General features: G+C 46.8%; 63 protein-coding genes and 1 pseudogene (2 of these 64 only partly in view). 24 read left to right on the top strand and 40 right to left on the bottom strand.

What is annotated here, in order from left to right; all coding sequences use genetic code 11:
• Positions 1 to 107, top strand: the 3' portion of a protein-coding gene (locus MJO57_RS32845; RefSeq protein WP_256491711.1) for a hypothetical protein. It extends 19 nt beyond the left edge of the window; only the last 107 of its 126 coding nucleotides appear in the window; the start codon falls outside the window, past its left edge; its stop codon occupies positions 105 to 107.
• On the opposite strand, the gene MJO57_RS18905 is transcribed toward MJO57_RS32845, so the two are convergent.
• Positions 104 to 682 (bottom strand): hypothetical protein, encoded by a 579-nt coding sequence (locus tag MJO57_RS18905; protein ID WP_252017901.1) that lies wholly within the window; start codon positions 680 to 682, stop codon positions 104 to 106. The genes MJO57_RS32845 and MJO57_RS18905 overlap by 4 nt on opposite strands.
• A gap of 240 nt (positions 683 to 922) precedes the next feature.
• Here MJO57_RS18905 and MJO57_RS18900 point away from each other — a divergent pair, with 240 nt between their 5' ends.
• Positions 923 to 1879, top strand: coding sequence for an IS1595 family transposase (locus MJO57_RS18900; protein WP_252017306.1), 957 nt, complete (start codon positions 923 to 925; stop codon positions 1877 to 1879).
• Positions 1880 to 2335: 456 nt separating this feature from the next.
• Here the strand turns inward: MJO57_RS18900 and MJO57_RS18895 are convergent, their stop codons facing one another.
• The 3 genes from MJO57_RS18895 to MJO57_RS18885 form a co-directional block, all read right to left on the bottom strand.
• Positions 2336 to 3073, bottom strand: coding sequence for a hypothetical protein (locus tag MJO57_RS18895; RefSeq protein WP_252017899.1), 738 nt, complete (start codon positions 3071 to 3073; stop codon positions 2336 to 2338).
• Positions 3074 to 3715: 642 nt separating this feature from the next.
• Positions 3716 to 4798 (bottom strand): hypothetical protein, encoded by a 1083-nt coding sequence (locus tag MJO57_RS18890; RefSeq protein WP_252017897.1) that lies wholly within the window; start codon positions 4796 to 4798, stop codon positions 3716 to 3718.
• 260 nt (positions 4799 to 5058) lie between these two features.
• A complete protein-coding gene (locus tag MJO57_RS18885; protein WP_252017895.1) occupies positions 5059 to 6045 on the bottom strand; it encodes a hypothetical protein in 987 nt (328 codons plus the stop codon).
• A gap of 544 nt (positions 6046 to 6589) precedes the next feature.
• Between MJO57_RS18885 and MJO57_RS18880 the strand changes: the two genes are divergently transcribed.
• Positions 6590 to 7036, top strand: coding sequence for a hypothetical protein (locus tag MJO57_RS18880; protein WP_252017893.1), 447 nt, complete (start codon positions 6590 to 6592; stop codon positions 7034 to 7036).
• Between the two features lie 599 nt (positions 7037 to 7635).
• Positions 7636 to 7875, top strand: a complete 240-nt coding sequence (locus MJO57_RS18875) for a hypothetical protein (protein ID WP_252017891.1) — start codon at positions 7636 to 7638, stop codon at positions 7873 to 7875.
• A 589-nt stretch (positions 7876 to 8464) separates the two neighbouring features.
• Here MJO57_RS18875 and MJO57_RS18870 read toward each other — a convergent pair.
• A complete protein-coding gene (locus MJO57_RS18870; protein WP_252017306.1) occupies positions 8465 to 9421 on the bottom strand; it encodes an IS1595 family transposase in 957 nt (318 codons plus the stop codon).
• A gap of 137 nt (positions 9422 to 9558) precedes the next feature.
• Here MJO57_RS18870 and MJO57_RS18865 point away from each other — a divergent pair, with 137 nt between their 5' ends.
• Positions 9559 to 10614 (top strand): hypothetical protein, encoded by a 1056-nt coding sequence (locus tag MJO57_RS18865; protein WP_252017889.1) that lies wholly within the window; start codon positions 9559 to 9561, stop codon positions 10612 to 10614.
• A 3-nt stretch (positions 10615 to 10617) separates the two neighbouring features.
• Here MJO57_RS18865 and istB read toward each other — a convergent pair whose 3' ends face one another.
• Both istB and istA read right to left on the bottom strand, forming a co-directional pair.
• A complete protein-coding gene (gene istB / locus MJO57_RS18860; RefSeq protein ID WP_252017309.1) occupies positions 10618 to 11373 on the bottom strand; it encodes an IS21-like element helper ATPase IstB in 756 nt (251 codons plus the stop codon).
• A gap of 12 nt (positions 11374 to 11385) precedes the next feature.
• Positions 11386 to 12942 carry an IS21 family transposase gene (gene istA, locus MJO57_RS18855; RefSeq protein WP_252017887.1) on the bottom strand — a complete coding sequence of 519 codons (1557 nt, stop codon included), beginning with the start codon at positions 12940 to 12942 and terminating at the stop codon, positions 11386 to 11388.
• 780 nt (positions 12943 to 13722) lie between these two features.
• On the opposite strand from istA, the gene MJO57_RS18850 reads away from it, so the two are divergent.
• A complete protein-coding gene (locus tag MJO57_RS18850; protein WP_252017885.1) occupies positions 13723 to 13935 on the top strand; it encodes a hypothetical protein in 213 nt (70 codons plus the stop codon).
• 95 nt (positions 13936 to 14030) lie between these two features.
• Here the strand turns inward: MJO57_RS18850 and MJO57_RS18845 are convergent, their stop codons facing one another.
• From MJO57_RS18845 to MJO57_RS18830, 4 genes are all read right to left on the bottom strand, one after another.
• Positions 14031 to 14456, bottom strand: a complete 426-nt coding sequence (locus tag MJO57_RS18845) for a type II toxin-antitoxin system HigA family antitoxin (RefSeq protein WP_252017883.1) — start codon at positions 14454 to 14456, stop codon at positions 14031 to 14033.
• A complete protein-coding gene (locus tag MJO57_RS18840; protein ID WP_252017881.1) occupies positions 14453 to 14767 on the bottom strand; it encodes a type II toxin-antitoxin system HigB family toxin in 315 nt (104 codons plus the stop codon). Before MJO57_RS18840 ends, MJO57_RS18845 begins: the two co-directional genes overlap by 4 nt.
• 169 nt (positions 14768 to 14936) lie before the next feature.
• Positions 14937 to 15107 (bottom strand): hypothetical protein, encoded by a 171-nt coding sequence (locus MJO57_RS18835; RefSeq protein WP_252017880.1) that lies wholly within the window; start codon positions 15105 to 15107, stop codon positions 14937 to 14939.
• A gap of 162 nt (positions 15108 to 15269) precedes the next feature.
• Positions 15270 to 16376: a hypothetical protein gene (locus MJO57_RS18830; protein ID WP_252017878.1), complete on the bottom strand. Its 1107-nt coding sequence runs from the start codon at positions 16374 to 16376 to the stop codon at positions 15270 to 15272.
• Between the two features lie 112 nt (positions 16377 to 16488).
• Here MJO57_RS18830 and MJO57_RS18825 point away from each other — a divergent pair, with 112 nt between their 5' ends.
• The 8 genes from MJO57_RS18825 (at position 16489) to MJO57_RS18795 (ending at position 23247) form a co-directional block, all read left to right on the top strand.
• Positions 16489 to 16776, top strand: a complete 288-nt coding sequence (locus MJO57_RS18825; RefSeq protein WP_252017876.1) for a hypothetical protein — start codon at positions 16489 to 16491, stop codon at positions 16774 to 16776.
• Positions 16777 to 17354: 578 nt separating this feature from the next.
• The gene (ltrA, locus tag MJO57_RS18820; protein WP_252017875.1) at positions 17355 to 18620 is read left to right on the top strand and encodes a group II intron reverse transcriptase/maturase; all 1266 of its coding nucleotides are present in this window, start codon (positions 17355 to 17357) and stop codon (positions 18618 to 18620) included.
• Between the two features lie 534 nt (positions 18621 to 19154).
• A complete protein-coding gene (locus MJO57_RS18815) occupies positions 19155 to 19535 on the top strand; it encodes a hypothetical protein (protein WP_252017874.1) in 381 nt (126 codons plus the stop codon).
• Positions 19536 to 19768: 233 nt separating this feature from the next.
• Entirely contained in the window at positions 19769 to 19978 is a 210-nt protein-coding gene (locus MJO57_RS18810; protein ID WP_252017873.1) for a cold-shock protein, read from the top strand.
• 117 nt (positions 19979 to 20095) lie between these two features.
• Entirely contained in the window at positions 20096 to 20218 is a 123-nt protein-coding gene (locus MJO57_RS32840; protein WP_256491710.1) for a hypothetical protein, read from the top strand.
• A gap of 142 nt (positions 20219 to 20360) precedes the next feature.
• Positions 20361 to 21794 (top strand): hypothetical protein, encoded by a 1434-nt coding sequence (locus MJO57_RS18805; protein WP_252017872.1) that lies wholly within the window; start codon positions 20361 to 20363, stop codon positions 21792 to 21794.
• Positions 21784 to 21945 carry a hypothetical protein gene (locus tag MJO57_RS18800; RefSeq protein WP_252017871.1) on the top strand — a complete coding sequence of 54 codons (162 nt, stop codon included), beginning with the start codon at positions 21784 to 21786 and terminating at the stop codon, positions 21943 to 21945. The genes MJO57_RS18805 and MJO57_RS18800 overlap by 11 nt, the downstream gene beginning before the upstream one ends.
• 357 nt (positions 21946 to 22302) lie before the next feature.
• Entirely contained in the window at positions 22303 to 23247 is a 945-nt protein-coding gene (locus tag MJO57_RS18795; RefSeq protein WP_256491708.1) for an IS4 family transposase, read from the top strand.
• Between the two features lie 112 nt (positions 23248 to 23359).
• Here the strand turns inward: MJO57_RS18795 and MJO57_RS18790 are convergent, their stop codons facing one another.
• A complete protein-coding gene (locus MJO57_RS18790; protein ID WP_252017304.1) occupies positions 23360 to 24697 on the bottom strand; it encodes a transposase in 1338 nt (445 codons plus the stop codon).
• 25 nt (positions 24698 to 24722) lie between these two features.
• Here MJO57_RS18790 and MJO57_RS18785 point away from each other — a divergent pair, with 25 nt between their 5' ends.
• On the top strand, positions 24723 to 25037 hold the full coding sequence (locus MJO57_RS18785) for a hypothetical protein (RefSeq protein WP_252017869.1): 315 nt from the start codon (positions 24723 to 24725) through the stop codon (positions 25035 to 25037).
• 100 nt (positions 25038 to 25137) lie between these two features.
• Here the strand turns inward: MJO57_RS18785 and MJO57_RS18780 are convergent, their stop codons facing one another.
• A complete protein-coding gene (locus MJO57_RS18780) occupies positions 25138 to 25512 on the bottom strand; it encodes a hypothetical protein (RefSeq protein WP_252017868.1) in 375 nt (124 codons plus the stop codon).
• A gap of 921 nt (positions 25513 to 26433) precedes the next feature.
• On the opposite strand from MJO57_RS18780, the gene MJO57_RS18775 reads away from it, so the two are divergent.
• Positions 26434 to 26727, top strand: a complete 294-nt coding sequence (locus MJO57_RS18775) for a hypothetical protein (protein ID WP_252017867.1) — start codon at positions 26434 to 26436, stop codon at positions 26725 to 26727.
• Between the two features lie 125 nt (positions 26728 to 26852).
• The gene (locus MJO57_RS18770; RefSeq protein WP_252017865.1) at positions 26853 to 27086 is read left to right on the top strand and encodes a hypothetical protein; all 234 of its coding nucleotides are present in this window, start codon (positions 26853 to 26855) and stop codon (positions 27084 to 27086) included.
• A 16-nt stretch (positions 27087 to 27102) separates the two neighbouring features.
• On the opposite strand, the gene MJO57_RS18765 is transcribed toward MJO57_RS18770, so the two are convergent.
• From MJO57_RS18765 to MJO57_RS18690, 19 genes and pseudogenes are all read right to left on the bottom strand, one after another.
• Positions 27103 to 27315 carry a hypothetical protein gene (locus MJO57_RS18765; protein ID WP_252017863.1) on the bottom strand — a complete coding sequence of 71 codons (213 nt, stop codon included), beginning with the start codon at positions 27313 to 27315 and terminating at the stop codon, positions 27103 to 27105.
• A gap of 78 nt (positions 27316 to 27393) precedes the next feature.
• Positions 27394 to 27495: pseudogene (locus MJO57_RS33360) on the bottom strand (OST-HTH/LOTUS domain-containing protein); the annotation flags it as partial.
• 207 nt (positions 27496 to 27702) lie between these two features.
• Entirely contained in the window at positions 27703 to 29064 is a 1362-nt protein-coding gene (locus tag MJO57_RS18760) for an ISNCY family transposase (RefSeq protein ID WP_252017318.1), read from the bottom strand.
• Positions 29065 to 29354: 290 nt separating this feature from the next.
• A complete protein-coding gene (locus MJO57_RS18755) occupies positions 29355 to 29954 on the bottom strand; it encodes an NYN domain-containing protein (protein WP_252017861.1) in 600 nt (199 codons plus the stop codon).
• Positions 29955 to 30084: 130 nt separating this feature from the next.
• Positions 30085 to 30432 carry a GIY-YIG nuclease family protein gene (locus tag MJO57_RS18750; RefSeq protein WP_252017859.1) on the bottom strand — a complete coding sequence of 116 codons (348 nt, stop codon included), beginning with the start codon at positions 30430 to 30432 and terminating at the stop codon, positions 30085 to 30087.
• Between the two features lie 15 nt (positions 30433 to 30447).
• Positions 30448 to 31014 carry an IS630 family transposase gene (locus MJO57_RS33355; protein ID WP_371924891.1) on the bottom strand — a complete coding sequence of 189 codons (567 nt, stop codon included), beginning with the start codon at positions 31012 to 31014 and terminating at the stop codon, positions 30448 to 30450.
• A gap of 29 nt (positions 31015 to 31043) precedes the next feature.
• The gene (locus tag MJO57_RS33350) at positions 31044 to 31163 is read right to left on the bottom strand and encodes a winged helix-turn-helix domain-containing protein (protein WP_371924890.1); all 120 of its coding nucleotides are present in this window, start codon (positions 31161 to 31163) and stop codon (positions 31044 to 31046) included.
• Positions 31163 to 31486, bottom strand: a complete 324-nt coding sequence (locus MJO57_RS18740) for a helix-turn-helix domain-containing protein (RefSeq protein ID WP_252017855.1) — start codon at positions 31484 to 31486, stop codon at positions 31163 to 31165. The genes MJO57_RS33350 and MJO57_RS18740 overlap by 1 nt, the downstream gene beginning before the upstream one ends.
• A gap of 253 nt (positions 31487 to 31739) precedes the next feature.
• Positions 31740 to 32009 carry a transposase gene (locus MJO57_RS18735; RefSeq protein ID WP_252017717.1) on the bottom strand — a complete coding sequence of 90 codons (270 nt, stop codon included), beginning with the start codon at positions 32007 to 32009 and terminating at the stop codon, positions 31740 to 31742.
• Positions 31966 to 32445 (bottom strand): hypothetical protein, encoded by a 480-nt coding sequence (locus MJO57_RS18730; protein ID WP_252017853.1) that lies wholly within the window; start codon positions 32443 to 32445, stop codon positions 31966 to 31968. Before MJO57_RS18730 ends, MJO57_RS18735 begins: the two co-directional genes overlap by 44 nt.
• Positions 32435 to 33949 (bottom strand): IS66 family transposase, encoded by a 1515-nt coding sequence (locus tag MJO57_RS18725; RefSeq protein ID WP_252017851.1) that lies wholly within the window; start codon positions 33947 to 33949, stop codon positions 32435 to 32437. Before MJO57_RS18725 ends, MJO57_RS18730 begins: the two co-directional genes overlap by 11 nt.
• 85 nt (positions 33950 to 34034) lie before the next feature.
• Positions 34035 to 34409, bottom strand: coding sequence for a transposase (locus MJO57_RS18720; protein ID WP_252017849.1), 375 nt, complete (start codon positions 34407 to 34409; stop codon positions 34035 to 34037).
• A 470-nt stretch (positions 34410 to 34879) separates the two neighbouring features.
• Positions 34880 to 35005, bottom strand: a complete 126-nt coding sequence (locus MJO57_RS32835; RefSeq protein ID WP_256491703.1) for a hypothetical protein — start codon at positions 35003 to 35005, stop codon at positions 34880 to 34882.
• Between the two features lie 199 nt (positions 35006 to 35204).
• On the bottom strand, positions 35205 to 37415 hold the full coding sequence (locus MJO57_RS18715; RefSeq protein WP_252017847.1) for a YgiQ family radical SAM protein: 2211 nt from the start codon (positions 37413 to 37415) through the stop codon (positions 35205 to 35207).
• Positions 37416 to 37519: 104 nt separating this feature from the next.
• Complete coding sequence (locus tag MJO57_RS18710) at positions 37520 to 37855, bottom strand: hypothetical protein (protein WP_252017845.1); 336 nt, start codon at positions 37853 to 37855, stop codon at positions 37520 to 37522.
• A gap of 166 nt (positions 37856 to 38021) precedes the next feature.
• On the bottom strand, positions 38022 to 38894 hold the full coding sequence (locus MJO57_RS18705) for a U32 family peptidase (RefSeq protein ID WP_252017843.1): 873 nt from the start codon (positions 38892 to 38894) through the stop codon (positions 38022 to 38024).
• 41 nt (positions 38895 to 38935) lie between these two features.
• Complete coding sequence (locus MJO57_RS18700; RefSeq protein WP_252017841.1) at positions 38936 to 39943, bottom strand: peptidase U32 family protein; 1008 nt, start codon at positions 39941 to 39943, stop codon at positions 38936 to 38938.
• A 296-nt stretch (positions 39944 to 40239) separates the two neighbouring features.
• Positions 40240 to 40767, bottom strand: a complete 528-nt coding sequence (locus tag MJO57_RS18695) for a hypothetical protein (protein ID WP_252017839.1) — start codon at positions 40765 to 40767, stop codon at positions 40240 to 40242.
• 24 nt (positions 40768 to 40791) lie between these two features.
• Positions 40792 to 41352: a reverse transcriptase domain-containing protein gene (locus tag MJO57_RS18690; RefSeq protein WP_252017838.1), complete on the bottom strand. Its 561-nt coding sequence runs from the start codon at positions 41350 to 41352 to the stop codon at positions 40792 to 40794.
• Between MJO57_RS18690 and MJO57_RS18685 the strand changes: the two genes are divergently transcribed.
• On the top strand, positions 41315 to 41551 hold the full coding sequence (locus tag MJO57_RS18685; RefSeq protein WP_252027158.1) for a hypothetical protein: 237 nt from the start codon (positions 41315 to 41317) through the stop codon (positions 41549 to 41551). The genes MJO57_RS18690 and MJO57_RS18685 overlap by 38 nt on opposite strands.
• A gap of 120 nt (positions 41552 to 41671) precedes the next feature.
• Positions 41672 to 43099 (top strand): IS4 family transposase, encoded by a 1428-nt coding sequence (locus MJO57_RS18680; RefSeq protein WP_252017836.1) that lies wholly within the window; start codon positions 41672 to 41674, stop codon positions 43097 to 43099.
• A gap of 47 nt (positions 43100 to 43146) precedes the next feature.
• Here MJO57_RS18680 and MJO57_RS18675 read toward each other — a convergent pair whose 3' ends face one another.
• Positions 43147 to 44661 (bottom strand): IS66 family transposase, encoded by a 1515-nt coding sequence (locus MJO57_RS18675; protein WP_252017834.1) that lies wholly within the window; start codon positions 44659 to 44661, stop codon positions 43147 to 43149.
• Here MJO57_RS18675 and MJO57_RS18670 point away from each other — a divergent pair.
• On the top strand, positions 44660 to 44872 hold the full coding sequence (locus MJO57_RS18670; protein WP_252017832.1) for a hypothetical protein: 213 nt from the start codon (positions 44660 to 44662) through the stop codon (positions 44870 to 44872). The genes MJO57_RS18675 and MJO57_RS18670 overlap by 2 nt on opposite strands.
• Before the next feature lie 144 nt (positions 44873 to 45016).
• On the opposite strand, the gene MJO57_RS18665 is transcribed toward MJO57_RS18670, so the two are convergent.
• The 3 genes from MJO57_RS18665 to MJO57_RS18655 form a co-directional block, all read right to left on the bottom strand.
• Positions 45017 to 45646: a hypothetical protein gene (locus tag MJO57_RS18665; protein WP_252017830.1), complete on the bottom strand. Its 630-nt coding sequence runs from the start codon at positions 45644 to 45646 to the stop codon at positions 45017 to 45019.
• Positions 45647 to 45716: 70 nt separating this feature from the next.
• Entirely contained in the window at positions 45717 to 46202 is a 486-nt protein-coding gene (locus MJO57_RS18660) for a hypothetical protein (protein WP_252017828.1), read from the bottom strand.
• Positions 46203 to 46383: 181 nt separating this feature from the next.
• The gene (locus tag MJO57_RS18655; RefSeq protein ID WP_252017826.1) at positions 46384 to 46581 is read right to left on the bottom strand and encodes a hypothetical protein; all 198 of its coding nucleotides are present in this window, start codon (positions 46579 to 46581) and stop codon (positions 46384 to 46386) included.
• A gap of 128 nt (positions 46582 to 46709) precedes the next feature.
• On the opposite strand from MJO57_RS18655, the gene MJO57_RS18650 reads away from it, so the two are divergent.
• The gene (locus MJO57_RS18650) at positions 46710 to 48368 is read left to right on the top strand and encodes a transposase (RefSeq protein ID WP_252017470.1); all 1659 of its coding nucleotides are present in this window, start codon (positions 46710 to 46712) and stop codon (positions 48366 to 48368) included.
• A gap of 304 nt (positions 48369 to 48672) precedes the next feature.
• Here MJO57_RS18650 and MJO57_RS18645 read toward each other — a convergent pair whose 3' ends face one another.
• From MJO57_RS18645 to MJO57_RS33345, 3 genes are read right to left on the bottom strand one after another with little or no spacing between them, the layout of a single operon-like run.
• Entirely contained in the window at positions 48673 to 49629 is a 957-nt protein-coding gene (locus MJO57_RS18645; RefSeq protein WP_252017306.1) for an IS1595 family transposase, read from the bottom strand.
• 51 nt (positions 49630 to 49680) lie between these two features.
• Complete coding sequence (locus tag MJO57_RS18640) at positions 49681 to 50208, bottom strand: hypothetical protein (protein WP_252017824.1); 528 nt, start codon at positions 50206 to 50208, stop codon at positions 49681 to 49683.
• On the bottom strand, positions 50208 to 50336 hold the full coding sequence (locus tag MJO57_RS33345; protein ID WP_371924889.1) for a transposase: 129 nt from the start codon (positions 50334 to 50336) through the stop codon (positions 50208 to 50210). Before MJO57_RS33345 ends, MJO57_RS18640 begins: the two co-directional genes overlap by 1 nt.
• Before the next feature lie 76 nt (positions 50337 to 50412).
• On the opposite strand from MJO57_RS33345, the gene MJO57_RS18635 reads away from it, so the two are divergent.
• Positions 50413 to 51786 carry a hypothetical protein gene (locus tag MJO57_RS18635; protein ID WP_252017822.1) on the top strand — a complete coding sequence of 458 codons (1374 nt, stop codon included), beginning with the start codon at positions 50413 to 50415 and terminating at the stop codon, positions 51784 to 51786.
• Between the two features lie 169 nt (positions 51787 to 51955).
• A complete protein-coding gene (locus tag MJO57_RS18630) occupies positions 51956 to 53317 on the top strand; it encodes an ISNCY family transposase (protein ID WP_252017318.1) in 1362 nt (453 codons plus the stop codon).
• A 311-nt stretch (positions 53318 to 53628) separates the two neighbouring features.
• Here the strand turns inward: MJO57_RS18630 and MJO57_RS18625 are convergent, their stop codons facing one another.
• Positions 53629 to 55146 (bottom strand): IS1182 family transposase, encoded by a 1518-nt coding sequence (locus MJO57_RS18625; protein WP_252017502.1) that lies wholly within the window; start codon positions 55144 to 55146, stop codon positions 53629 to 53631.
• Positions 55147 to 55780: 634 nt separating this feature from the next.
• Here MJO57_RS18625 and ltrA (MJO57_RS18620) point away from each other — a divergent pair.
• Positions 55781 to 55903: the start of a group II intron reverse transcriptase/maturase gene (gene ltrA / locus MJO57_RS18620; RefSeq protein ID WP_252017820.1), read on the top strand. The gene runs 1272 nt beyond the window's last position; the window shows 123 of its 1395 coding nt (coding positions 1–123); it begins with the start codon at positions 55781 to 55783; the stop codon falls past the right edge of the window.

Here is a 55903-nt window from a genome sequence, read left to right as displayed (position 1 = left end):
AAAAATGGTGCTTAAGAGGATGGTATAAAAATCAGAAAATTCCAGATTTATGTGGGGGTGCTGAACAGTTACTAGCAGATTATGCGCCGGAACTATTGTGCTCTTAAAACTCTAAAGTCGAGTTTTTTTGAAACTGTTCACTATTGAGTTGTGGAGTAATCATTGCAATCGGTGTTTCAGGCTTGGAAAATGTTTCAATGCGATCTTGATCAGGAAGAAGTACAGGTTGATGAAGGTTGTTATCAATAGCTGATGAGATTTTCGGAATTGATTGCCCCATACCTGAAAAACCATTTCCAGCAGTGTCTTTTAACATTGAATCAAGTGGCGGATGATTAGCATTAGTAGAATTTGGCTGAGCATCCGCTTTAACGGCTATACTCAAAACCCGATCAATTCTTAATCCTGATTGACTGGTATAAAGAATATTTTCGTCGCTTTGTTGTTGTGCCTCGGTTTTATCTGATAGGCTTGGCAGCTCGCTTTGTTCAGGTTCTTGATGATAAATAACCCTCACCAGCGCTTTTGGAAAACGGTAATCACTGAATGGGTTATGGAAGCTTGCACCATATGGATTTAAGGTGCTTAAATGATTGTTTGGTGCAGCTTGCTGAACTTCCAGCCCGAATACTACGCTATTGCGCTGCGGACAGTCATTCAAATCTGAACCACGGATTGACATATCAGGTTCATACGCCTTCTGAGTATCCGGATACAAGAAGTGTGGGTTAAAATATGGATTATCTATTGAACTATTGAACTATTGAACTATTGAACTAAAGCTAAGACCACACCTTCTTATATAAAGTTCCTCTTTTTCAAAATTCATTTTTCATTTATTTACCTGATTACCACCGACCCTACGTCGTGAGCCAGCTGCTATAATAAACGTCGATAGTCATGTGTTTTGGAGGTAAAACTGATGTGTAAAAACACCATTCAGTTCCAAAAAGGCCTTGGCATTATGCAATTTCTGGCTAATTACGGCAGTGAAGAGCAGTGTGAGAACGCGCTGTCCTCTTGGCGCTGGCCAGATGGCTTCCAATGCCCGAAGTGTGGCTCCCGCAGTTTCTGCAAGCTTCACCGGAAAGCTGAATTCCAGTGCAATTGCTGCCGTTGCCAAACCTCGCTTACCAGTAACACTATCTTTGACTCAACAAAGCTGCCTCTAGCTACCTGGTTTCTGGGTATCTATCTCGTCACCCAGAATAAAGCGGGGATTTCTTGCCTGACGCTTCATCGACAACTTGGCATTTCCTACAATGCCGCATTGCGCATGAAACACAAACTCATGCAGGTCATGATGGAAAGAGATAACAGCTGGCAGTTGAGTGGTTTTGTTCAGATTGATGACGCCTATTGGGGCGGAGAGCGCCACGGAGGCCGCCGGGGCAGAGGCTCAGAGAACAAAGCCCCCTTCGTGGCCGCAGTTCAGACAGATGCTGATAACCACCCTATCTACATGAAGTTCAATGCCGTTGATAACTTCCGGCGAAAAACCATTCAGGAGTGGGCAGAACATGCCCTGAAAAAGGGTGTCCGGGCCGTCAGCGATGGCTTGTCCTGTTTCCGGGGTATTGAAGATGCCGGATGCCAGCACACAGCCATCATTACCGGTGGTGGGCATGCATCCATGGAGAATGAGTTGTTCACCTGGGTAAATACCATGCTGGGAAACGTGAAAACAGCGATTACCGGTACTTACCATAAGCTCGACCCCAAGCATCTGGGCCGTTATCTATCAGAGTTCAACTATCGGTTTAACCGGCGTTTTGATATGCCTTCAATGATCTCAAGGCTAGGTCGGGCTGCAGTCAATACAGCACCGATGCCGGATCGACTTCTCAAACTGCCAGACGTCCAGTGGAAACCGGGTTAGCCATCAACCGATAATTGAAAGTCAGTTGACGTATTAATATCATTATTTCGAATGATGATGTGGGTCTTTGCTTGTTCGGAGCGGTTATGAAACCGAATTTAGTTGATAATCTGGAGAACAAGCCGTCATGATGCCTGCTCCACCGGTAATACTGGAGAGGTTCTATTATTTCTTTACCGGGTTATAGACATAAAGAATGAAAAGCTGCACGTATATTCTTAAATTATCTTTCCCTGTGTCATGACGTACGATCAGTGGTAATCAGGTTTATTTATGTCAACCACGCATAAGAACTTGCTATGGCGATTACGAACGACGGCATTAAGCTATTTTTCTGGAACAAAAAATGGCTTTTGAAGTACTTTTTGCAAGCCATGAACAGGGTGAGACTAATTCATGGCAGGCCAATCATACTCTCATCAATACCTTCTTACTCTTCGATTATGGACTTTTCAGTCAACCTGAGAGGCAAGAGGGTGGGAGAGGAGAAATGGGTATTGATTCAAGCTCGCTATTCTTTGCTCTATTCGATTCTCTTACAAAATCGACAGCTTGCTTACCAGCAATTTTTGCTTGTTCTCTATCACAGGTATTCTTGAAAATTTCATAGTAAGCCTTCTGGTAAGCATTCCGGGAAGCCTTCCCTTTCTCGGATTCACGGTAAGCCTTTTGGTAAGCCTTCTTGGAAGCCTTCCCTTTATCGGATTCACGGTAAGCCTTCCGGGAAGCTTTCCCTTTCTCGGAATTACGGTAAGCCTTTTGGTAAGCCTTTTGGTAAGCCTTTTGGTAAGCCTTCCGTTTCTCGGACTGTTCGTAAGCCTTCTGGGAAGCTTTCCATTTCTCGGACTGTTTGTAAGCCTTCCGTTTCTCGGATTGTTCGTAAGCCTTCCGGGAAGCCTTCCCTTTCTCGGACTGTTCGTAAGCCTTCCGGAAAGTCTTCCCTTTCTCCGATTCACGGTAAGCCTTCAGGTAAGCCTTCCGTTTTTCGGACTGTTCGTAAGCCCTCCGGGAAGTCTTTCGTTTCTCGGACTGTTGGTAAGCCTTTTGGGAGGTCTTATCAGGAGAGCTAGTCAGAAATTCACCAGAAACGGAAGCAGAAGCATTAAAATCAAATTCATTGTCTTTTAATGTTGAATCAAGTGGCGGATGATTAGCATTAATAGAGTGTGACTGAGTATCCGCTTTAACGGCCATACTCCAAACCCGATCAATTCTTAATCCTGATTGACTGGTATAAAGAATATTTTCGTCGCTTTGTTGTGCCTTGGTTTTATCTGATAAGCCTAACGGCTCGCTTTGTTCAGGTTTTTGATGATAAATAACCCTCACCAGTGCTTTTGGGAAACGGTAATCGCTGAATGGGTTATGGAAGCTTGCACCATACGGATTTAAGGTGTTTAAACGATTGTTTGGTGCAGCTTGTTGAACTTTCAGCCCGAATACTACGCTATTACGCTGCGGACAGTCATTCAAAACTGAACCACTGCTCGATACAGCAGGTTCATACGCTTTCTGAACATCCGGATACAAGAAGTATGAGTTAAAATATGGATTAACCATTGAATTATTGAATAATTGAATTATAGCTAAGACCACGATTTCTTATATAAAGTTCCTCCCTTTCGAAATTCATTCTTCATTTATTTATGTTAACCACGCATACACGCATAAGGACTTGCTATGGTGATTACGAACGACGACATTAAGCTATTTTTCTGGAACAAAAAACGCTTTTGAAGCACTTTTTGCAAGTCATGAACAGGGTGAGACTAATTCATGGCAGGTCAATCATGCTCTCATCAATACCTTCTTACTCTTCGATTATTGACTTTTCAGTCAACCTGAGAGGCAAGAGGGTGGGAGAGGAGAAATGGATATTGATTCAAGCTTATTATTCTTGGCTCTATTCAATTCTCTTATAAAAGTGACAGCTTGCTTACCAGCAATTTTTGCTTGTTCTTTATCACAGGAATTCTTTAAAATTTCATAGTAAGCCTTTTGGTAAGCCTTCCGGGTAGCCTTCCCTTTCTCGGATTCACGGTAAGCCTTCCGGATAGCTTTCCCTTTCTCGGACTGTTCGTAAGCCTTCCGGGTAGCCTTCCCTTTATCGGACCGTTCGTAAGCATTTCGGGTAGCCTTCCCTCTATCGGACTGTTCGTAAGCCTTCAGGGTAGCCATCCCTTTCTCGGATTCACGGTAAGCCTTTTGGGAGGCTTTATCAAGAGAGCTAGTCAGAGATTCACCAGAAACGGAAGCAGAAGCATTAAAATCAAACTCATTTTCAGAAGATGTATTTTGTTGGCGCTGTTCACTATTGAGTTGTGGAGTAATCATTGCAATCGGTGCTTCAGGCTTGGAAAATGTATCAATGTGGTCCTGATCAGGAATAGGTACAGGTTGATGAAGGTTGTTATCAATAGCTGATGAGATTTTCGGGGTTGATTGCCCCATACCTGAAAAACCATTTTCAGCAGTGTCTTTTAATATTGAATCAAGTGGCGGATGATTAGCATTAATAGAGTGTGACTGAGCATCCGCTTTAACGGCCATACTCCAAACCCGATCGATTCTTAATCCTGATTGACTGGTATAAAGAATATTTTCGTCGCTTTGTTGTTGTGCCTTGGTTTTATCTGATAAGTCTAACGGCCCACTTTGCTCAGGCTTTTGATGATAAATAACCCTCACGAGCACTTTTGGAAAACGGTAATCACTGAATGGGTTATGAAAGCTTTCACCACACGGATTTAAGGTGTTTAAATGATTGTTAGGTGCAGCTTGTTGAACCTCCAGTCCGAATACAACGCCATTGCGCTGCGGACAGTCATTCAAAACTGAACCAATGCCTGACATATCAGGATCATACGCTCTCTGAACATCCGGATACAGGAAGTGTGAGTTAAAATATAGATTATCCATTGAATTATTGAATAATTGAATTGTAGCTAAGACCACGTCTTATTATATAAAGTTCCTCCCTTTGGGGATGATTCTTCATTTATTTATGTCAACCACGCATAAGGACTTGCTACGGCGATTACGAACGACGACGTAAAGCTATTTTTCTGGAAAAATCGCATTTAAAGCACTTTGTGTAAGCCATGAACAGGGTGAGATTAATAACAGGGCGGTTAGTAAAACAATGACTCTAACGTTCCCGGATAACCGGCAGTTATCCGTTATATGGGTATTGATTCAAGTTCACTATTCTTGGCTCTATTCGATTCTCTTATAAAAGCGGCAGCTTGCTTACCAGCAATTTTTGCTTGTTCTCTATCACAGGTATTCTTGAGAATTTCATAGTAAGCCTTTTGGTAAGCCTTGTGGTAAGCCTGACGTTTCTCGGACTGTTCGTAAGCCTTCCCTTTCTCGGATTCATGGTAAGCCTTCCGGGAAGCCTTCCCTTTCTCGGATTGACTGTAAGCCTTCCGGGAAGCCTTCCCTTTCTCGGACTGTTCGTAAGCCTTCCGGGAAGCCTTCCCTTTCTCGGATTGACTGTAAGCCTTCCGGGAAGCCTTCCCTCTCTCGGACTGTTCGTAAGCTTTCCGGTAAGCCTTTCCTTTCTCGGACTGTTTGTAAGCCTTCCGGAAAGCGTTCCGTAGAGCCTTTACTTTCTCGGACTGTTCGTAAGCCTTCCGGGAAGCCTTCCCTTTCTCGGACTGTTCGTAAGCCTTCCGGGAAGCCTTCCCTTTCTCGGACTGTTCGTAAGCCTTCCGGGAAGCCTTCCCTTTCTCGGACTGTTCGTAAGCCTTCCTGGAAGCCTTCCCTTTCTCGGATTCACGGTAAGCCTTCTGGTAAGCCTTCCCTTTCTCGGATTCACGGTAAGCCTTCTGGCAAGCCTTCCCTTTCTCGGATTCACGGTAAGCCTTCTGGTAAGCCTTCCGGTAAGCCTTCCCTTTCTTGGACTGTTCGTAAGCCTTCCGGGAAGCCTTCCTTTTCTCAGACTGTTCGTAAGCCTTCCTGGAAGCCTTCCCTTTCTCGGATTCACGGTAAGCCTTCTGGTAAGCCTTCCTTTTATCGGATTCAGGGTAAGCCTTTTGGGAGTCCTTATCAGGAGAGATAGTCAGAGATTCACCAGAAACGGAAGCAGAAGCATTAAAATCAAACTCATGTTTAGAAGATGTATTTTGTTGACGCTGTTCACTTCCAGCACTGTCTTTTAACATTGAATCAAGTGGCGGATGATTAGCATTAATAGAGTGTGACTGAGCATCCGCTTTAACGGCCGTACTCCAAACCCGATCGATTCTTAATCCTGATTGACTGGTATAAAGAATATTTTCGTCGCTTTGGTGTTGTGCCTTGGTTTTATCTGATAGGCCTGGCAGCTCGCTTTGTTCAGAATCTTGATGATAAATAACCCTCACCAGCGATTTTGGAAAACGGTAATCGCTGAATGGGTTATGGAAGCTTACACCATATGGATTTAAGGTACTTAAATGATTGTTTGGTGCAGCTTGTTGAACTTCCAGTCCGAATACTACGCTATTGCGCTGCGGACGGTCATTCAAAACTGAACCACTGCTTGACATAGCAGGTCCATACGCCTTCTGAACATCCGGATACAAGAAGTGTGAGTTAAAATGTGGATTATCCATTGAATTATTGAATTATTGAATTATGACTAAGACCACGCGTTCTTATATAAAGTTCCTCCCTTTGGGGATTCATTCTTCATTCATTTATGTCAACCATGCATAAGGACTTGCTATGGCGATTACGAACGATGACGTTAAGCTATTTGAAAGCCAGCGCCTCAGGGATGAGGAAGACGGTGGCGGTCGGGTTACTGGTACCGAGGTCATTGATGGCAACGTCAATAGTCTCTTTCAGGACATTTCCCGGTTTGACCGCACCATTGGAGATGTGGCTCTGCGGAAAGCGTTTATCGGGATTAGCACCAATAACAATGACATTTATCTTGGTAGCCATTTAATCCTGACCGTGCCACTCAAGGATCAGAATGTTTCTGTCTTGTTATTCAACACCGATAGCCAAACCGACGAGCGCCTTGAGGCCAGAGACAGAATTGAGAGCTATGTGGTTCCGGGCATTAAGGCATCATGGGAACTGGTGGGCGATCAGTTGGAAGGGCAGCGAGCCATTGTCGGCTATCAGCGGGAGGGATTGGCGGTCCCTGAAATTTGCGAGGTCTAAGTAGCTGGCCATATGGAATCGAATATTTCTGGCTACTTGGGCTGGTACTATGCAAGGCATAACGGAGGGAGCATAGCTGTAGCTATGTGACCGGAGTTGAAACGAAGCACGACTGCATTGATGCAGGAGCTGCGCATTCTGGTGAACGTGAACGCTCATTCTGGTAAGCGTGAACACCTCCGCTTACCCAAGCACTGCCCTCCTTTATTTGTAGCCTGAGTGTTCACGGTTAGCCAGAATATGCAGGAGCCAGAGCAACGCAGGAGCAGTTGCCGAGAGTGCCGGCACAAGGAGTCAGAAATATATGATTTCATATGGTTAGCTACTTTAAGCCAATGGCACTGACTTAAGGCCTCAGCTCTTGATAATTGAAGGCATACTCGGAAAGAAGCAACTATAAAAAAGTCACAATCAACCAGTATCAGTGCTAGCGGCGGGAGAACTGTTATTCAATCGGTTGAACTTGAAAGGCATTATTTCTAAAAACGAGCGTCTGCTTTGCTCTGCTATGTTGTAACTGTTGGCTACGGAATAAACAGAGCAAGATTATGTATCAATACAAGGATCTACGTGAGTTCAGAGAAGAATATTGTCAGGAAATGACATTTAATAATGTCACTATTCATGACAATGCTGATTATAAACAAGAATTCCCGAACTCATTTAATGTTTCTTTGACACCAACCTCGCTAAAAAGGCTTCAAATGGCATGGATTGCTGTAACCAGTGGGGTAGGTATGCCTGGCACACGGATAAGAAGCTACGAGGTCAAATCATCACTTCCGGGACACAGGATCAAAGATGCAAGAATACTCATCCATCAGATAGATCAGAACTGAGGTGGTTATTCAAAATGAAGAGATAAAACGAACCGCACCTATTCTGACACAGCACAAGTTTGACACAGCACAAGTCTGACACAGCACAAGGTTGAAGTATAAAGGAAATCAAGGAATGGTACAGAGTGTCAATGGTTTTACACCAATCCCATCAAACATTGAAAATAACAGACCTGCGTCTGAACCAGTTTATGCTGAAAACAAATTTGGCCGATTTAACGTATTAAGGAGTTCCATAAAACGATGTTACAGCGGAATCAAAACATCTAGCAAAGCTCCCCAAAAGCCTATTAAAGATCGAAAAATAGCAGCACAAAACGTTACCTGATTACCACTGATCGTACGTCATGACACAGGGAAAGATAATTTAAGAATATACGTGCAGCTTTTCATTCTTTATGTCTATAACCCGGTAAAGAAATAATAGAACCTCTCCAGTATTACCGGTGGAGCAGGCATCATGACGGCTTGTTCTCCAGATTATCAACTAAATTCGGTTTCATAACCGCTCCGAACAAGCAAAGACCCACATCATCATTCGAAATAATGATATTAATACGTCAACTGACTTTCAATTATCGGTTGATGGCTAACCCGGTTTCCACTGGACGTCTGGCAGTTTGAGAAGTCGATCCGGCATCGGTGCTGTATTGACTGCAGCCCGACCTAGCCTTGAGATCATTGAAGGCATATCAAAACGCCGGTTAAACCGATAGTTGAACTCTGATAGATAACGGCCCAGATGCTTGGGGTCGAGCTTATGGTAAGTACCGGTAATCGCTGTTTTCACGTTTCCCAGCATGGTATTTACCCAGGTGAACAACTCATTCTCCATGGATGCATGCCCACCACCGGTAATGATGGCTGTGTGCTGGCATCCGGCATCTTCAATACCCCGGAAACAGGACAAGCCATCGCTGACGGCCCGGACACCCTTTTTCAGGGCATGTTCTGCCCACTCCTGAATGGTTTTTCGCCGGAAGTTATCAACGGCATTGAACTTCATGTAGATAGGGTGGTTATCAGCATCTGTCTGAACTGCGGCCACGAAGGGGGCTTTGTTCTCTGAGCCTCTGCCCCGGCGGCCTCCGTGGCGCTCTCCGCCCCAATAGGCGTCATCAATCTGAACAAAACCACTCAACTGCCAGCTGTTATCTCTTTCCATCATGACCTGCATGAGTTTGTGTTTCATGCGCAATGCGGCATTGTAGGAAATGCCAAGTTGTCGATGAAGCGTCAGGCAAGAAATCCCCGCTTTATTCTGGGTGACGAGATAGATACCCAGAAACCAGGTAGCTAGAGGCAGCTTTGTTGAGTCAAAGATAGTGTTACTGGTAAGCGAGGTTTGGCAACGGCAGCAATTGCACTGGAATTCAGCTTTCCGGTGAAGCTTGCAGAAACTGCGGGAGCCACACTTCGGGCATTGGAAGCCATCTGGCCAGCGCCAAGAGGACAGCGCGTTCTCACACTGCTCTTCACTGCCGTAATTAGCCAGAAATTGCATAATGCCAAGGCCTTTTTGGAACTGAATGGTGTTTTTACACATCAGTTTTACCTCCAAAACACATGACTATCGACGTTTATTATAGCAGCTGGCTCACGACGTAGGGTCGGTGGTAATCAGGAAACGTTATTGAAGCAAAGATTAGAGTTTCAAAAAATCAAAGTGCCGTTGTAAAAAAAATGCTGAATAGTGAAAAGCCGGATGCCGGTAAGGGTATCTTCGAACAGAAGTTTGAAAATAATTTTATTAACAATCTTCGTAAAAAAGGCTTAATAGGAGTAAAAGGGGCTGACGCTTTATCAAAAACCCAGTTTAACAAACAGGTTAAACAGGCAATAAAGCTTAATGCTTCACTGATAAAACAGCGTGGCCAGACAGTTACAAACGGAGATAAATCCAAAGATATAAAGCAAGTTGAAAAAGCACCGCACACGAACATACAACAATCCGATGATTTCTCAAAAATGGCTGCTAACGAACAGAAAAACATCCAAAGCCATATTATGCTCGGAGCGGCAGCATATAAAGGGTTTCAGGAAGCTGATAAAATTCCTCCTGATTGCTCACTTTTGACCCGGGATGAGTTACCCGTTGAACTGCAAATGCTCTACGATGATAAAACCGGACTGATTCATACAGCTGATAATGCAAAAGCATTGATCGTGCGCAAAGGAGACGAAATCGTGCTGTCATTTGCCGGGACCGAACCCGGCTCTCAACAAGTAACGGGCCGCAGCGGAACAATAAAAACAGACCTTACTCAGTGGCTGGGTATGGAATCGCCGATGTACCAAAGTGCAGCAGCTATTTTCGATCTTCTTCTCTCACACGAACCGCTGTCAGATGCAAAATTCTCCGTTGCAGGACATTCATTGGGAGGTGGCCTGGCGCAATTTGCCTACACTGCTGTGCAGGGCAAGCATAACCCTGACCGTTTGGCAGGAGCGATTACGATTAATCCTGCAGGACTTTCACAGAGTACGTTAAACAAGTTAGGTGATGACCGTGTAAATATGGCAAAAGATAATATTCAGAATGTTCGAATCGAAGGTGATCCAGTTTCTCCCAGTGGAAATAGAAAAGCAGGTCTTATTTTGAAAGGTAATTTGATCGGCTCAATTATGACATTACCGGACCCTAAAGGCAGAGGTATGGGGGTGCGTATTCTGGTTAACTTGAACACCTATTCTGTTTCATTTGAACACCCTGAACTCCTTACACATTGCCCAGTGTGATTTTTAGACCAGGTGTTCAACTGCGTCCAATTTTCCAAGCTTTTTGCGCATGGATTCGCCTTTGAGTTCAATCCGGTGGGCATTGTGCATAAGCCGGTCAAGAATGGCGTCGGCCAGAGTTTCATCACCAATGCTGGCATGCCACTTCCGGGTGGGCAATTGACTGGTAACCAACGTGGAACCTTGCTCGTGCCTGTCATCCATGACTTCCAGCAGATCGTTCCTTTGTTGCTGCGTCAGTGGTTCCAGGCCCCAGTCGTCCAGAATCAGCAAGTCTACTTTTGCCAGTTGTTTCAACTGCCTGCTGTAGCTGCCATCACCGTGGGCAAGGATCAGTTCATCCAGTAGCCTGGACATCCGATAGTACCGGACACTGTAGCCTTTCAGACAAGCCATGTGCCCAAGGGCGCAGGCCAGGTAGCTCTTACCGGAACCACAAGGTCCGGTGATCAACAGGTTCCTGTACCGGTCAAGCCAGCCTCCTCCAGACAGGCTGGCCATCTGGTTCTGTTTGAGACCTCTGGGGTGTTCATAGTCAATGTCGTGTATCCGGGCAGCCAGTTTAAACCGGGCGCTTCTGAGCAGCCGAGCCAGACGTTTATTGTTTCGCTCTGTTTCTTCCTGCTCAGTAAGCAACGACAGTCGTTCTTCAAAGCTAAGGCTACTGTAGGTGCCCGGCTGGTCCAGCTGTTGATTGAGGGCATCTGCCATTCCGGTCAGTCGCAGTGACCTAAGGCGAGCCAGTGTTTCATTGATCATGTTCGCCTCCGGTTATTGATAGCAAATAGCGCCACGAATATTTTCGTGATCATCATGCAAGGGACCTGTCGTTTGTTTTAACTGTGGCTCCAATGGCATCAGGTCTTTGCCTGACTGGAGGATTGATCGGACATTTTTTAACCGATAACCCCCGATGTTCCTGGCATGGGCGCAGGCGTTGTTGAGTCGTTCAGTTCCATATTCCCGCTGCAGGTTTAGCAGCCCCAATGAAGCTCGATAGGCTTGTTCAGGATGCTCCTTGCTATCCAGCAGTGATTGAATAAAACAATAGACTTCCTGACCAATGTCGTTAGCCCAGTTAAGTAAACGCTCAGGCGTCCAATCCTGATGGTGACGATGTCGTTCCGGCATATGAACTGCTAACGTCGTAAATCCACGTGTGTGCTTGCGAGCGTGGCTGGCCACCACTTTACCGTTAGCGTAGATCGTGACGCAGTGCTCAGTCGCCTGTACTTCTACTTCCTCCTGCCTGGCAAGCTGATGGGGAACCGAGTAGGCGTGCCCCTTGCAGATAATATGATAATCCACATTCACCCGGGCCTTGATAAACTCAGCGAACACAAAAGATTGCTTCGGCAGTGGCTTGAGGGCTGGTTCATCCAGTTGTTCAAACGCACTACGTCGCGTTCCTGGCAACTGCTTAAAGGGCTTCAGGTTCAGTTCGATTAACAGCTCACGTATCCGCAGGTTCAGCTCTGCCAGGGTAAAGAACATTTCATGACGAAGCCTGGCCAGTATCCACCGCTCCACTACCTGTACACCGACTTCTGCTTTGGCCTTGTCTTTGGGTTTGTAGGGGCGTGCCGGAATGACTGCCACCTGGTAGTGACAAGCCAGGTGCTGGTATGATGGGTTGAGATCCGGCTCGTACCGACAGGCTTTGATAACTGCGCACTTTGGGTTGTCTGGCACAACAATTTCTGGCACCCCACCAAAGAACTCAAAGGCCCGTTCATGAGACCCCAGCCAGTCCTCTGTTTTTTGTGACAGAGTCGCTTCAGCGTAGGTATAGTTGGACGCTCCCAGCACTGCCACAAATATCTGGGCATTGTGGGCAATTTCGCCGGTGTCCGGGTTGATGATTGGCATGGTTGGCCCGGCATAATCAACAAATAACTTTTCACCTGCATTGTGCAGCTGTCGCATAGATCGCTTTTGACAACCACGCCACTGATTGTAACGGTGACAGTACTGGGCATAGCTGTAGGCATTGAGGGGGTGGGCCTGACAGTATTCTTCCCAGAGTCGTTGTTTGGTCACTTCCTTGCGCTTCAGTTCCTGATGCACCTCAGCCCAGTCAGGATCAATCAACCCTTTTCGATTGGCTATCGAGGCATCGGGAAACAGCGCCTGAATAAGCTCAGGCTCAGATATATCCTCTGCCAGGGGCCAGCTTAATTCCGATTCCTGAAAGGCCTTAACGTAGTTGGATACCGTCCCCACACTGACCCGTACACTGCGGGAAATTTGTCGGAAGCTGAGTTGGCTGCCAAACCGCATCCGGAGTATTTCTAGTAGCTTACGCATGGTAATCCTGTTTTCTGTCATGGCCGGTTCCCTCTCTTGGTACAGATAAGAACGGCCAAAGTTATGGAAAATCAATGCATAAGAAGATATTTGTTAGCTGTATTAGACCGGTTTATGGTCTGTTGAACAGCGTTTCTGGAAGCTTGAACGGTGATTCTGGAAATCATCAAAAAGTGTTCAAAAGAAACCAGAATAGGTGTTCAAGTGTTACCAGAATGGGTGTTCAAGTGTTACCAGAATGAGTGTTCAAGAGTTACCAGAATATGCAGGGGGTTCACAGTAGTGACGTAGCTGTTGAAGTTGTAAATAATCTTATTTCCTAAAAAAAACATGGCTGGAATATTCAGAAGTTTATGCCGTATGTTTAACGACTCTGTCAACTTGCGCTGACAGCTATTTTAAGAGCAGTTAATTCTTCGGCAATTTGAAGCCAAGGCTCATTTTTAAGATGAGTGGACTTTTCCTTGCGTCATAGCTACGACTGTGAATACGTCGTTGTTTTATATAAAAACTATCCATTCCCTCAAATATATTCGAATTCCATTTGGCCAACGACTTACGGAGAAGAAAAGATACTGTGCAGATTTTGGTGCAGTACGAGGTGGAGGTTTAAGATGATCAAATCAAGACTCCGCACTCCGGTTTCCAATCCCACAAGTGGCGAGAACCGTTATTCAAACGCTTGATATAGAGCGCCACTATTAGAATAAGTGCCCGGAACAAGTACAAAGTCGTCCGGGGCTTTTGTGCCTACTGAATATCGGGGCAGGTACATTTAGAAGTAGAAGGCCAGGAGTCAAAATGGATGCCAGCGCATTAAAACGATATGTGGTTAAACAGAAGGTGCAAACGTACAAAACAGCTTGGCTTGAAGAAGTATTCACAAGCCCCTGTCATCGAGAGGCACTAAGCAGCTATCAGTCATTAACCCAAGAGTTTCCAGATAGTTATTTTGAGCTAACCGAAGAAATACAGAACATAACCTGTCTGGCCTTCACAGCTTACAAAGGATAATGAGGCCAGGAATACTCAAATGAAAAAGAGGTTGCTGCAGGAGAAAGCAGAAGAAGTGTAAGGCGCAATGTGATGTAACGCCTTACGTAACCGGCTCAGGCTTTGTGAAAAAATACAGACGGTGAAATTTTGAACCGCTCAGAGAGAGCCTGTATATGGTCTCTTGTCAGGTTTCTTGTTCCGTTCAAAATCATGGATACCAGACTTTTGCTGCCTAGTTCAGTTTTAAGGTCATCTGCCTTTAAGTGGTACTGATCCATTAACGTCCTAAGAATAGCGACACCATCATCCAGTGCTTCGATTCGGCGGTTAAACTCTGAACATTCTGCTGATTCGTCTTCCCACTTTTCAATAGCGACAGAAAGTACCTCGATCAGTGGCAGGTATCGGTCATAGTCTTCAATCAATTCATCCATTAATTCCAGAGCCTGCTGATACTCAGACTCATTGTGGATGCGACTGATGAAACGGGCCTCTGCAAAAAAGTCCACTGCCTTTTCTTTTAAATTGGCATATCTCATGAATCAGCCTCCTTTGCATAGTTTTTGCTTAATTTGTCGTACTCTGAATGAGAGACAATATGCTTCACGTACATTCGGTTGTCTCTGAATTCGATAAAGGCAATAAGTCGCAGGTTATTACCTCCAATATCAATAATCCACCACTTGTCCTTGTATTTAAAATTATCCAGGTTGGGAAACAGGGCCTTCAATTCTTTTGGGCTGCTAAAGTCACCGTTTCGCAATGCTTTATAAGCGGCATCAATGGCAGCAGCATCGTTAGGGTATTTCTTGGCCGCGTCGTGAAACGGCTTCCTGGAGATAACGTGCATAGCGGTCTCTAAGTTTACTTATTGTGAACTTTAGCACAGGGTTGACTGGTTTACAAATTGTGAATATTGCCTTTGTATGCAGGGATGCCAAATTGCAATGATATTGACGATATTCAAGATGCAATCAATGAAGGTCGAGCTCGATTTTAGTGGATACCAACGTGCTGGTTTATTGATACCTACTGCGAAATTCATACCCCAACGCCAGTTCTGAAGGCACAGGAGCGGCCAGTGAATTAGCGTGGGCTTTTGCTGGCGTCATTTCTGCCAAGAGATATTTTTCAGAATAAGGCAGATTTAGCTTCAATTCCTTCTGTGTAATTTGTTTCTGTTTAGGCACCACGAACCTTCTCTCACTCCAAGGTGGTTAGTAAAACAATGACATTAACGTTCCCGGATAACCGGCAGTTTTCCGTTATCGTTGATCGTTCTAATGGAGTTCCCGCTGAGGCACAACAGCTTATGTCGTTTGCCTACCCGGACGATAGCGACCATTACCTTATTACCCTTCGATTGCTGACTGTTCACTATGGCTGAGAGGGTCGATCGGGACTGTAAATATTCCTTCAGCTTGACGACTGAAAAGCGGGGCGACAGTACCTTCTGAATTTTTACTGGAACTCTGGGTCCTTTCAGTTAAATTAGAAGTCAGTGGTAAATCACCTGAGTTTTTAGCTGAATTGACTGACTGACGATACTGCTTTTGGCGCTCCCTTTCGCGCTTGCGGTAAGCGGGATCTTTGCGGAGCTCCCTTTTGCGCTCCCTTTCGCGCTTGCGGTAATCGGGATCTTTGCGGAGCTCCCTTTTGAGTTCCCTTTGGCGCGCCCTTTGGCGCTCGAGGTAAGCGGGATCTTTGCGAAGCTCCCTTTTGCGCTCCCTTTCGCGCTCCCTTTCGCGCTCGGCGTAAGCGGGATCTTTGCGACGCTCCCTTTGGCGTTTCCTGTTGCGTTCCCTCACGCCCTCGGCGGAAGCGGGATCTTTGCGAAGCTTCCTTTGGCACTCTCTTTTGCGCTCGGCAAGTGAAGAACTGCCCTCAACATTAACTTCTGCCTGGGTTGTTTGGTTATCACTTGTAGCTTGGTGCATGCATAACGGACTAACGACAGCAACTGGCCGTAAATCTTGTGAACTATTAGTTCCGGCAGAAAGATTAGTTAACTGTAAACCTGAGCTTGTATGATTCGCTGTTGTTTGCTCTCTAATTTCAATCTCGTCCCACGATATCAGCTGCTGAAAGGGAGTACCTGGTGTTAGTAATAATCCATCATTAACGGGTTCATAATCAGGCTGGTAAGGGACATATTCATCAAGAATGGATTGTTGTATCTCTTGAATACTTGTTCCAGGAGCATTTTCTGAATCGAAGTTTGTTAGAGATTCAATATTATATTTATTCAATGAATTAGAATGATTAGCTTCATTTTGATATGTGTCTGGTTCGCTATTGTAAATAGAAATAGGATTCAGCACTTGAACTGCTATGCCTTGATAAATAGGCTGCTGTTCAGTGGTACCAAATTGCTGTTCTTGATCTACTAAACCTAATGCGCTGGAGTAAAGATAAGAAAAAGAAGCATCAAATGAAGGAAGTCGATTGATTTGATCCATTGAATTATTGAACTATCGAGTTACAGATTAAGACCACGCTTTCTTATAAAAGTTCCTCCCTTTCGCCACTCATTCATCATTTATTTATGTCAACCAAGTATAAGGAATTGCTATGGCTATTACTAATAGAGACGTAAAACTCTTTGAAAGCCAGCGCTTAACTGACGAAGAGGATGGCGGTGGCCGGGTAACCGGAAACGAGGTCATTGATGGCAACGTCAACAATCTCTTTCAGGACATTTCCCGGATTGACCGCACCATTAGTGATGTGGCTTTGCGGAAGGCGTTTATCGGGATCAGCACCGATAACAATAACATTTATCTTGGTAGCCATTTAATCCTGACCGAGCCTCCCAAGGATCAGAATGTTTCTGTCTTGGTACGCCCGGCATGGGCATGAACTGATGGGGTGAAAGTCCCCTGTGGGAGAACCTACATCTGACTGGCGGTAAAGACGCCTGCTGATGACAACCACTAGCTTAAGGCAAGTGCAGTCCCGCGAGGGGCTGTGCGGAGGCAGTCTGAGTGCAAAGGTGCGAGCCGACGTACAGAAATCGCATATAAGGCTGAGTCTCTGGGCGAGTGAGCCAAGGATCACAAAGCCCTATGGTTCGTGAGACACGGTAAATGCGGCGGTTGTGCACTGAAAGTTCATGTCCTTATCCGGGGAGATCTGTTCAACATGCGATTGGTAATTCCCAGTTCTCAGCCACTGGTTACAACAGGCTCGGCGAACAGGTCTCATCATCCTGTTCGAGCAAACCCGATGGCAACCAATAGCGCCAGCAGAGGTAACTCCGCGTGGTGATTGGACAGAAGTCAGCAGAGGCCATAGTAGCTGTACGACAGAAGCCATTAACGGATGGGAAGTCGTTAGCGAAGGGCCGAACATCGACGACAAAGAGGAGACTGATTCCCTCAAGGCGATGCAGCCGTCCGGCGACTCACCGTACTTGGCGACAGAATCTTTAACCAGCTTTGAACCATGATCTACTAAATTGCGTACTTGAACCGGCTAATCTGGCAAGTGCATGGAAACAGGTCAAAAGCAACAAGGGTGCTCCGGGTATTGATGGAGTCACTATTGAAGCTTATCCAGACTTTGCCAAACAGCATTGGCCTTCAGTGCGTCAAGCCTTATTGGACGGAACCTACCAGCCATCACCCGTGCGCCGACATGTTATAGAAAAGCCGGACGGCGGTGAGCGTTTGCTGGGAATCCCTACCGTGATGGATAGGGTCATACAGCAGGCCATTGTGCAGGTGCTGACCCCTGTCTTTGATCCGGGTTTCTCTCCAAACAGCTTCGGCTACCGACCGGGACGGTCAGCACACGACGGAGTCCGTCAGGTTAAGCAGTTGATCAACCGGGGGCTTCATTACGCTGTTGACGTTGATCTGAGTAAATTCTTTGATACGGTTAATCACGACGTTTTGATGTCGAGGGTCTCCCGTAAGGTCCGCGACAAACGCCTTCTGAAACTGATTGGTAGCTACCTGCGCTCCGGTGTCATGATTGAGGGCAATGTCTACCCGACCAGGGTTGGCATGCCACAGGGTGGGCCTTTATCACCCTTGCTGTCTAATGTGGTCCTCGACGAACTCGACAAGGAGCTTGAATATCGGGGTCATTGCTTTGCAAGATACTGTGATGATTTTGTGATTCTCGTCAAAAGTCAGCGTGCAGGGGATCGGGTGATGCACAGCATTACCCAATTCATTGAACGCAAATTGAAACTGAAGATTAACTCCCGGAAAAGTAAAGTTGTGAAAGCAACAGAAAGCGAATTCCTGAGTTTCACCTTCACAGGGAAGAAAGTTCGCTGGGCCCAGAAGTGTCTGGACCGATTCAAATACCGGATACTCAAGTTGACCAGTCGTCGCTGGGGTGTCTCAATGCAACATCGGTTACGCAAATTGGCACAATATATCCGGGGTTGGATGGGGTATTTCCGGTTATCGGAATATCACCGACCAATTCCCCTGCTGGATCAATGGATACGTCGGCGAATCCGTTGCTGCTTTCTGAAGCAATGGCGCAAGCCGAAAACCCGTTTGGCTCTTTTCGTATTGCAGACTGCTGATTTCATAAATCAGGCTGGAATCCTCCTGTGGCAGGGCTTGGCAATATTTAGCCAGCAGTTTCCTGAAGGCATTGTATATCAAGGCCTTTGGCCAATTTTCATTGCAGAGCAGTCTGTAACCCGAAAAGAGCCACCCGTTTTAAGAATCTGGTCAGGTTAGGCGTTGATAAAATTAACGCCGCCAAGATCGCAGCCAGCAGCAAAGGGTATTACCGTCTGAGTAAAACCTATGCGGTACAACAGGCACTGAATAACAGTTACCTCGCGAAAATTGGGCTTGTTTCATTGAAAGACTTATGGATCAGGTTTCACCATCATCGTTGAACCGCCCGGTGCGGACCCGCATGCCGGGTGCTGTGGGGAGGGCTGGAGAAAGACCGGCCCTTACCCGATTTATTCAACACCGACAGTCAAACCGATGAGCGCCTTGATGCCAGAGAGCGGCTTCACGGCAATCTATCCTGACCCGAACGATTACAGCACACCGGATTGGATTATGCCCGGAGGCTCATTGAGCTATCAGAACCAGACCACCATGCAGGTAGTGGCCAAGGTCGCTACCACAGCCGGATCAGTGATTATCCCAAGCCGTGATAATGACCAGGTGAGCATTCAACCCCGATACCCGGCCAGCCCTTGGCACTGTTAGACGGCCACTATGGATAAGATCGTTCCGGCAAGTATGGTGATAAGCTTGAGCGACAACTGGCGATCGGAGCAGGCTTACAATGCGGCCTATGTTTCCGGGACTAATGCAGGCGTGGCGGTCAACGTCAAACGAACGGGAACCAATGGGGACAACCCGGCTCCCGATATTCTGGAAGACTGGCTTACGGAAACGCAGGTCAATACCGAGCGAGGCCGCAATGAGCTGGCTAAGGGTGGCAACCAGAGCATTACTACCATCGAAATACCATTGACCGATACCAACACAGCACCCGGTTTAATTGGGCTGGGAATGCTGATAGAGGTTCAGGATATAACGGGAGACTGGCAAGCCCTCTGTCTGGCGATCAGTATCACGGCTGAACGAAGTAAAGTCCTCCAAAGCGTTCAGCGGGAAAGACATTATTAGGCATCTGTACACCAAAGGCTGAGTAACTTGCGTTGGTGATTGAATACAAGTGCCCATAGCGATTAAGATACCACCCTGTATAATGGCGGAACGTTAAAAGTGTGATTTATTTTTTATGCAAAGATTTGATGTCCCGGGAGTAACCCGTCCATATTCTTCATAAGTGATAATAAGCTTCTAGCCCCACCGCCTTATTACAAGGCACCTTTATTATTAATTTTCAGGATATGACTATGTCTACTACTACCGGTACTGTTAAGTGGTTCAATGACGAGAAAGGTTTTGGTTTCATCGCTCAGGATAATGGCGGCCCGGACGTGTTTGCACACTTCCGTCAAATCACTGGTGATGGCTTCAAGTCCCTGGCTGAAGGCCAGCGAGTTGAGTTCAAAGTGACCCAGGGTCAGAAAGGCCCACAGGCTGAAGATATTCGACCACTGTAATGGTCGGGCTACAACGTTGTAGTCTCTAAACTTACGTAAAGTAAGGTACGAAGGGCGGTGCTTTCGGGCATTGCCCTTTTTTGTGGCTTGAGGAAAAGCAACAAGGTGAGGGATATTATGGCTACTACCAATATATGGCAACAGTTCAAGGCTCTGATACCTGAGGGGATACGAGTTGTCGCCACCATTGCAGCCAATAATGGCAATGACACCAGTCAGGCTGAGCTTAAGGATGGGTGAAAGTCTGATATTGATCACACCCACAGGCCTTGAGCTACAGCAAACAGACGTAACACCAAATTTTTCAAACTGAATGGAGAGCAGCCAAACACAGCTATGATTCTAACAGCAAACAAAGAGTCAACTGTGAGAGGCCGCTCCGATGGAAGTATGTCAGCCACTAACCAAAGTCGCCAATGATTCCTGTCCTGCTATTGACCAACTGCAGCAAAAACTGACCCTCCTTCGTCAGTCCAATAATCCAATCCAGCATTTTGAGGATCATGAAAACGAGATTCACTCCCTCTTTATTCAGGCGGAGCGAGAAATACTGGCAGAAGAACTGCAAAAATTAGACATCAATAAAGCCTCTGTCGAAGTGAATGGGGTCGTGTATCACCAGGCATTACGCAGCTATCAAACCTACCAGTCAGCAGCAGGACCTGTCCGGGTATTGCGCAGCCTCTACCGCAATGCCGGGGATAAGTGCATTGTCCCTTTAGAGCTCAAGGCTGGCGTTGTAGAAGGCTACTGGTTACCAAAGGCTGCGAAGCAAGCAGCATGGATGGTTGCCCAGTTGCCGCCCGCGGACGTAAAAAGCTTACTCGATCTAATGGGGAATATGTCACCCTCAACCAGCTCTCTGGCACGTCTTCCCAAAAAACTCAACGAACAATGGGAGCAGCACCTTGACCCTTTCGAGACCCTTCTCGCGGAGAATCTCACAGTACCGCCTGACGCGGTGACGGTAGCTGCTTCCCTTGACGGTGTGATGCTACCAATGAAAGACGGCAAGCGTCAGGAGAAACGTGAAAAGAGTGTTGCTGATGGCAAACGTACCCGAGGGCCAGCAGGTTGTCAGGAGGCCAGTTGTGGAACACTGTCGTTTTACGATGACCAGGGAGATCGCCTCTCTACGATCAGGATGGGACGAATGCCTGAAAGCAAGAAAGCGACATTGAAAAAATCCCTTTCAAACCTTCTGGATAAGGTGCTTCAGCAAAAGCCAAATCTGACTCTGGTCAAAGTGGCAGATGGAGCCCGGGACAATTGGACATACTTCACCAAAGAGCTACCGGAGGGAGAAGAAATTGTTGATTATTACCATGCGGCAGAACACCTGAAGAAGGCATTTGACCTGGCTTACGGTGAAAATAGCGCGAAGTCCAAAGAGAAATTCAGCACCTACCGACATATCCTGAAGGAGGAGCCGGGTGGGGTTGAAAAAATAATCAAGGCACTGGCTTACCAGCATAGCAAGCATCCCCGCCGATCGAAATTAAAGACAGAGTTAAAGTACTTCAGAAAAAACCGGTTACGGATGAATTATGCAGAACACCTGTCGCGCAACCTGCCCATAGGCTCAGGGGTCATTGAGGCGTCCTGTAAAACGCTGGTTACACAGCGAATGAAGTGTTCGGGAATGCGTTGGCGGTGTCCCGGGGGGCAAGGCATTCTGACACTCAGGTCACTAATTCAAAGTGGTTGGTTCGACTGTGGCTGGATGCTGCTGTCGGTAACGTACCGGGCCAAGGTAAATATGGTCAGTGATAATGTGATTCCATTTTCATCAGGGAAGGGTGATATTGAACGTTAGTTCTCATCAATATGAGACTTTCACCCTTAAGGATGGTTCGGTGATTACGGTTAACGGGGAGTCTGTGAGTGTTGGGGAAAAAGTATTTATTGAAAAAGGGGAGATCAAAGATACTGCGCCGAGTTTGGCGCAGTACGAAGTGGAAGTGTAAGACGACCAGATCAAGAATCTAGACTCGACCCCAGTTTTGCGCGACCCCAGTTTTGCGACCCCAGTTTTGACCCCAGTTTTTTCGACCCCAGTTTTTTGACCCTGATTTTCCTGATTTTCTTTCTTCCTATTTATAAACTGCAGGATCTGGACTGACATGTAAAACAACATCAAAAAAACCGTTTTTTGATGTAACAACCTCAAGCTTGTCAATATTCTTAGGGTAGACATTAAGCTCAAAAAAGGTTCGTTTCCGGCGGCAGAACCCACCTTGAACAGCCACAATAAAGCTTCGAAACCATTATCAATGGCTGAACAAGATGAGTACTGCAAATAGTAGATTAGTTGAAAAAAACTGTTGACCTGTTTCGACCGGTCAGAACTCCTAAGTATGGCGGAACAGCTTGGTTTTACTATACGACAGCGAGATATCCGTCCTTTGGATTTTATCCTCTCACTGATTGATGCCCTCGCTGGTGATGGAAACTGCGATACCCTGGCGGATCTACACCGTAAATTTAACGAGTTGACGGGGCTGAATGTCTCTTATCGTTCTTGGGCAAATCAAGCTAAAAAGGACGCGCTGCCTACTCTTATCCTGTGGCTATGGGTGCAGTGTCTGGAAATATTTTCCCGCAAAGTCATGGCGTTTGATGAAGACAGTCCATTTTCAGAGTTTGAGCACATTCTGATTCAGGACGGTTCGTCACAAGCTGTCTATGATGCCCTGAAAGAAGCATTTCCCGGCAGGTTCTCAACGGTCAGTCCTGCTGCCGTCGAGCTTCATACGACAATGGATCTTCTCACCAACAACCTGGTGCGGGTGCAGCTGACTGAAGATACCCGTTCAGAAAGAGACTGTCTGCCACCACTGCCAACATCCATGGCCTATATCCTGATGCTAATGGATGCCGGTTATTTTGAGCTGGAACTCTTTGCCGCTATTGATGACAGGGAGGGTTCTTTTATCTGCAAGGCACCTCAGAGTATCAACCCGACGATACTCAGCGCGGTACGGGAGGATGGCAAGAATCTCAATCGCTACAAAGGACAAAAACTGAAGGATGTACTGTCTGGCTTCCCCAAAGACCAGTGCCTCGACCTGGATGTAGAATGGCCGGGATTCAAAGCCTGGCCATTCCGCTTGGTTGTCCGCTGGAATGACAAAAAACAGAAGTGGGTTTTCGTTGTGACCAACCTGAACCGGGTGGAGTTCACCTTGAGTGATGTGCTCCAGGCCTATCGTCTACGGTGGCAGATAGAGCTGATTTTCAAAGAGATCAAATCCTATTCTCGACTTTAGAGTCTGTATAAAACGATAATTCGGTCAGCTTTTTATAGTGAAGCAAGCCGAAATCAGTGAACTGTTTTTCCAAGTTCGTTATTACTTCCGTTTTTTGCCTAAAAGCCTTTAGTTATGCTGCTTCTGAATTATCCGGTATTAACTGGTCGATCAGATCGCGAAAATTGAACTCATATTTTTGCTTATATCTGTTCCAGCCCTTGCGAATAGAGAACCTCGGAATAATTCCTGAAAGAGCAATTTTCATCATGCCTGCAGTGGTTGTATCCGGGCTTCTCCAGGGTATCCGAGAAATATTCAGACATGCCTGATTTTTACAAACGGTTAATAACTGCAATAATGCATAGCCTGCCATTTTCAAATGCATCCATCGAAGCAGTGTTCGCAATTTCTGCTGCCATAAATGGCAACAGCCAAAAGCATGTTTGAGTTGGTGAAACATTGGCTCTACCGGCCATCTCCGGGAATAGGCACGAAGCACCTCCAGTCCCTCAAGTTCCGGATTGGTCGAGATGAATATTCTGCTTTCGGTCAGACCTTTGTCATTTTCAAAGCGACTCCAGACGACGCGTACTTCACGACCTTTAAGGAATCTGGCGCGACAGATCAGGGTACGATAACGTATTTTGCGAAATTTGCCGTACATCCATACTGTTGCTTTTTCTTCCGGCAGTTTCTTAACCTGTTCTGTCGTCATCTTGATGCCGTACTTTTTTGGGCGCCCTCGCTTCTTTACGGTGGGTGCTGGCGGCAAAGCATAGAGGGCCCGATTTGAAGGTATCTGACCAACAACTTCTATGTTCATTTCCAGAGCTGGCTTTATCAGTGTCCAGTTCATATACCAGCAATCGGTTAGCAGGCGTAGCACTCGATCCTTCACTTCATTGCGTACCACCCTGAGCATGGCCACGGCAATTTTCAGTTTGCTGGTGTTACCTGAAGCTGGTGTCGGAAATGAGATCACCGGTATGGCGGTAAATACTTCATCTGCAGCCCGCTCAAATATGATGGCCAGGGAAACCCAACACTGCCCCCAGATGTACGTCGGCCGATTGCGTTTCTTGCTGTGTTGATGATGTGTACGACAAGCAGGGGCTTTGTCGGAAAACCGTTCGATTACCCAGTCATCAAGCCCCAGGACCACAGGTTGATTCTCAGGAGCTTTGGAGCAGACCAGACGGATCAAGTGGCGTGCCAAGTTCTTCCATTGCCACTTGCCCTGAGATAGCCAGTGGTGGTAGCTGCTCCACACACAATGAAAATCAATTGTTAACAACGCCTGTGTAACAAAGCCGTCGGCTGAAAGCATGCAACCGAACAGCAGTTCGCAGAACGTTGGTACTGCAGTTGATGATAGCGCTCCAGCAAGAAAGGTTGTATATGAAGCGAGCTCCCTGAGGATTACTTGATGATCTGAAGTGAGCATGGCAACCATCTCGAATTTCGTCATTGGGGATGGTTGCTTTTAGCAGATTATGCGCCGGAACTATTGTGCTCTTAAAACTCTAAAGTCGAGATCCTATTCAGGGTGGCATCGTTTTAACACCAAATCAGCGACACTGGTGTTTAGCCTGATTCTGATGTCCTTTGTGGTTGTGACGTTGAAAAGGTACCTTGCCCATGCTGCACAGGCGAACCTCTGTGAAAGTGGGAGCATTGAGGAAATCTCGACGCACAAGGTGATGAAAAGTGGGACTCACCTGTTTGGTAATGTGATTTCATCGTTGATGAATGCAGGAAAATCATTGGTCTCATGCATTAAAAAGCTACTGGACTTCTGGGGGAAATAATGCGAAACGAGAACACCCTGCACGGGATGGTTGTTCAGGGCGTACAAGATTAGGCTTCTGTGCAGTGGGTGGAGCTTAATGTCTACCTTAAGTGTCTACCTTAAGAGGTAACACTAATTCCTTGTCGTTTGATAAAGATTGTTTCGGTGTTTTTGTTGATGAATTGAAATTGGCTTTCATATCTTCTTCTTGATGCATTCAAAAGACTTCCAATTTTTTCATCCATCGTTTTTAGCGATGGCAAATAATCTGAAATAACCTTATTGGTTTTATGGGCTAAATCTGGCCTGATAGTATCAAGTTGCTGTTGTAGCGTTACTTGCAATGAGTTCCGATTATCATCAGCCAGATCAGCAATCTGTACAACTCTACCATTGAGAAAGCCAAGGTCACTAATTAGTGGATCATCACCGACTTCTGACCGGTATTGTTTCAACGCATCTATAATATCTATTTGGCACTGATTCTGAATCATTTTTTAATTAGTACTTTCTGGCTTATATGGTATCAATTTAGTTTAATCGACTCACCCTATATGTACTTGAGCCTGAATCCGCGAGTTCACGGCACAGAAATCAGCCTGAAAAGCCTACAGACCTGGGCTTTTCGTGTAAAAACTCTGCTCCTGATTTTCACTTTCTGAGTGCGTTTTTGTGAAACTCAAAATGAAACGCTGCTGGGGGCAAAAACTGGGGTCATATATGGTCCGCCCCGCATTGCAAGGAAAAGTTGTCACAACGGCTTTTAAAGAGTAATGCTTCCATATATCCGGCCTTGGGGTGAGCTCTCATTGCCTCTGGCCCCGATGGAATCCGCTCACTCCCACCCCATCAGGTCTTCGGCCTCTGCTGGCCCTGACCCCAGTCAGGTTCAAGGGAGTGCAGGTCTTACCTTTTATGCCATCATTTGAACTTTATCCGCGCAACTCGTTGCAGGCTTCTACATGGTTAAGCCAATACTGATTGAAGTGGATATCAATGGCTGGAAGTGGATCTTCATTATCGAGCGTTACATTACGGATAGACGCTTCGGGGATGAGCGTTACACCCTCTATGGCAGCAGCCGAACCCAACTCTCGCAGCGCCTTATGCGCCACAACGAAGCAAGAGCAACAGTGCTAACCTCAACGCCAAACAGGCTATCATCGAAGAACTGGCCCCTTTCTTTGAAGAGAGCGGCTTCACAGCAACCTATCCTGACCTGAACGATTACAGCACACCGGATTGGATTATGCCCGGAGGCTCATTCAGCTATCAGAACCAGACCGCAATGCAGGTAGTGGCCAAGGTCGCTACCACAGCCGGATCAGTGATTATCCCCAGCCGTGATAATGACCAGGTGAGCATTCAACCCCGATACCCGGCCCGCCCTTGGCACTGGAATACATACGGCCACGATGGATAAGATCATTCCGGCCAGTATGGTTATTAGTTTGAGCGCCAACTGGCGACCGGAGCAGGCTTACAATGCAGTCTATGTTTCCGGGACCAATGCTGGCGTGGCGGTCAATGTCAAACGAACCGGCTCCAATGGCGATAACCCGGCTCCCGATATTCTGGAAGACTGGCTCACGGAAACGCAGGTCAATACTGAGCGAGGCCGGAATGAGCTGGCTAAGGGTGGCAATCAGAGCATTACCACCATCGAGCTGCCATTGACGGATACCAATACGGCTCCGGGGTTGATCTAGCCGGGAATGCTGGTAGAAGTACAAGATATAACGGGAGATTGGCGGGGGCTCTGTCTGGCAACCAATATCAGTGCCTCAGGTGTTGGCAGTGTTGTTCAATCTATTGAGCTGGAGCGACATTACTAATGGCCACCACGAATATCTGGCAACAGTTTAGGGCTCTCCTTCCTGATGGCGGGCGGATCGTTGCTACCATTACCGGCAATAATGGCAACGGTACCAGTCAGGCAGAGCTTCGGAATGGTTCGGTTATTACGGTTAAAGGGGAGTCTGTGAGCGTTGGAGAGAAGGTGTTTATTCAGAACGGGGAGGTAAGGGGAGTTGCGCCGAATCTGGCGCAGTACGATGTGGAAGTTTAAGACAAGACAATTCTAATCAAGAAACAGCCATAACCAGGGCGACTTTTCCATTTCTTGTAGCATTATCTTCTGCCTCTGGATCGGGCTTCTTGCTGACCGTAAAGGTAAACCTTTGCCCTACTTTGAAGCGGTCGTCTCTTTGCTCCTTGGTTACATTGGTTTTGCAGAAATAATAATCATGCCCATCATCCCCTTCAATAAAGCCGAAGTTTCCACACCACCTTTTCATGGTTCCATTTAATGTATTTTCAGTGACTATCTCTGCCTTTTGAGCAAGCGTGATAAAGCACCTGTCACTGGTTTCTTCAGTAATGGATATAATCTCAGGATGATTCTTAACCAGTTTCTTTAAACTGGCAAAGCCATAACTCCTGGGATCGAAGGCAGGGTCAAAGTCTTTTAATGATTTACCTAGTTCTCGTCCAAAAACGCATCAGGCAATCATAATTAGATTGTACGTGCGTTTTGATATTTCCTGAAATTCCAGAGAGCCGCAAAAACTCTTCCCTTTTTTTCTCTAATCTGGGACGGATATTGGAGAAAAACGCGAAAAGCAGGCAGAAAACATCCTCCCACCATGCTGGAAAGGTACTTTCATGTAGCGTGGAGGTGGCTATCAGGATGGTGCCGGGTGTCTGGCCAGAATCACCAGGTTGTAACAGACCACCGATAACCAGCAATGAGAATCAAAACGCTCAGAACCCTTGCAGTGGCAACGTGATAGCCCAAAACATCTCTTTAGCCACGAAATTCCCGCTTCAATACCTGCCCGGAAGCGAAAGAGCGTTTTATACACATACTGACTTTTAGTCATCTCTTCGACTTCAAGTCCGCGCTTCTTATTAAAAGCTACATCGCTGATTCCCATGGCCTTGGCTTTTTCCAAATTAGCGCGACACGCGTATCCGCCGTCACCGCTTGTCTGGCGAGGTACACGACCATAAATTTCTTTTTGTCTTTCCATCATCGGAATGAATTGGTCCGAATCCGCTGGGTTACCTTCCTCAATAACCAGGTCCAGGATCAATCGACTTTTTCCCTGAACCAGGTTCAGTTTATGGCCATACTGTACTTGCCGCCTGTCTTTTACGATGATATCCGTATGGGGTTCATACAGGCTAACCACTTTTTCCTGGGCTGGCACCTTTTCACCCTTAAAGACCCTGCGCTCTGTCTGGGAGACTATTGCATCCACCAGGGGTAACAGGTGATCCACATCGGCCTGCCACTTGTCGGCATCATCAGCCAGGAGACACTGCCCCTGCTGACGGGCGTTTGCTAGCGTGACAGTAGCTTCGATAAGTACCTTCCGGGATTTTCGGGTCAACTGCAGCAGTTTTTTATAATGCTGATGCCGCTCTTCTTTGCCAGCGTAGATGCATTTTCTGGCCGCATCTTTTACGGCTCGGTTGTGATGGGTATATTCATAAAGCGGTGTCGCTGTCAGTGTTTGTCCCCGTTCCAGCAGCCGACAAATTTCTTTAACGGAACTGGCTAAAAGATCACTGTCGCAAGGAGGTTTGATATCCGATTCGGTGACTGTGCTGTCAATAGCCACAGTGCGCCCTTTTTCAATACCCTGATCTTTAGCGGTCATTAGCTGACAGTTATTAATCCGTTCCCATGTAGATGCAGTAAGAAGGCTGATGAGCCCATGCAAACTGGAGCGACTGGGGCGCTGGTTTGGTTCGAGGCGACAAAAGTCTCGAAAGAGCATGGAGTCCATCAAAACAAACGACAAGTAGTCATAATCACAATTCAAATACTGTTTCAGGAGTGCCGCACGAAGAACGGATTCTGCTGATAGTCCGTTCCGCCCAGTGTTCTGTTTATCACCAGAACTTAAGTCCTCATAAATCCAGTCATTGAACTGTGGATGGGCGTCAAGCCATTGCGAGATACCGGAAAGCTGGGAGCAGATTTCATGAGGTACGTAATGGAGTTCCATACTACACTGCGGGTTGCGTTTTTTGCGCATTTGGAGTCCTCTGTTTTTGGCAATCCCTTATGTTTCTTGCTCTTGGGAAGTTTAGTCGCCAGATAGCAGTAGGGCTCCACTTAATTTTTCAGGATAAAATCTACAGTTTTCAATTGGTTGTGTTTTTGGACGAGAACTACCTAGTTCCCATCCAAAAACTATAGCCCTTGGGCCACGTAGCCTACAGAGATTTGACGTGCTCTGAATTTACAGGAAAATCACATCAACTCCGCTGTAGCCCCCGAAAACTGGTTGAAAAAGGCGTCAAAACAAAACTTGATTTTTTCCCTCTAAGCCTTGGCACGCATAGGCTGCAGAGTTTTTGGACGAGAACTACCTAAATCACCAAGGTAAATTTGTTCATCGTTGGATGAGAAGCTGTTGTATGCCTTGACGAGAAGTTCTTCCAGCGGCATATCAGATTTTGTGGTCTCAAAATCATTTTCATTATTTGCGTCTGGAAGATTATCGTAATAAACATAGCTGTGGCATGCAGCAATTAAGTTTTTAGCGGGTGGCTCTCTGCGCCCAACACCCAGAACATACTTGCCCATTTCTCTGATTCGCTGAGCCAGAAACTGAAAGCCATTGTCAGACGAAGCAATACAGACGGCGTTAATTTCAGGTGTTTTGGTTAGAATTTCCACCGCATCCATGATCAACGCATGGTCTGCAGCATCCTTACCATAGTCAAACTGTTGGATTGGTCTTGCCCCGTTAAGGTGTAAAATCTCCTTCCATGAAGATCGTGCAGGGTTTGTCCAGTCTGCATAGACTCGCTTTACCGCAATACTTCCCAGCCTTTGTACTTCCTTCAAAATCCCGGAAAACTGTTTAGGGCTGCAATTTTCTCCATCAATCAGAACCGCAAAATTTTTTTGATTGATCACTTACTCTTCCTTAAAGTCGATTGACGGTCACTGTCTGCGCTGCCGGGCATGAATGACGCCAAAGGTTAGCGTTATAAGTATAAGGTAGGGGTAAGTACATCGAAATCAAGGGGGAGCAGGCTACTGTCGGTTAGCTTTTTTTGATCCTGGTCAAACCGAACACTTGTTCAGTGCTTCGCAGAATTCGGTTTAGCGGCTTAAATGTCTGCTGAACATTTAGGCGGTTTGCCCTCTCATCAAACCGGTAAATCTGCCGGAAAAGTCCTTCCAGTTCTTTTATCTCCTGATCGGAGATATTGTCCCACACCTCAAAGTATGAGAAGTGCGTCCACTCGCCATCTCGGTTCCGCTTGTGGCTGAACAAGCGCTTGCCAAGCTTCCCTTCGCTGGACATGCCTACATAAACTACATTGTAGTGCTTCCCCTGCTTACGATAGAGGGGATAAATACCCCGTATGCCTTTGGGGACAAGCTGCATATTGATTTATGACTATTATAGGTAACACTGCCTGCAGGCATAACCTGTGTTATGCAACCTGAAGAAACCTTTTACCGCTTCTGGCATTTTTTGCAGTGCTCTCATTTTGCTGCGAATGAAATCTATAAAGTCAGCTTTGGTCTTCAAAGCGGTTTTTCCAAGCTTTTCTTTCAGGTGATTCCAGACCTGTTCATCAGGATTCAGCTCCGGGGAATAGCTTGGCAGCAAGAGTAGGCCCAGCAACTTCGGCTCTTGTTCTACGTAATCTTTCGTATACTTCGCTCGGTGTGCAGGATGTCCATCAGTGATTATGATCACTGGCTTATCAACGCTGCGAACCAGTGACTTTAGATATTTAACAAACATAAACCGATCCATTTTCCCGGTGAATGTCTTGTACCTCAGGCAACCTTCTGAACTCACAACTGAAATAAGGTTTAACCGATGCCTGGAGCCTGTTGTTTTTACAACTGGGGTTAGACCTTTTATGCCCCAGGTTCGACCACGGTGACACTCGGATTTTGCTGTAGATTCATCAAGAAAGAAGATGATTGCATCTTGCTCTTCTGCCTGCTGGAGTATCGCCGGGTAACGGACGTTCAGCCATTCTTCTACTTTTTTTTATCCTGTTCCCACGCTCCCCAGCGAGGCTTTTGTGGAGAGAAGCCCAAGCGTTTCAAGAGCCTGGCAACTCCAGAAGGAACGTATTTAACCTGAAAGGTCTTTTCAATCAGAGTGGTGATGATTTGGCTCGTCCACAGTGACGTCTGGTACCATAATCAATAGGAGTTCGAGTTCTCAGTAATATCTTAAGCTGCTGTTCCTGCTCTTGCGATAGCCTGGGCTTGGGTCCAGTTTTACCTGTCCGGGTTTTCAGGCCATCCCAGCCTTCTTGGTTATAACGATCAATCCATTGATAGACGATTTTTCTTGAGGTGCCATACTTTCGAGCAAGATTTGTAGGATTCATGCCAGAATGCCAGTCTTTTATGGCTTTGAATCGAATTTCTTCCCTGATGGAATCGGAAAGTCTGCGTCCGTCAATGTTGTTCATTACTACCTCATTTATAAGGTAGAGGATAATACCATACGTCAATAGTTACCTAGTTCTCGTCCAAAAACGCATCAGCCAATCATAATAGGAATAAACGTACGTTTTAATATTTCCTGAAATTCCAGAGAGTCAGGAAAACTCCTCCCTTTTTTCTCTAATCTGGGACGGATATTGGAGAAAAACGCGAAAAGCAGGCAGAAAACATCCTCCCACCATGCTGGAAAGGTACTTTCATGTAGCGTGGAGGTGGCTATCAGGATGGTGCCGGGTGTCTGGCCAGAATCACCAGGTTGTAACAGACCACCGATAACCAGCAATGAGAATCAAAACGCTCAGAACCCTTGCAGTGGCAACGTGATAGCCCAAAACATCTCTTTAGCCACGAAATTCCCGCTTCAATACCTGCCCGGAAGCGAAAGAGCGTTTTATACACATACTGACTTTTAGTCATCTCTTCGACTTCAAGTCCGCGCTTCTTATTAAAAGCTACATCGCTGATTCCCATGGCCTTGGCTTTTTCCAATGCGCTCTGTCTGGGAGACTATTGCATCCACCAGGGGTAACAGGTGATCCACATCGGCCTGCCACTTGTCGGCATCATCAGCCAGGAGACACTGCCCCTGCTGACGGGCGTTTGCTAGCGTGACAGTAGCTTCGATAAGTACCTTCCGGGATTTTCGGGTCAACTGCAGCAGTTTTTTATAATGCTGATGCCGCTCTTCTTTGCCAGCGTAGATGCATTTTCTGGCCGCATCTTTTACGGCTCGGTTGTGATGGGTATATTCATAAAGCGGTGTCGCTGTCAGTGTTTGTCCCCGTTCCAGCAGCCGACAAATTTCTTTAACGGAACTGGCTAAAAGATCACTGTCGCAAGGAGGTTTGATATCCGATTCGGTGACTGTGCTGTCAATAGCCACAGTGCGCCCTTTTTCAATACCCTGATCGTAACTATTCAGCACTGAGCAAAGGCATATTACAGTAATTCCGAACAGCTCTATGAAGTGATTGATATATGTCCATTCCCTGTTTTCTGGCAGACGACAAATAGCTGCGAATCCGTGCAAACATAAAACCACCGTCTGCACTCCTGAAGCAGCCTGAGATTTTCTGCTTTAACTTGGCCATTCGAACATCCCGCTCACTGCCATTGTTATCGAAGGGAATGGTAAAATCTGACATGAAGCGCAGTGTCTCAGCCTTGAACTCAGTGAGTCGTTTGAAGAGATTGTAAGCTTTAGTATTCTTGACTTTCTTGCGCTTAAGCTCCTCTCGTTGCTTCTCCATATAGACGACTTCTTTCATTAGAGCCCGCTGAAGCAACCGGTCATAAATCTTCTCGATTCGTTCACAGACAACACTTGGCATCTGTAGCATACCTATGGTCTTAAAGCCCTTGCAGTAATGCCAGGAAAGCCTCAGTAGCTTCATCAATCGCAACGCCAGTTGATTGCTGTCCCTATCAACAACACCCAAAAGCTCCCTCAGGTGATGGGCATTGCAAAGTACGTGAGTTGCCGCATATGCAAAATAGGATTTCCAATGATCATGAACCAGAACGCCTGCAAATGTTAGCAGTATGCCCATCGTGTCCATGGCCTCACGACCTCGCTTTTCAGACAAGTAGTAGAGCGTCCATTGTTCATCCCGCATAACGTGTAGCCAGTGCAAAGAGCCCTCGGCCCGCATACCCGTTTCATCGGCTCCGGCAACAGACGATTCCCGCAAGGCGTCACGAATAACCTCTTCAGTAGAAGCCAGATTTTCATAGGTTCTGGCCACAAAATTGGCGACAGTGCCTGCACTTACACTCATTTTATAGAGAGTATTAAAATACTCTGACACGCGCTTAAAAGGCAGGAAATGGTATTGGTTAAGATAGACGGCCATAGCCTGTGTGGCTGAGCCATATTGTGCGGCAGCGGTAACACCTTCCGGGAATTCAGCCTGATTCCGACAACCACAAGTGCAGATTTTTACTTCAGCTCTATGGGCCGTTACTTCAAATTCACCCGGTCTCCCTGGTTCAAACACCTGTCGTTCAATATATTTGACCGGCTCACTATCAAGAAGAGACGCCTGACATTTATTGCATTCTTTAACCGGAAGGTACTCAATATAGTCAGGGATATCGACCTGTTTAAGACAAGTGCCCTGATGCCCTTTCTTTCCACCGGCTTTATTACCAGAAGACTGTCTCAGACTTTTAGGATTGGGTTTTTCATCCGATGGATCGGTACCTTTATCTGCGGAAAGGTCGTCAGAATGATCTGGAGAATTACTGTTTTTACAAGGTTTTTGATAACCATCAGACGATGGCGGCTTGCTGCTGTTTTGACTGTTCTTGCCAACCTTTTCTTCCAATTCTCGACATCGCTCTTCCAGACAGGCAACTCTCATCCGCAGCTCTGCATTCTCTTTCAAGAGAATCTCAGCCGACATAGTTGCGGGTAGTTCTGGAATCATGCTGGCGAATATTGTGGAAAAATGGTGCTTAAGAGGATGGTATAAAAATCAGAAAATTCCAGATTTATGTGGGGGTGCTGAACAGTTACCCCTGATCTTTAGCGGTCATTAGCTGACAGTTATTAATCCGTTCCCATGTAAATGCAGTAAGAAGGCTGATGAGCCCATGCAAACTGGAGTGACTGGGGCGCTGGTTTGGTTCGAGGCGACAAAAGTCTCGAAAGAGCATGGAGTCCATCAAAACAAACGACAAGTAGTCATAATCACAATTCAAATACTGTTTCAGGAGTGCCGCACGAAGAACGGATTCTTCTGATAGTCCGTTCCGCCCAGTGTTCTGTTTATCACCAGAACTTAAGTCCTCATAAATCCAGTCATTGAACTGTGGATGGGCGTCAAGCCATTGCGAGATACCGGAAAGCTGGGAGCAGATTTCATGAGGTACGTAATGGAGTTCCATACTACACTACGGGTTGCGTTTTTTGCGCATTTGGAGTCCTCTGTTTTTGGCAATCCCTTATGTTTCTTGCTCTTGGGAAGTTTAGTCGCCAGATAGCAGTAGGGCTCCACTTAATTTTTCAGGATAAAATCTACAGTTTTCAATTGGTTGTGATTTTGGACGAGAACTAATAAGAAAAACTACGTAGTAGTTTGGTTCTATGTGGGTTAAAGGTGTTCACAGTCTGTACCTGTCCGTCCGATATTTGAAGGGAGGCGTACAGATTTTGGACGGGTATTATTTCGAGGCTCAGGGGAGTTTTTGGCAACATGAAAGCATGTTAAAAAACATACAGTATTGGCTATCAACAAATTCCGAAAAGGATTACATAAGGTTTTATTTATAACTTAATGACTTAAAAACTGTGACAAAAGTGTGACAGACATTTTTTGTCACACTACCAATCTATTGATTTTGTTGATTTTTATCTTTTAATCTACCCTGTCCATCATCGGTGCAACCATAAACCGACGATCCAGTACAGGATCGCTGGAAAGCTTGTCATTACTTGATTTCACTGAAGCTTCGCTATTTATCTGATCGGTTTTTTTAAGCATATATGTGTCTGTAAATGCACTATTGTTCTGCTACCGATGTAACATTCTGCCCACTTCCCATCCTTTGCAACATCTGGATAACAATAGGATGAGCATACTAAGGCGAAAGAATTCCATTGGAAAGGTACGCTATCAGATATCAATGGATTGATATCAACGGGTTCATCCAGCAAGCAGCTGGCGGGGAAGCCCCGCTGGCTTACTGTCCTTTATGGGGTGACCTGCTATTATTGCGCCTTCTGTTTTTACCGGAAGCCCGGTTATCCCATTGACCACCGCAGGCTTTCTTAAACGGGGTCCCTGCCTTTTGTGACGGTTCCATATGCCCATGCCTTGATTGCCTGTCCGCTTTGGGAACCAGCTGCCCATTACCGCTGCCAATCAAATCTTTTCTTCCCAGTTCAGTCAGTGTCTGTCTGAGAAAAGGCCAGTTTTCGGGGGCATGATAACGGAGCAACGCTTTTTGTATGCGTCGGTGGTGCAGCTCTTTATGTGTATCCAGCGGTTCACTTTTATAGGTCACTTTCTTTAACGGGTTGCGACCCGAGTGATACATGGCAGTGGCCAGAGACATCGGTGATGGATAGAAGGTCTGCACTTGATCCACCCGGTATTTATTTTTCTTCAGCCACAGCGCCAGATTGATCATGTCTTCATGCTCACAGCCCGGGTGTGCCGCAATAAAATAGGGAATCAGATATTGTTTTTTGCCTGCTTTCCCGGAGAAATAGTCGAACATTTTCTTGAATGCATAGTAAGTATCAATACCCGGCTTCATCATTTTGCTGAGCGGCCCTTTCTCAGTGTGCTCAGGCGCTATTTTAAGATAGCCACCGACATGGTGAGTCACCAGTTCTTCTACATACTCGGGATCGTGCACGGCAAGGTCATAACGCAGACCTGAAGCAATGACTATTTTTTTGATACCGGGAATGGACCGGGATTTCCGGTACAGTTCGGTCGTATGCTGGTGCGAGGTTTCCAGGTTTTTACAGATACCGGGATACACACAGGACAGTCGGCGACAGTTTTCCAATGCCCTTTCTTCTTTGCAAAACAGACGATACATGTTGGCAGTAGGGCCGCCCATATCGGAAATCTGTCCGGTAAAGCCGGGGACTTTATCGCGAATATCTTCCAGTTCGTTGATAATCGACGCTTCTGACCGGCTCTGAATAATCCTGCCTTCGTGTTCCGTGATGGAGCAAAAAGTGCAGCCCCCGAAGCATCCCCTCATGATATTGACCGACGTTTTGATCATGTCGAATGCCGGAATTTTCTGATTTCCGTAGGATGGATGGGGCTTGCGCTGAAAAAAGAGGCCAAACACCCCATCGATTTCCCGGGTCTTTAATGGCAGTGGCGGTGGGTTGACCCACAACTCTCTGTTGCCGTGTTTCTGTACCAGGACACGGGCATTAAATGGGTTCGATTCCTGATGCAAAACCCGGGAAGTGTGCGCATATAAAACAGGATCTTTTTTTACCTTCTCAAACGATGGAAGACGGATAAAGCTTTTCGATTTATCGTACTGAACCTGGTTCTGGAGCGGTTGTGGAACAATGAGCGGAACAATGCGCAAGGGCTGAGGCAGGTCTTCATCAGTAGCCTGCTGATTGCACTGAACTTCAGCAGTGTTGTCATAAGGGCTTATGCCATACGCTTCTTGCAAAGAACTGATGTCTTTAGGCCAGTCTATTCGGGAGCTGTCGATTTCAGTCCAGTCCCCAGGCAGGGATGATCTGACCATAGCCGTCCCCCGAATGGGTTGCATATCTTTTATGGCAATGCCCTGGGAGAGATTATGGGCAATTTCAGCCATTGCCCTTTCTGCATTTCCGTACAGCAAGAGGTCAGCAGCCGAGTCAATTAACACCGACCGGCGGACCTGGTTACTCCAGTAATCGTACTGTGCAATGCGTCGAAGACTCGCTTCAATGCCGCCAATAATGACAGGGACGTCTTTGTATAGTTGCTTACATTTTTGGCTATAGACGGTTACCGCACGATCTGGTCGTTTACCGGCCACAGCTCCTGCCGTATAAGCATCATCATTGCGAACCTTCAGGTCTGCCGTGTAGTTATTGATCATGGAGTCCATGTTGCCGGCCGTTACCCCGAAGAAAAGATTCGGCTTACCTAACCTGGTAAAATCCTCATCATTATTCCAGTCAGGCTGAGCAATGATGCCAACACGAAAGCCCTGAGACTCAAGAAAACGCCCGATAATCGCCATGCCAAAGCTCGGGTGATCCACGTATGCGTCGCCAGTCACAATAATAACGTCACATGAATCCCAGCCTAATGCGTCCATCTCATGTCCAGACATAGGTAAATATGGGGCAACGCCATAGCATTCAGCCCAGTATTTAGGGTACGAGAAAAGGTCGGGAGCTGTATTCTTGAGCATGAGGAGTTTGGGTTAATAAAAAATGTCGGATATTGTTACAGAAAAAATATTGATACAACAGGCAGGATGTTGGCATTTTTTTGCTTGAAACCGCTATTTACTATTTATGGATAAACGCCACCGGGAGGCACCACAGGCCCCAGTCCAATCCGGCATTTATTAAAGCCTTCCTGCCAGCCACGGCGATACTCCTGGTAAGTGCCCGGAAGTGACGGAGCTTGATCCCAACCTGCCCGGGGCAAACCTTCATTGCGTTGTGCTGCACTGCACCCCATGTACTGGCCATAAGTACGCATATTGGTATAAAGCCTGTTACCCTGTGTGATGTCAGGGAGAGAAGGCCTGTTTCCATGGGGTGAAATGGATTGATCAGTGGTAGAGCAGGCAAAGATCAATAAAACAGAGAGCAATAATAATCCCACCTTCACCAGGTAAAACATTGGATACTCCAGCGGAAGCGTAAACCATCATCAGTATAATTGAGTTTGGCAGGAAGTTGCGTAGTTCAGAGGGTCGTTCTGGTCCGAAAGGCTGACCCAAAAGGCAGGTGGCCTGTTTGGCACGACAATGAGCCAGCCTGGCCAGGGCAAAATCTGGTTCGGTTTCTCAGTAGATTATTCCGGGCTTTCCTGCCCAATAGCCGTTACACTCCCGATTTTCACACGTCATAATGTCGCTACCCAACGCCATGGCGTGCGCTAATTCGTCAGCCACATTCAAGATATTTTCCGAATGCCCTGAAAGGCGCATAGCCTTTACCCCGGCACTATCCATTGCCTGCCATTGATCCAGAATATTAAGACAGCTGCCAGACAGTGTCTGAATACCGTTGATGGTAAACAGCGCATCGCCTTCCTGGGTCGCCAGGGGAATACCTGCTGAGGTCTTGATACAGCTAAACTCACAGCTATCCTTGCTCAATTCATGGGCGCGCGCGGTAAAACAGCGGGCAGAGTATGCCAGTGGTAGATAACCATAGCTGAATACCTCGGTTTCCAGATCATTGATACCCAGCTCTTGCAAGCGGACCATGATCGACTTCAGATGATCAAAAGAGAGTTCAACCGGCAGAACCCAGCGCTTTAAGCCCGAACGATGCAGAACCTGCAGTGCCTCAGCACTGTACAGGTTCACAGAGGGACCGGTAATCACAGGGACACCCGCTTTGGCAAGATAATGGACAGCCGCCATATCATTGGCTTCTACGGCGAATGCTCCGTTCTCACAGACCTTGCTGACCTGAGCCAGTTCAGATTCGGCTTCAATCAGCGTCAGTGTCGACAGAACCACCTCTTTCCCTTTTGCCTGCAATAATTTTGCGATATTTAGCCATTCATCCAGTTTCAGTTCCCGTCTTTTGGAGCAAACCACTTCTCCCAGGTAGACTCGATCGAAGGCGGACTCGGCTACTTTGTCATAAAACGCCAAGACTTCTGCTTTAGGCCAGAAGAACAGTAATGGACCAAGGGTGATTTGCATAACTTATTCCATATCAATAGCAACAGCCAACGGTAACGACATCACTGCCAGGGGCGGTTATAGGCACCCAGTGTTGTCTGGCTACCCTCCGATAAACGTGACAGGCCAGACATCCAGCGTTGGTTGGTGGTAAAACTATCCGGATTGACCTTGAATTGGTCCAGTGCTTCTCGCCAGATTCTCACCACTTCTGCAACATAGGCCGGACTTCGCTGGCGGCCCTCAATTTTGACCGCACTGATGCCAGCCTGATGAAGCTGAGGAATCAGATCCAGTGTATTGAGGCTGGTAGGCTCTTCAATGGCATGACTGACTTTATCATTCACATTAAAGCGTCCCTTGCAAAGGGTTGGATACCCGGCCTGCTCATTGTGATCAAAACGATCAATCAACAGGCCGCCCAGTCGGGTTTCCATACCATTGGCGGTGGTCTGCCAGCGCACAGCCGATGCCGGCGAACAGGCACCTGCGGTATTGGGTGATTCTCCGGTGACATAGGAAGAGAGAATGCAGCGCCCTTCCGCCATAATACAGAGACTGCCAAAAGCAAATACCTCCAGTTCCACCGGGCTTTTCCGGGCCAGTCGCTCAACCTGCTTTAACGACAGTACTCTGGGCAATACTGCACGCTGAATACCAAAGTGATCATGATAAAACGACAAACTGGCCTGATTGGTGGCAGAAGCCTGAACGGAAAGATGCAGATTAAGGTCGGGGTATCGCCGGCTGGCATAGTCCAACACGCTGATATCTGCTGCAATCAGAGCATCGACACCGAAGTCGGCACACATATCCACCGCTTTTTTCCAGCGGTTCCAGTTGTTCGCCTGAGCATAAGTGTTTACAGCAACAAACAGTCGAACCTTTTTTCCCCGGGGATTTTTATGAACGTAATCCAGCGCCTTCATTGCCCGCTGATCGGAAAAATTCAGACCGGCAAAATGCCGGGCATTGGTTTCATCCCGAAAGCCGATGTATACGGCATCAGCACCATTATCGACAGCAGCTTTAAGGGAAGGAAGGTTACCGGCAGGACACACCAATTCCATAGAATTATCCAGTAGTTTTTTGGCATCATATCATGCTGAACAAAAAAACCACTTGATACTTATCAAAAAATACTCAAAAAATAAGTATCAACCCTTAGACTGGACACGTTCCCACCCACGGTTCAGAGGGTGTCGCAAAACCCTCGTTCCCACGCTCCGCGTGGGAATGCATATGGATCTAACAGCATGAGAAAGAACCACTGCCTGATAGGGTTTTCGGGGGTTCCATGCGAGTATGGTATTTGTGGCGGGATCGGGGTGAGTAGACCTGCCCGGTCACCCGGGCAAGCCCCTCCTCAGAACCGGACTTGCGGAATTACCGCATCCGGCTCCCGATAGACCCGTGTCCCCACATATGTTCGGTGAGACCGGAACATTGACACCGTTTTCCAGCTCTCTGGATACGCCAACACTTTAAGAATTTTCACCAGCTTTCCCCAGCTCAAGTATCCTTTTCCTCCCTGACGATTAAGCCATCTGTGGATCGTTCGTTTGCCTTGCAGAATGAACTGCCTGACCCGTCCTTGATTGTCTGTGATCCCATGATAGTTGATCCATCCCTTGATCCCCCGAATCGCTCTCTTCAGCGTTTGCACACGGTCAGAACTCAGGCGCTTCCAGAGGAACTCCCTTAACCCTTTGAGCTTCGATGCAAAACGATCTTTACGGCTGGTGAACTTCAGTCGCCAACCACCTTTTCGCATCTTACCCCAGTAACAGGTGAACCCCAGGAAGTTAAACGTCGAAAGACGCTTACCTGATTGATTGGCCCTCTGAGCTGCAATCCATCCTGCAGGAATTATCTGCGATTTCTCTCTATGCAACTCCAGACCAAACTTCTCTAACCGTTATGGCAACACTTTATAAAAGCGCTCTGCTTCACTGGCATCCCCAAAAAGGAATACCATATCGTCAGCGTACCTCACCATTTCCGCCCGCCCTTTGATGTGAGAACGGCTTACCTCGGCAAACCATTCATCTATCACGTAGTGCAGGTAGATATTGGCCAGCACTGGCGACAGGATAGCCCCTTGCGGACATCCTTCCCGATTGTCGGATACTTGCTTGTGTTCCATCACAGGTGCTGTAATCAGGACTTCTATCAGCCTGAGAAAACGCTGGTCTGATATCTTCATTCGCAAAATCTTCATCAGCTCCCTGTGAGGAATTCTGTTGAAGTACTTGCAGATATCAATTTCTACCACAGCACCATCCCGGATTCGGGAACTGGACTGCAGCAAAGCCCTCAAAGCATCGTGACAACTCAAGCCGGGCCTGAATCCGTATGAGCACGGTAGAAACAGCGGTTCGTATATCTTGCCAAGGATTTGACTGGCTGCAAGTTGCACCAGTTTGTCTTCAAAGCAGGATATGACCAGTGGCCGTTTGCTCCCATCCTCCGCACTCATTGAGTTTCTTAATCAAGACCAACCCGTTATCTCTCTGTCCAGACAGAAAAGTCAGGACTGGCTTCAAAGCAGGACGATTAAATCACAAGGTCGCATCATTGCCATGGTCAAGCGCCTGCGACAAGACTCTGAAGATAAGTATCAAAACAGTCATAAGTGTGAAGAGTGGGAGATTCCTGTGATAGAAGTGACTTATTAAAAATTCAGATCAATATCTTTTCTAACACAAGCCATCTACAGGGTAGTTTCGGGTCTATAGCCTGTCTCTTGATCACAAATAGCTACCTTGTTCTATCATTTCTCACTGATAAAACAGGTCATGCTTCCACTTTCTCCTAAACCATGGTCAGAACTAACTTTTGGATGTGCTGATTTGGGCGATACTCGACGTACAAAACGACTTGTCAAAGTTGCTGCCGAGCTTTCAGCTCATACCGGTAATTCTTTGTCATCTTCATGCGAAGGTTATACCGCACTGGTAACTGGAGCTTACCGGCTGATTGAGAATGAGGCCGTAAAGCCTGAAGCAATAGCTGAGGCAGGCTTTCAGGCAACTGCCAAAATAGCGAGACAGTCTCGCCTACTTCTGGCTCTCGAAGATACAACAACCCTGGGTTATAAACATGCTGTCAGATCCGAGCTTGGTGATCTTGGAGGTCCTGAAGGCTCTAAAACCAGAGGATTCCACGTCCACTCTGTCTTCTTGGTTGATGCGGATACAGAGCGAAGCATTGGGCTTATTGATCAAGAACGATGGGTTAGAGAGGACGTTCAGCGGGGGAAAAAGAACCAACGTCGTCAGCTACCTTACGAGGGAAAGGAAAGCTTTAAGTGGCAAAGAGCCTCTGAAAACACAGAACAAAGGATGGGGGGTAAAATGCCTGACATCATCAGTGTTTGCGACCGGGAGGCGGATATATACGAATATATGCACTACAAACTGGATAACCGACAGCGGTTTGTTGTAAGAGCTACACAAAACAGAATCCTGGTGGATGGCGAACTCTTATTATTTGATTCCTTAGCTCAGACTGAAGTGTTGGGGAAATATACGATAGTGGTTCCTCAAAAAGGAGGTAGAAAGAAGCGAAAGGCAACGCTGCAGGTCAAAAGAAAGAAGATGACAATACAGGCGCCGCAAAGGCCAGGCGGCAGGCCGGAACCGGTAACTATGAATATTGTGTCGGCTGAAGAGATTGGCAATGACTCCGAAGACCGTTTGCACTGGGTACTATTGACAACTGAAGATATTGAAACATTCGAAGACTGTCGCTCTATCATTCGATTTCACGAGCTCCGATGGCGAATAGAAGAGTTCCATAAGGCTTGGAAATCGGGAGCAGGAGTAGAAAGGCTTCGTCTGCAATCTCCGGATAACATTGAACGACTTGCGGTCATATTAATGTTTGTCGCTGTCAGACTAATGCAAATCCGTGAAGCATTAATGTTACCGAATGACAGGCAGCACAAAGACAGAAAGCTTTGGAGTGAAAAAACACTCGCGAATGAGGTGGTCAGTGATGATGAATGGCAGGTTCTCTGGCTAACCTATGAAAAAAAAGCGTTGCCCGATAAGCCGCCAACAGTCACTTGGCTGCTTCAAACGATTGCTCGGCTTGGTGGTTGGGGTGATTCAAAGCATACAGGGCAGCCCGGCTGGTTAGTGGTATGGGAAGGCTGGGCGAAATTGCAGGATCGGGTAAAAACCTGGCAGATAGCCCGGCAGTTCAGCGCTGGAGAGATGTGATCAAGAGTCAGGTCTATAGCGGACAGCTTTATGAAAATCAGGGGTAACTATTCAGCACTGAGCAAAGGCATATTACAGTAATTCCGAACAGCTCTATGAAGTGATTGATATATGTCCATTCCCTGTTTTCTGGCAGACGACAAATAGCTGCGAATCCGTGCAAACATAGAACCACCGTCTGCACTCCTGAAGTAGCCTGAGATTTTCTGCTTTAACTTGGCCATTCGAACATCCCGTTCACTGCCATTGTTATCGAAGGGAATGGTAAAATCTGACATGAAGCGCAGTGTCTCAGCCTTGAACTCAGTGAGTCGTTTGAAGAGATTGTAAGCTTTAGTATTCTTGACTTTCTTGCGCTTAAGCTCCTCTCGTTGCTTCTCCATATAGACGACTTCTTTCATTAGAGCCCGCTGAAGCAACCGGTCATAAATCTTCTCGATTCGTTCACAGACAACACTTGGCATCTGTAGCATACCTATGGTCTTAAAGCCCTTGCAGTAATGCCAGGAAAGCCTCAGTAGCTTCATCAATCGCAACGCCAGTTGATTGCTGTCCCTATCAACAACACCCAAAAGCTCCCTCAGGTGATGGGCATTGCAAAGTACGTGAGTTGCCGCATATGCAAAATAGGATTTCCAATGATCATGAACCAGAACGCCTGCAAATGTTAGCAGTATGCCCATCGTGTCCATGGCCTCACGACCTCGCTTTTCAGACAAGTAGTAGAGCGTCCATTGTTCATCCCGCATAACGTGTAGCCAGTGCAAAGAGCCCTCGGCCCGCATACCCGTTTCATCGGCTCCGGCAACAGACGATTCCCGCAAGGCGTCACGAATAACCTCTTCAGTAGAAGCCAGATTTTCATAGGTTCTGGCCACAAAATTGGCGACAGTGCCTGCACTTACACTCATTTTATAGAGAGTATTAAAATACTCTGACACGCGCTTAAAAGGCAGGAAATGGTATTGGTTAAGATAGACGGCCATAGCCTGTGTGGCTGAGCCATATTGTGCGGCAGCGGTAACACCTTCCGGGAATTCAGCCTGATTCCGACAACCACAAGTGCAGATTTTTACTTCAGCTCTATGGGCCGTTACTTCAAATTCACCCGGTCTCCCTGGTTCAAACACCTGTCGTTCAATATATTTGACCGGCTCACTATCAAGAAGAGACGCCTGACATTTATTGCATTCTTTAACCGGAAGGTACTCAATATAGTCAGGGATATCGACCTGTTTAAGACAAGTGCCCTGATGCCCTTTCTTTCCACCGGCTTTATTACCAGAAGACTGTCTCAGACTTTTAGGATTGGGTTTTTCATCCGATGGATCGGTACCTTTATCTGCGGAAAGGTCGTCAGAATGATCTGGAGAATTACTGTTTTTACAAGGTTTTTGATAACCATCAGACGATGGCGGCTTGCTGCTGTTTTGACTGTTCTTGCCAACCTTTTCTTCCAATTCTCGACATCGCTCTTCCAGACAGGCAACTCTCATCCGCAGCTCTGCATTCTCTTTCAAGAGAATCTCAGCCGACATAGTTGCGGGTAGTTCTGGAATCATGCTGGCGAATATTGTGGAAAAATGGTGCTTAAGAGGATGGTATAAAAATCAGAAAATTCCAGATTTATGTGGGGGTGCTGAACAGTTACAATCAGGGGTATGCACTCAAAAAGCCGCACTTGATCCACACGACAACCATTGCGCAGCACTCTCGATTTTCTCAGCCAATCTCGGGAATGTTCCGCTACCTGTAAGCCTATCTGTTAAATAGTGCCAGAATGAAAGCCCATATTGTCGACAGGTTTTCTTGAGGCTTGCAAAGGTGTCTCTGCTCCGTCGGCCGCTCTCACTTTTGGTGCCACCACTGATTTTACGCCGTTTGACGTGTTCTCTTATCTGGCTTTCGCTGAGGTTGTTATGAAGAGGCAGTACCGGGGTTATCCAGAACCATCAACAATTCCTGTTCAATTACAGCAAGACCTGCCAGCGCTTCCTGTAGACCTGAGCAACCGGTTTGTGTCTGGATCAGACTTTTGAAAGCGACTCTTATCTCTGCTGCCTTCTCACCCGAAGGAGATTCTCTAAAGGCCTTTAGATCCCGGTAAATGTTCCAGAACCAGCTCAGGCACCAGTATTGGGCATTGACCTGCTGGCGATTGACCGGAATAACTTTCTCCATTGGCCTGGCAGCGTGTACCCAGCACTGGGCATGGGCAAATACATTGAACTGACCGGCTCCGTCGCTGAATGTCACCAGATTGAACCCGTGGCTGATCAGGCTTCCGTATAACATGGCTTCACTGGCTCTTTGGCGATTCCTGGAGCCTGTGAGACCGATGTCGTTCATAAAGGCTTTCCAGGCTTTCTCACTCAGGAAGTGGACATCCTGATATTGCGCCAGTAGATCGTCTTTTTCCTGGTGGAATGATTCGTGGCCTTTGGTAATCAGGTTACTGAGCTCCCCTGACGAGATAGAAACACCTATATCCCATAGAAACTCCAGTAGCTGTGGCTGTGTTACGCCACAGGCGAAATACTGATGCAAAATGAATGCTCGGAGTTGCGGGCCGAAATGATGACCATTAAGAGCGCTCGGCGGGAGACCGCTGATGACTTTACCGTCGGGGAGTCACCCACTTCTCAAGCCAGTAACAGATCGTTTTGGAGTGAAGCTCCAGCTCCTGCACATAAAACGCATCCCGCCCATGACGAGTAGAACCTTCTGGAATGGAATCCGGAGCGATCACGGCTTCTTCAGTAACAGGTGGTTTATCCGGTTTGGTGCTTTGTCGTTTAGTATGGTGGTTGGGTTTATCGACATCACTTTTTCCATCAGATAGTTCGGAGTCATCAGACTCTGGTTCTTCATCTGACTCATGATCGTGACTCTGTGAGTCATCATTATTATTACCGCTATCGTCGTGCTTATCAGATGGTTTGGTGTTTGGCTTTATATCGGGCTTTGGGTTCAGCTTTTTCAAGCGAGTGATTTCGTTTTCCAGAATCTTTATCCGTTCCTGGAGCTGAACAATGTGTTCCTGCTGCTGAGTTATGAAGGTAAGCAGCTTTTCAGTAGAAAGGTTATCAAGCGATGTATTCATGAACCTGAAAGGTAGACTGTAGAGACGGTATTTTCCTCAAAATATTAGTTTTTGAGTACATACAATCAGGGGGCCAACCTTTCTGATCACGGACACTGATTGTCCGTGATCACAGATACCTTATCAGGGCTTTATTGTTTGTGTTTCTTGCTCATGATCACATCATCCATTTTGTTATGAATCAGAGCTGACTCCCCTCTCTGTTTTTTCGCACCATTTCAGAGCCACTCTTTTTATAAGCGATACACCTCTCGGGTTGTTGGTTATAAAAACGCTGGTAAGCTTTAACATAAGCTTTACCTCTTTCCTCTGATTTTTGGTAATACTGACGCTGGTAAGCTTTAACATAAGCTTTAACATAAGCTTTAGCATTACTCATGGAATTCCTGGATCGTCGACACAACTCTATTTTTAATTGCAACCATTCACATTTAATTTGATTTTTTAGTAATTTCTCAAAAAGTGCTGGAAGCAGGATAATTTCGGTCAGTCGTCTATCCTCTCACCATGGCTTTTCTAGAACACCAGCAGTTACAACCTGAAGATCTACTGAGATTCATCACTCAGCAGCAAGAGCAGATCATTCAGCTCAAAGAGCAGATAGAATTGCTTGAAGCAGAGATTCGTCGTCTAAAAAAACTGCCCGCAAAGCCTGACATCAAACCAAACACCAAACCTCCCGATGATGACACCGGCAGCCCTGATGGAGATCCATCCGCTCCTGAGGGTAACGATGGAGCCAGCCCAGACACCTCGTCAAAGCAGAAGGTTAAGAAGCCCAACGAGAAAACCAGAAAGCAGCGTAAACAGCCCCGAAAGCCATCGGCGGAAAAATCCATACCCATTGCTGCCACTGATGTTCCGGAGGGATCAATCAGGAATGGAACCACCCCTTTTCATGTTCAGGAACTGACAATACAAACATCCAGTATTGAATATCTTTTAGAGCAATGGGTGACACCCGATGGACAAACCATTACGGCCAAACCGCCAGCCAGCCTTCATGGACATCATTACGGGCCAATGCTGCAGGCCTACGTTCTGCACCAGTATCATGGTTGCTCCGTTACCCAGCCAGAACTGCTGGACTGGCTATGGGACATTGGAATCTCTATTTCCAGCGGGGAACTCAGCCAGCTTCTGACGAAAGGACACGAGCAGTTCCATGCTGAGAAAGATGAGCTGTTGACTACAGGTATTCGCTGTTCAAGTTATATCCAGACAGACGACACGGGAACAAGGCATAAGGGGAAGAACGGTTACTGCACCATCATCAATAACGAGTCCTTTGCCTGGTTCGAGAGCACAGACAGCAAAAGCCGGGAAAATTTCGTAAGCCTACTGCACCGCCCATGGTCAACTTACACGTTCACCGACGATGCCTTGATCTATCTGGAAAAACTGGATTACCCCAAAAAGTGGCTACGCGTTCTTAATCCATACAGAGGCGTCACCTTCCTGAGCCATGAAGCCTGGGAAGAATGCATGAAAGACCTGAGACTAACTGGTAGACGGCGCCAGCAGGCCAGTGAAGCCATGATTTATGGCAGCCTGATACAGCATGGAGCAGGACATCTTACCACCTTCAGTGATGGGGCAAGGCAGTTCGACGTTTTCAAACACAGCCAGTGCTGGATACATGCAGAGCGAGGGCTGGCAAAAGTTCATCCGGTCAATGATCAGCAGGCCATGGCTCAGAAATGGCTTCGGACATGGTTCTGGGCCATTTACGATGACCTTAAAGACTTCAAGACAGAGCCAACTGAAAAAAAGGCAATAAAAGTACGACAGGGGTTCCAGGCGCTGATCCAAACCCAAACGTGCAGTGGGCTTCTTCAGGATGCTCTGTCAGGGTTGGCTGTAATCAAGGAAGAGCTATTACTGGTTCTGGATGACCCGAGCTTACCGCTGCACAACAACCTGAGCGAGAGTCAGATACGAGAATATGTTAAACGACGAAAGATCAGTAGTGGGACGCGAAGCGATTTGGGGCGGCAATGTCGCGACACCTTTGCCAGCCTGAAAAAAACGTGTCGCCTGTATGGTCTCTCTTTTTGGGATTATCTGAAAAGCCGACTAATGGGCGATGGGTTATTTCCGAGATTGAGTAACCTGATTGAGGAGGCTTCACGTCATCTTCCGTGTGGTGCTGCCAGCAGTTTTTGAGAAATTACATTTTTTACTATGGTGGTGCCAATGTTTTTCCTGATTACCACTGATCGTACGTCATGACACAGGGAAAGATAATTTAAGAATATACGTGCAGCTTTTCATTCTTTATGTCTATAACCCGGTAAAGAAATAATAGAACCTCTCCAGTATTACCGGTGGAGCAGGCATCATGACGGCTTGTTCTCCAGATTATCAACTAAATTCGGTTTCATAACCGCTCCGAACAAGCAAAGACCCACATCATCATTCGAAATAATGATATTAATACGTCAACTGACTTTCAATTATCGGTTGATGGCTAACCCGGTTTCCACTGGACGTCTGGCAGTTTGAGAAGTCGATCCGGCATCGGTGCTGTATTGACTGCAGCCCGACCTAGCCTTGAGATCATTGAAGGCATATCAAAACGCCGGTTAAACCGATAGTTGAACTCTGATAGATAACGGCCCAGATGCTTGGGGTCGAGCTTATGGTAAGTACCGGTAATCGCTGTTTTCACGTTTCCCAGCATGGTATTTACCCAGGTGAACAACTCATTCTCCATGGATGCATGCCCACCACCGGTAATGATGGCTGTGTGCTGGCATCCGGCATCTTCAATACCCCGGAAACAGGACAAGCCATCGCTGACGGCCCGGACACCCTTTTTCAGGGCATGTTCTGCCCACTCCTGAATGGTTTTTCGCCGGAAGTTATCAACGGCATTGAACTTCATGTAGATAGGGTGGTTATCAGCATCTGTCTGAACTGCGGCCACGAAGGGGGCTTTGTTCTCTGAGCCTCTGCCCCGGCGGCCTCCGTGGCGCTCTCCGCCCCAATAGGCGTCATCAATCTGAACAAAACCACTCAACTGCCAGCTGTTATCTCTTTCCATCATGACCTGCATGAGTTTGTGTTTCATGCGCAATGCGGCATTGTAGGAAATGCCAAGTTGTCGATGAAGCGTCAGGCAAGAAATCCCCGCTTTATTCTGGGTGACGAGATAGATACCCAGAAACCAGGTAGCTAGAGGCAGCTTTGTTGAGTCAAAGATAGTGTTACTGGTAAGCGAGGTTTGGCAACGGCAGCAATTGCACTGGAATTCAGCTTTCCGGTGAAGCTTGCAGAAACTGCGGGAGCCACACTTCGGGCATTGGAAGCCATCTGGCCAGCGCCAAGAGGACAGCGCGTTCTCACACTGCTCTTCACTGCCGTAATTAGCCAGAAATTGCATAATGCCAAGGCCTTTTTGGAACTGAATGGTGTTTTTACACATCAGTTTTACCTCCAAAACACATGACTATCGACGTTTATTATAGCAGCTGGCTCACGACGTAGGGTCGGTGGTAATCAGGATGTTTTTTTGAAAAACACGATGGCTTAGTCGAAGTGCCATTAAGGATTTACTGTCTAAAAACTTACTTATATGTACATGTAATTCCGGTGGCATAAAGGTTATATCTGGCAAAGAGGCAGTAAATACTACTCTAATATGTAAATCAGATAGGCAGACTTCTTCAGGACTGTTTCTACCAATAGCAGCTGTGGAAGTCGGCTCCTTTTTTGCCGCTTTTCGGTGGGCAAATATCGGCTCCGAGTTTCCCTCTGAGCTTTCAGTTGCCGGGCGTTTGGATGATTTGAGCCTGTTTTCACCGCTTTTTGCCACGGCGTCAGCTTCTTTGGTCGATGTCTGTTCAAATTGTAACGCTTCATAATCTGTCGGGCTTGTCCTCCACCTGTCATTGGGAAATACAAATGCGCTGGAATTTGATACGTTCATGATAGGAATTTCGGGCGAATGATGGGTTCCACTGCTTTGACCATCACATTTAAAACCAGTTGCACCCGTGATCATTATTTTTTGACATTGCCGTGTAAAAATCCATCATTCCGCAATTGTCGACACCGCTTGGGTAATGCATGTTTCAGTACCAGCCACAGGAAGTCTTCACCTGGCAGGGCTCGCTTCTCTTTTTTGCCGATTTATGAGTTACAAAAGGGAGAAACTTTTATAGTAAAGCGTTGTCATAACGCTGTAATTCAATAATCAACCAATTCAATGGATCAAATCAATCAACTTCCTTCATTCGGCGCTGCTATTTCTGGCATCTATCCCAGCTCATTAGATTTAGTAGAGCAACGGGATCAATTTTATGCCAACGAACAGCAGCCTATCTACCAAGGCATGCCTGTTCAAGTACTGAACCCTTTTCCTATGTACAATAACCGATCAGATATCTATCAAAATGAAACTGATTACTCTAATTCATTGAATAAATATAATATTAAACCGCTAACACACTTCGATTCAGAAATCGCTTCCAGAACAGGCATTCCAGTAATACCACAATCCATTCTTGATGAATATGTTCCTTACCCGCCTGATAACGAACCCGTTAATGATGCACTAACACCCGTTACTTCCTATATTCAGCCGCTAATGTCGGGGGACAAGCCTGAAATCAGGGAGCCAACACCAGCGAATCATACCAGCCCAAGTTTTCAGTTAACTCATTTTTGTGCTGAAATTAATAGTTCACCAGATTTACGACCCGTTGCTGTCGTTATTCCGTTAGGCATGCACCATGCTACAAGTTATAACCAGGCAACCCCGGCAGAAGTTAATGTTGATGGCAGTTCTTCACTGGTCGAGCGCCAAAGGGGGCGCTACCAGACAGACCCCACTTTCGCCGGGCACAAAAGGGAGCGCAAAAGAAAGCTTTGCAAAGATTCCGCTTACGCCAAGCGCCAAAGGGATCTCCAAAGGCATCGCTACCAGACCGATCACGCTTTCGCTGAGCGCCAAAGGAAGCGCCAAAGGGAGCGCCAAAGGAAGCTTCGCAAAGATCCCGCTTACCTCGAGCGCGAAAGGGAGCGCCACAAGATGTACAAAAGGGAGCTAAAAAGGGAGCTTCGCAAAGATCCCGCTTACGCCGAGCACCAAAGGAAGCTGCAAATGGAGCGCGAAAGAGAGCGCGAAAGGAAGCTCGAAAGGAAGCTCGAAAGGAAGCTCGAAAGGAAGCGCGAAAGGGAGCGCAAAAGGGAGCTTCGCAAAAATCCCGTTTACCTTGAGGGACGAAAGATCTATAAAAAAACCTACGAAAAAATCAAAAGAAAAACCTCAAACAAAGAAGAAGCTAAAAGGCAAGCTGTGATCGCCAGAGAACAGTATATTCAATCAGTCAATTCCGCTAACCACTCAGGTGGTTTACCACTGACTTTTAATTTAGCTGAAACAACCCAGAGTCCCGGTAAAAATTTATATGGTACAGCCCTCCCCTTGCCCGCTATTCAATCGTCCAGTTGTAGGAATATTTACCATTCTGATCGCACCCATCTCATCCTGAGTGAACGGTCAGCAATCGAAGGGTCAGAAGGTATCTATTTCTCATTTTGCAACAGCCGCTTTATGCCGGGAACTTTTACGAGATGATATGGCCTAGGAGGCTGTCCGAGAACTAGCTAGTTCTCGTCCAAAAACACAACCAATTGAAAACTGTAGATTTTATCCTGAAAAATTAAGTGGAGCCCTACTGCTATCTGGCGACTAAACTTCCCAAGAGCAAGAAACATAAGGGATTGCCAAAAACAGAGGACTCCAAATGCGCAAAAAACGCAACCCGCAGTGTAGTATGGAACTCCATTACGTACCTCATGAAATCTGCTCCCAGCTTTCCGGTATCTCGCAATGGCTTGACGCCCATCCACAGTTCAATGACTGGATTTATGAGGACTTAAGTTCTGGTGATAAACAGAACACTGGGCGGAACGGACTATCAGCAGAATCCGTTCTTCGTGCGGCACTCCTGAAACAGTATTTGAATTGTGATTATGACTACTTGTCGTTTGTTTTGATGGACTCCATGCTCTTTCGAGACTTTTGTCGCCTCGAACCAAACCAGCGCCCCAGTCGCTCCAGTTTGCATGGGCTCATCAGCCTTCTTACTGCATCTACATGGGAACGGATTAATAACTGTCAGCTAATGACCGCTAAAGATCAGGGTATTGAAAAAGGGCGCACTGTGGCTATTGACAGCACAGTCACCGAATCGGATATCAAACCTCCTTGCGACAGTGATCTTTTAGCCAGTTCCGTTAAAGAAATTTGTCGGCTGCTGGAACGGGGACAAACACTGACAGCGACACCGCTTTATGAATATACCCATCACAACCGAGCCGTAAAAGATGCGGCCAGAAAATGCATCTACGCTGGCAAAGAAGAGCGGCATCAGCATTATAAAAAACTGCTGCAGTTGACCCGAAAATCCCGGAAGGTACTTATCGAAGCTACTGTCACGCTAGCAAACGCCCGTCAGCAGGGGCAGTGTCTCCTGGCTGATGATGCCGACAAGTGGCAGGCCGATGTGGATCACCTGTTACCCCTGGTGGATGCAATAGTCTCCCAGACAGAGCGCAGGGTCTTTAAGGGTGAAAAGGTGCCAGCCCAGGAAAAAGTGGTTAGCCTGTATGAACCCCATACGGATATCATCGTAAAAGACAGGCGGCAAGTACAGTATGGCCATAAACTGAACCTGGTTCAGGGAAAAAGTCGATTGATCCTGGACCTGGTTATTGAGGAAGGTAACCCAGCGGATTCGGACCAATTCATTCCGATGATGGAAAGACAAAAAGAAATTTATGGTCGTGTACCTCGCCAGACAAGCGGTGACGGCGGATACGCGTGTCGCGCTAATTTGGAAAAAGCCAAGGCCATGGGAATCAGCGATGTAGCTTTTAATAAGAAGCGCGGACTTGAAGTCGAAGAGATGACTAAAAGTCAGTATGTGTATAAAACGCTCTTTCGCTTCCGGGCAGGTATTGAAGCGGGAATTTCGTGGCTAAAGAGATGTTTTGGGCTATCACGTTGCCACTGCAAGGGTTCTGAGCGTTTTGATTCTCATTGCTGGTTATCGGTGGTCTGTTACAACCTGGTGATTCTGGCCAGACACCCGGCACCATCCTGATAGCCACCTCCACGCTACATGAAAGTACCTTTCCAGCATGGTGGGAGGATGTTTTCTGCCTGCTTTTCGCGTTTTTCTCCAATATCCGTCCCAGATTAGAGAAAAAAAGGGAAGAGTTTTTGCGGCTCTCTGGAATTTCAGGAAATATCAAAACGCACGTACAATCTAATTATGATTGCCTGATGCGTTTTTGGACGAGAACTAGCTATTGAAAAAACGAAAGCTTCAGCATTTTCTTGGCTGATCAAATATTGACCTAAATTTAGCCTGTTTTGGGGTAAAAATTGCGTTTTTTACCCTTTTGCTTGCCTTTATGCTGCCATTTTAAGCCTTTTTGCTTCTTCAAGACGGATTGATCCCGTTGAAACCGATTTGACAATTTTTTTGAAATTATAAGCACTGCAGACCAGTGAAAATTCTCCAGCCACTTTTTCCTTACCCCGGACACTGAACCCTCTGAATCCTGAGTTCTTGATTTGGCCAAAAGGCGGTTCCGCAATCACCTTGCGACGCTCATAAACCGCTTTGGCCTCTTTGGTTTCCATTTTGCGGTTCATCGCCTGGCGTATGGCTTCGTGGCGGTCTGTGCGAATCACTTTCCCCGGGTCTTTGTTGTCACCACTGCACCTTTTACGTAACGGGCAATCCCGGCAGATATCTTTACTGACGCGGTAGCTTTTGTGTTTTGCTTTGCTAGCCGTGTTATAAATCAGCTTCTCACCGGCAGGGCAGGTAAAGCTGTCGTCTGCTTCATGGTAAATAAAATCCGCTTTGACAAACTTTCTGTCAGAGTCTTCCAGTCCCTCTGTTGCAGGCTTCTCCTGTCGATCCGTAGCCATGTAAGCGTCAATGTTCGCATCATCAAACGCTTGCAGGTTGGGCCCTGAGTAATAGCCATTATCCTCACTCATTTTGCCAATGGACGCGTTATCTGTTGCTTCTGCAATGGCTTCAAGTGCAGGCTTTACTTCCTGCTTGTCATTGGCATGCTGGCTGATGTGCTGGCCAACAATGATACCATTATCGCTGTCGACGCTGATCTGGGCGTTATAACTGTACTGATAGCCACTGCCTTTTTTACCCATGATCCTGGCATCATGATCAGCAAAGCTGATTTGCTTTTTGTCGTCTATCGGCTTATCGGGATTCAGGGCCTGTTCCCGTTCTTCAAGCGCTTTTTTGGCCTCCTGGATTTTCTCTAACCGTTCCTGCTTGAATTGCAAGTCTTCAGGAATGCTGTAGCCAGTCTCCTGCTGATAAGCATCGTCCTCTTCACTGTCACTGGTTTCGGCTTTTTTAATCAGGGCCTCAACTTCAGCCATTAATTCAGCTTCTTTGGCCTTAAGTCGTGCGTAGCTCATGGCCTTATGCTTTGATGAGTCGGCTTTGAATTTGGAACCATCAAGAGCGATGTGGCCCAGCGAGGCCATCTGTAGTTCCCGGGCGAGCAGCACGCTCTGTTTGAAACTGCTTTTAAAAAAGGTGGCCTGGTTTTTACGAAAGTCACTGAGCACCCGGAAATTTGGGCAGTGCTGTTTGGCGATATACATGAAAGCCAAGTCCTGATTGCAGCGCCGTTCAATCTCCCTGGAGCTGAACACACCATGGCTATAGGCATAGATCAGGATCGATATAATCAGTCGTGGGTGGTAGGCATTCTGGCCAAGATGGTGATACTGCTTTTCCACTTCAGAGGTGTCGATATGCTTGAAGATATCTTCAAAAACGAAGCAATCATGATCTGGTGGCAGCAGGTCGAAGATGTTCGATGGGAACATCAGGTGCTGGTCAAAATCAGCAGGGTTATCTTTGAATTTGATTGATGACATCCGTTTCGGCAACAATAAAGTGGGCAGAAGATGCCTGATTATACTTAATCAGGCTATTCTCGGACAGCCTCCTAGTGCAGCTAAGCGCTAGTGCAGAAAAGCGCTAATACCCATACAGCCAGACCCCTCGTTCCCATGCTCTGCGTGGGAATGCATAGTGCGCTGGGATAAGCGGCGTATATCTTGCGGGTGAAAGTCCCGTTGCGGAAGGAGAACCAGCTCCACCGTATAGCGAGTCTTGCGTTGCTGAAGGTAACGAAAGTGATGAAGCGTAGACAGCGAAATATCCGAGCCGAAACCAAATGGTGAACGTGACAGCTCCGAAATACCACTTGTTGTGGGTGCCGATGCTCTTATGCAGGCAGCAGGCCCAAGAGTGCTGTGTAAGGTCAATCTGGGAATCCGAACAGCACTACCCTCCGGAGTCGCAGGCGTCGGCGAGTTTATAGAGATATACGACTGAACCCAGGAGATCCATAGGGCTCTCAAAGGATTGAGTATGTTAAGTACAAGTGCAAAACACGAGGCTTTACAGATGGCTCTATGGAAGTCGGAGTCAGTCATAGTAGTGATGAAGCGGGTAACGACCGTGGAGCGAAGGGCTGGCAGATAGATCGAGCGTGAGAGAGAAACAATGACCGTACTCAGCAACGACGGACAAGCATGGTTAACGAAACTTGAGCGCATAGGTGAGAAATCGGCATACGACAGACAAATGGTGTTCAATAACCTTGGTCACCTGCTACATGTTGACATG

The organism is Endozoicomonas sp. SCSIO W0465, assembly GCF_023716865.1.
Classification (GTDB): domain Bacteria; phylum Pseudomonadota; class Gammaproteobacteria; order Pseudomonadales; family Endozoicomonadaceae; genus Endozoicomonas.
This window is presented reverse-complemented; position numbering and strand designations above follow the sequence as displayed.

Excerpts from the sequence above, each read along its gene's own strand:
- MJO57_RS18905 (WP_252017901.1), bottom strand. The coding sequence starts at position 682 with ATGTCAATCCGTGGTTCAGATTTGAATGACTGTCCGCAGCGCAATAGC.
- MJO57_RS18900 (WP_252017306.1), top strand. The coding sequence starts at position 923 with ATGTGTAAAAACACCATTCAGTTCCAAAAAGGCCTTGGCATTATGCAA.
- MJO57_RS18895 (WP_252017899.1), bottom strand. The coding sequence starts at position 3,073 with ATGGCCGTTAAAGCGGATACTCAGTCACACTCTATTAATGCTAATCAT.
- MJO57_RS18890 (WP_252017897.1), bottom strand. The coding sequence starts at position 4,798 with ATGGATAATCTATATTTTAACTCACACTTCCTGTATCCGGATGTTCAG.
- MJO57_RS18885 (WP_252017895.1), bottom strand. The coding sequence starts at position 6,045 with ATGTTAAAAGACAGTGCTGGAAGTGAACAGCGTCAACAAAATACATCT.
- MJO57_RS18880 (WP_252017893.1), top strand. The coding sequence starts at position 6,590 with ATGGCGATTACGAACGATGACGTTAAGCTATTTGAAAGCCAGCGCCTC.
- MJO57_RS18875 (WP_252017891.1), top strand. The coding sequence starts at position 7,636 with ATGACATTTAATAATGTCACTATTCATGACAATGCTGATTATAAACAA.
- MJO57_RS18870 (WP_252017306.1), bottom strand. The coding sequence starts at position 9,421 with ATGTGTAAAAACACCATTCAGTTCCAAAAAGGCCTTGGCATTATGCAA.
- MJO57_RS18865 (WP_252017889.1), top strand. The coding sequence starts at position 9,559 with ATGCTGAATAGTGAAAAGCCGGATGCCGGTAAGGGTATCTTCGAACAG.
- istB (WP_252017309.1), bottom strand. The coding sequence starts at position 11,373 with ATGATCAATGAAACACTGGCTCGCCTTAGGTCACTGCGACTGACCGGA.
- istA (WP_252017887.1), bottom strand. The coding sequence starts at position 12,942 with ATGACAGAAAACAGGATTACCATGCGTAAGCTACTAGAAATACTCCGG.
- MJO57_RS18850 (WP_252017885.1), top strand. The coding sequence starts at position 13,723 with ATGGATGCCAGCGCATTAAAACGATATGTGGTTAAACAGAAGGTGCAA.
- MJO57_RS18845 (WP_252017883.1), bottom strand. The coding sequence starts at position 14,456 with ATGAGATATGCCAATTTAAAAGAAAAGGCAGTGGACTTTTTTGCAGAG.
- MJO57_RS18840 (WP_252017881.1), bottom strand. The coding sequence starts at position 14,767 with ATGCACGTTATCTCCAGGAAGCCGTTTCACGACGCGGCCAAGAAATAC.
- MJO57_RS18830 (WP_252017878.1), bottom strand. The coding sequence starts at position 16,376 with ATGGATCAAATCAATCGACTTCCTTCATTTGATGCTTCTTTTTCTTAT.
- MJO57_RS18825 (WP_252017876.1), top strand. The coding sequence starts at position 16,489 with ATGGCTATTACTAATAGAGACGTAAAACTCTTTGAAAGCCAGCGCTTA.
- MJO57_RS18810 (WP_252017873.1), top strand. The coding sequence starts at position 19,769 with ATGTCTACTACTACCGGTACTGTTAAGTGGTTCAATGACGAGAAAGGT.
- MJO57_RS32840 (WP_256491710.1), top strand. The coding sequence starts at position 20,096 with ATGGCTACTACCAATATATGGCAACAGTTCAAGGCTCTGATACCTGAG.
- MJO57_RS18805 (WP_252017872.1), top strand. The coding sequence starts at position 20,361 with ATGGAAGTATGTCAGCCACTAACCAAAGTCGCCAATGATTCCTGTCCT.
- MJO57_RS18790 (WP_252017304.1), bottom strand. The coding sequence starts at position 24,697 with ATGACGAAATTCGAGATGGTTGCCATGCTCACTTCAGATCATCAAGTA.
- MJO57_RS18785 (WP_252017869.1), top strand. The coding sequence starts at position 24,723 with ATGCGCCGGAACTATTGTGCTCTTAAAACTCTAAAGTCGAGATCCTAT.
- MJO57_RS18780 (WP_252017868.1), bottom strand. The coding sequence starts at position 25,512 with ATGATTCAGAATCAGTGCCAAATAGATATTATAGATGCGTTGAAACAA.
- MJO57_RS18775 (WP_252017867.1), top strand. The coding sequence starts at position 26,434 with ATGGATAAGATCATTCCGGCCAGTATGGTTATTAGTTTGAGCGCCAAC.
- MJO57_RS18770 (WP_252017865.1), top strand. The coding sequence starts at position 26,853 with ATGGCCACCACGAATATCTGGCAACAGTTTAGGGCTCTCCTTCCTGAT.
- MJO57_RS18765 (WP_252017863.1), bottom strand. The coding sequence starts at position 27,315 with ATGAAAAGGTGGTGTGGAAACTTCGGCTTTATTGAAGGGGATGATGGG.
- MJO57_RS18760 (WP_252017318.1), bottom strand. The coding sequence starts at position 29,064 with ATGCGCAAAAAACGCAACCCGCAGTGTAGTATGGAACTCCATTACGTA.
- MJO57_RS18750 (WP_252017859.1), bottom strand. The coding sequence starts at position 30,432 with ATGCAGCTTGTCCCCAAAGGCATACGGGGTATTTATCCCCTCTATCGT.
- MJO57_RS18740 (WP_252017855.1), bottom strand. The coding sequence starts at position 31,486 with ATGAACAACATTGACGGACGCAGACTTTCCGATTCCATCAGGGAAGAA.
- MJO57_RS18725 (WP_252017851.1), bottom strand. The coding sequence starts at position 33,949 with ATGATTCCAGAACTACCCGCAACTATGTCGGCTGAGATTCTCTTGAAA.
- MJO57_RS18720 (WP_252017849.1), bottom strand. The coding sequence starts at position 34,409 with ATGGAACTCCATTACGTACCTCATGAAATCTGCTCCCAGCTTTCCGGT.
- MJO57_RS32835 (WP_256491703.1), bottom strand. The coding sequence starts at position 35,005 with ATGCTTAAAAAAACCGATCAGATAAATAGCGAAGCTTCAGTGAAATCA.
- MJO57_RS18715 (WP_252017847.1), bottom strand. The coding sequence starts at position 37,415 with ATGCTCAAGAATACAGCTCCCGACCTTTTCTCGTACCCTAAATACTGG.
- MJO57_RS18710 (WP_252017845.1), bottom strand. The coding sequence starts at position 37,855 with ATGTTTTACCTGGTGAAGGTGGGATTATTATTGCTCTCTGTTTTATTG.
- MJO57_RS18705 (WP_252017843.1), bottom strand. The coding sequence starts at position 38,894 with ATGCAAATCACCCTTGGTCCATTACTGTTCTTCTGGCCTAAAGCAGAA.
- MJO57_RS18700 (WP_252017841.1), bottom strand. The coding sequence starts at position 39,943 with ATGGAATTGGTGTGTCCTGCCGGTAACCTTCCTTCCCTTAAAGCTGCT.
- MJO57_RS18685 (WP_252027158.1), top strand. The coding sequence starts at position 41,315 with ATGACCAGTGGCCGTTTGCTCCCATCCTCCGCACTCATTGAGTTTCTT.
- MJO57_RS18690 (WP_252017838.1), bottom strand. The coding sequence starts at position 41,352 with ATGAGTGCGGAGGATGGGAGCAAACGGCCACTGGTCATATCCTGCTTT.
- MJO57_RS18680 (WP_252017836.1), top strand. The coding sequence starts at position 41,672 with ATGCTTCCACTTTCTCCTAAACCATGGTCAGAACTAACTTTTGGATGT.
- MJO57_RS18670 (WP_252017832.1), top strand. The coding sequence starts at position 44,660 with ATGCTGGCGAATATTGTGGAAAAATGGTGCTTAAGAGGATGGTATAAA.
- MJO57_RS18675 (WP_252017834.1), bottom strand. The coding sequence starts at position 44,661 with ATGATTCCAGAACTACCCGCAACTATGTCGGCTGAGATTCTCTTGAAA.
- MJO57_RS18660 (WP_252017828.1), bottom strand. The coding sequence starts at position 46,202 with ATGAATACATCGCTTGATAACCTTTCTACTGAAAAGCTGCTTACCTTC.
- MJO57_RS18655 (WP_252017826.1), bottom strand. The coding sequence starts at position 46,581 with ATGAGTAATGCTAAAGCTTATGTTAAAGCTTATGTTAAAGCTTACCAG.
- MJO57_RS18650 (WP_252017470.1), top strand. The coding sequence starts at position 46,710 with ATGGCTTTTCTAGAACACCAGCAGTTACAACCTGAAGATCTACTGAGA.
- MJO57_RS18645 (WP_252017306.1), bottom strand. The coding sequence starts at position 49,629 with ATGTGTAAAAACACCATTCAGTTCCAAAAAGGCCTTGGCATTATGCAA.
- MJO57_RS18640 (WP_252017824.1), bottom strand. The coding sequence starts at position 50,208 with ATGATCACGGGTGCAACTGGTTTTAAATGTGATGGTCAAAGCAGTGGA.
- MJO57_RS18635 (WP_252017822.1), top strand. The coding sequence starts at position 50,413 with ATGGATCAAATCAATCAACTTCCTTCATTCGGCGCTGCTATTTCTGGC.
- MJO57_RS18630 (WP_252017318.1), top strand. The coding sequence starts at position 51,956 with ATGCGCAAAAAACGCAACCCGCAGTGTAGTATGGAACTCCATTACGTA.
- MJO57_RS18625 (WP_252017502.1), bottom strand. The coding sequence starts at position 55,146 with ATGTCATCAATCAAATTCAAAGATAACCCTGCTGATTTTGACCAGCAC.